We start from the raw sequence: 57,671 nt of genomic DNA, 5'->3' as shown, positions 1-57,671 counted from the left end.
CTGCCGATGGCGACACGCTGACGCTGCCCACCGGACAGGGCGCTGGGCTTTCTGTCCAGGTAGTCTTCCATGCCCAGCAAGGTGGCCACTTCCATGATCCGCTCGGCTTTCTCCGATTTGGACAGCTTCGCCGTGCGCAGACCGAAACCGATGTTCTTGCGCACGCTCATGTGCGGATAGATGGCGTAGTTCTGGAAGACCATGGCGATGTTGCGCTGTTTGGGTTCCAGATTGTTGACGACCTGGTCGCCAATGCTGATCTCCCCGGAACTGATATCCTCAAGCCCGGCGATCATGCGCAGCGTGGTGGATTTACCGCACCCGGACGGGCCGACGAACACGACAAACTCACCATCCTTCACGTCCAGATCGATACCGTGAAGAACTTCGGTCTTGCCATAACGCTTGACCAGATTCTTCAGTGTCAGGCTTGCCATGTTTTCTGGTTCTCCAGCAAGGCGTTGAACGACTTGAGTCGCTGTTCATCGGCAGTCTGCAAGCGATTTCGGCAGGCAGTGACTATCTCCAGCAGCTCGTCGAGCTCACGGGTATAAGCGGCCAGCGCCTCATCCATGGCAGCCGTGGCAGGTCCGCCGAATCGATCACGCAGTTCGACGAAGTTGCGCATCGACACCGCCTGCCGGAAACTGGACTCACTCAGTTTGCCGGGCCGTCCGGTTTCATCCTGGAATGCCTGCGAGAATGCCGGGTAAGCGGCCTGCAGCGCCATGCCTTCGGCAATGACTGCATTGGCCGTGGAGGCAGCGATTTCATGCGCCTGCCTGAAGGAGAGGCCTTCCTCGCGCACCAGGGTATCAGCCAGCTCCGTGATCGTGATACAGGCAGCATCGGCGTTCTGTGCCACACGCTCCTCATTGATCGAGACCGACGCCATGAAGGCGCTGAGCAACTCCAGCACACGCCCGCCACTGTCGAAGGCGGCATAGCCGGCTGCCTGGACTTCGCCTTCGCTGTCGTTCATGTCGGTGAACGGCGTGTTGTGCATGGTGTTGACGATCGTGTCGCAGCGACCGGCCGTGACACTGGCGAGGTGCCGCATGTGCTCAATGGGGACAGGATTGCGCTTCTGCGGCATGATGGAGGAGATCTGTACCAGAGAGTTCGGTACATACAGCTGCCCTACCTCGAAAGCCGACCAGAACGCCATGTCCTGTATCACGCGTCCCAGATGCACGAACAGTAGCCGGATGGCCGAATACAGACCGGTAACGTAATCGACAGAGGCGATGCAACCGTAACTGTTGCGTTTCGGTGCAGCAAAGCCCAGCAGCTCCGCCATCTGCCTGCGATCGATGGGAAAACCGGATGTGGTGATGGCAGCCGCCCCCATCGGACACAGATCCAGCGCCTTGCGGGCATCCAGTATGCGTCGCATGTCTGCGAGGAGCACTTCCAGTACCGCGCCCAGGTAATGAGCGAAGGTAGACGGTTGCGCGGGTTGCCCATGTGTGTAGGCCACGATCAATGTATCGCGCTCGACCTGCGCCTTCTGCAGCAGCACATTGGCCAGTTGCAATGCCTGAGCCAGCAGACGATCGCAGTATTCACGCAGAGCCATCTTGAACACCGTGTGGTCCATGTCGTTGCGTGAGCGGGCCGTGTGCAACATGCCGCCGACATCGGCCCCCAGGCGAGCCTTCAGCTCGGACTCCACCAGAAAGAAGTAGTCCTCGTGCTCTCCGGTGTAGCGAAGTGCTTCGACATCCACCTCCTCCTGTATGGCCTGCAATGCACCGGCAATCGCGCCGACGGCATCGTCATCGAGGATGCGGGCATCGGACAGCATGACCAGATGCGCCTGATTGATCGCCGCCATGAATCCCGAATAATGCTGCCGGACACCATCGAACAAAGGGGCCAGTACCGTATCCCGGTAAACGGGATCGGGAAATACAGAACCATCCAGCATCATCCCTTCAACCCCGCCATGACTACACCTCGAATGATGAATCGTTGAAAGACCAGAAACACGATCAGTGTAGGCAACACCGAAATGGCCGCCCCTGTCATGACCAGTTCCCACTCCACCGCCTGCTCGACACTGAAGGTGGTCAGGCCGACGGGCAGTGTGTACATGTCCTGGCTGGTGGTGACAATCAGTGGCCAGATGAAGGCCGTCCAGTTACCCAGGAAAACGAAGATGGCCAGCGCGGCCAGCGCAGGCTTGACCAGGGGCATGGCGACCGTCCACCAGATCTGCAGTTCATTGAGTCCATCGATGCGGGCCGCTTCGATGAAATCGTCCGGCACCGTCTCGAAGAACTGCTTCATCAGGAACACACCGAATGCGGTCATCAGCCCCGGAAACATGATGCCCCAGGTAGTGTCGAGCCAACCGAACTGCTGTGACATGAGATACCAGGGAATGACCAGCATCTCCGTGGGAATCATGAGCGTGGACAGGATGGCAATGAAGACCACGTAACGACCCGGAAAACGGTATTTGCACAGGGTATAGCCGACCAGTGCATCGAAGAAGACGCTGGAGACGGTGGTCAGGGTTGCGATAATCAGGGAATTGATGAACCACTGCAGGAATCGGCCATCCTCCAGCACATAGGTGTAGTTCTCCAGGGTCGGTTCTTCCGGCACAAGGTTCAGGTTGTAGACTTCGAACGGAAACTTGAACGAGGTCGACATCATGTAGGCCAGTGGCATCACCATCAGTATGCCGCCGGCAAACAACAGCAACCAGCGCAGATACTGTGCCCAGTTTCGCCTGACCGGCGCCGTACTGCCGCGCAGCAGCGCCTCTGAACTGGCCTGCACCTGCAGATCGCTGGTGCTGCCACTATTCGACAGATTTGCTGACATGATCTACCGGTCCCGCAACAGGCGCAGCTGCAACAAGCTGACAATCAGGAGAATGACAAACAGCACCACGGTTTGCGCGGCCGCATAGCCCATGTCAAAGGAGTTGAAGGCCGTGTCGTAGATCATCAGCACCAGTGGTTTGGTCGAGTTCAACGGGCCACCGGGATTGTTGGTGGTCATGTTGAACACATGGTCGAAGATGCGCAGAAAACCGATGGATGAGAACACCACCAGAAAGACGATGGTGGGCTTGAGTAGCGGCAGCGTGATTTCCGACATGATGGTCCAACCCGAGACACCGTCGATATGCGCCGCTTCGTAGTAGGTCTTGGGAATGGCGCGTAAACCGGCCATGAAGATGATGATCTGGAACCCCAGACCAGCCCAGATCGCGGGTGCCAGTACCGACGGCAGCGCGTTGGTGGTGGAATTAAGGAACTCGATCTGCGCAATGCCGAAACTGGCCAGAAAGTTGTTGAACAAGCCGATGGGCACGGGTTGATAGAACCAGCGCCAGACCCAGGCCATTGCCACGGCGCTTGTCATGAAAGGCAGGAAATACAAGGCGCGGATGGTGCCGTGCAGGAAGCGCACCTTGTCGAGATGATAGGCGATGATGAATGCCAGAACCAGACTCACCGGTGTGCCGATGAGCAGATAGACGAAGGTATTGCGAAACACTTTCCAGAAGACCGGATCGTGGAACAGGGTGACATAGTTGTCGATCCCTGCCCACGTCCGGGCTCCCAGCAGATTCCACTCCTGAAACGACAGCACGATGGCATTGGCTGTCGGATAGAAACGCACCACCACATAGAAGACGATCGGCACGGCCAGGAAACCCCAGGCCCACACCGTCTGCTTCTGTCTGACTGACAGTTTGTCGTAGACGCTCATCGAGTGTATCTTCCCGGTCGATTCTGCCGTGGCGGCATCAGTCCCTACTTGTAGAAACCATCCAGAATGGCCTGCTCGGCCTGCGCCGCCTCACTCAGGCTGTCCTCGACCGACTGGCCTTCCAGTTCGATGCGGCTGACCATATCGGTCATGAGCTGGCGCTGGCCGCTTTCATCCACGAAGACCGTGGACTGGGCGTAACCCAGACCTCTGACAAAGGGGCCGTAGACCGGATCGTTCTGGTTCTCGTCGGTCAATGCTGCAGAGGGTTTGGCAGGCAATTCACCCACGGTCTCGAGCCAGATCTGCATGGCTTCATCCGAGGTGATATAGGCCATGAACTTCAGTGCCGCATCATGTTTTTCACCGGTAGCCTTGCTGGTGACTGCATTGACCCAGTAGGACGAATAGTTGGATCGACTTCCGTCCGGTCCGGCGGGCAGTTCGGCCACACCCCACTTCAGACCACGGGTATCATCGAGCGCACCGATCCTGAACGAGCCATCGATATGCATGCCGGCACGTCCGGCCTTGAAGGCAGCCTGGGGTTCGTCCATGAAGGTGCTGTCGGTAACACCGTGTTCCTGATCCAGGGCGACATACCATTCCAGCGCCTTGCGTCCGGCTTCCGAATCGTAGGCAACGGTTGTCAGGTCGTCTGAATAGGGTTGACCACCGAACTGACGTACCAGTACTTCACGCCACCAATGGTGGTCCTGAGCAGTCATTCCCGAGGTCAGCCCCACCTGCGTCAGGTTGCCGGCACCATCGCGCTCGGTCAGTTTTTTCGCCACCTCAACCAGTTCGTCCAGGTTCGCCGGTGGATTCTCGATTCCCGCCTTGTCGAACAGGCGCTCGTTGTAGAACAATGCCAGCGAACGCACCGCTGTCGGCAGCGCCATGTATTGCCCGTCACGCTTCATGGCTTGCACCATCGGGAAGAATTCCTCGTCGATGGTCTCGATCGGAAAGGCATCGGTGGGCAGTGGCTGAATCAGCTCTGCATCGACATAGTCATTCAACCAGCCATAGAACAGCTGCACCACATCGGGACCTTCACCGGCCGGTATGGCCGCTGCAACCTTGGTCCGGTAGTCGGCATAGGGAAACTGATTGGTCTTGACCGTGATGCCGGGGTTGACTGCCTCGAAATTCTCTATCAGGGTATCCATCGCGGTGACACGCGCTTCAAAGAAGTACTGCCAGTACTCGATTTCAACGTCGGCCCGCGCCGCACCCGCCAGCAGTGTGCTTCCCAGAGCCATGACACCGGCCATGGCACTGGCTGAAAACATCCGTCTACGCTTGATCATGCACGCTTCCTCTTGATTTTGGACAGTGGCCTGAGACCGATTATTAACTCAACCAAGTTGAACTTACAAGTGATTTGCGTTTATATCTATACCCTGTAGCGCATCGCAGGCAACGCAAACCCCGACACTTGTCACAAGGATCACCCAAATTCACAGGCTCGAATGCAGAGCAGACTCGCCGGCACAACCGCTGTGTCGTGCTGGGCCAGATTCGTCGCGCCGGTAAGATGGGCCGCGCCGAGATGGCGCGTGCCAGCGGCTTGTCAGTACAGGCCGTGAGCAACATCATCGCTTCACTGGAGGACGAAGGCATGCTGATCGAAGCCGGACAACGCAGCCGAGGACGTGGCCTGCCAGCACCACAATACGCGCTCAATCCTGACGGTGGCTATGCCCTGGGATTCGAGGTTCGTCTTCATTCGACCAGCATCACCCTGCTCAACCTGATGGGAGAGCTGCGTTGCAGTGAACGACAGCCCTTGCTGGATACCGACCCGGAAACCGTCAGTCGGCAGCTCCGGCATCAGATGAGCAGGATGCTGGAGGATACCGGCGTCGATGCACGTCTGTTGCTCGGTGCCGGTGTTGTCATGCCGGGTCCGTTCACGCCAACAGGACTTGCCAACACGGCTTCGGTATTGCCCCACTGGCAGGATATCGATGCCGAAAATCTGTTTGCCAGCGCGTTGTCGATGCCGGTACTGGTGGAGAACGATGCCAACGCAGCCGCCGTCGGGGAGCACATCTCCGGTTGCACGAACATGCTCAGCAACTACGCCTTCATCTACTTCGGCACGGGTGTCGGACTGGGAATCGTGCATCAGGGACGCCTGTTTCGGGGAGGTAGCGGCAACGCCGGAGAACTGGGGCATATTCTGGTACCGGTGCCCGACGCCGGCGATACCTCGCTGGCCGGCCTGAGCAGCCGCATGACGCCACTGGAGAACATCGCCAGTCGCGATACATTGCAACAACGTCTCGCCAGGGCCGGCCTGGACGGCCATACGGATGACGAACTCGAAGCACTGGCGGCCGCGGACAATCCTGTACTGCAACAATGGTTGCACGATGCCTCGATCTCGTTATCGCACGCCGTTCATGTGGTCGAGAACCTGTTCGACCCGGATACCGTCGTGCTGGGCGGTGCCCTGCCCGACTCCCTGCTGGAAAGGCTGGTGCAGAGCATCTCATTGGCGGAACACTCCACCGCTCAACGCAAGAACAGACCGGTACCACGGGTCATGCAGGGGCACTCCGGCGAGCTGTCCGCTGCTCGCGGAGGTGCGGCGCTGGTCATCAACAGTCTGTTCACCCCTCAAACGCTTTCCTGAAGCCGGAATCATCTGCATGACTCTCAGCGACGTCGATAGACTGGATGCCGAACACGCTCGACCCAGAGCACTCGAGTTGCATCAGGCACTGGCAAAACTGCCATCCTGTGTCTCCTTCATGAACACCGGCGCTCATCCGGACGATGAGACTTCCGCCATGCTGGCGGCCCTCGGGTTTCGCGATGGTCTGGATATTTCCTACGCCTGTGCCAATCGTGGCGAAGGCGGGCAGAACGATATCGGGACCGAAGCACAGGCTGCGCTGGGTACCCTGCGCACTGCCGAGATGGAAAAGGCGGCGGCGGTACTCGATCTGCGTCTGTACTGGCTGTCGGAGTCCCCCGAAGATTCGGTGTTCGATTTCGGCTTCTCCAAGAACGGCGAGGAAACACTGGTGCGCTGGCAGCATGAACGTACACTGCAGCGCTTCGTCAGCATAGTCAGACGGGAACGTCCGGACATCCTGTGTCCCACCTTTCTGGACATTCCGGGACAGCATGGACATCATCGAGCCATGACCGCGATGGCGCACCTCGTGATGGATCGAGCCGCGGATCCCGCCTACGAATGTGATTCACTGCCCCCTTGGACGATCAGCAAGCTCTATCTGCCCGCCTGGGGTGGAGGCGGTACGGCCTACGACGATGAACTTCCCCCGCCGCCGACAACATTGACCATCAGCGCAGATGGTCACGATGACTGGACGGGCTGGACCTGGGAGAACATCGGCCAGCAATCCCGTCGCTACCATCGAACTCAGGGCATGGGACGCTGGGTCCACACCGGTAACGAGCGTAACTGGCCACTGCACCTGGCTCGCAGCCGGGTCGACGGACCGGATGACACGCTGGTCAGCGGCCTTCCTCGCAACCTGGCCGAACTGGCAGAGTGGGTTTCCGGCTCATCTACCGTACGCGGCTCACTGCTGGCCGCTCACGAGGCCATCGACCGAACCCTTGAAGCCTTTCCCGATTTCCCGGCCGTCGCACGTCATGCCTCCAAGGCTCTGGTCCTTGTGCAATCCGCCATGCAGCAATGCCCGGACGATGCACGCGACCAGATGCTGCACAGGCTGCAACGCAAGAAGACTCAATTATCGCGTGTGATACGGCTGGCTCTGGGAATTCGGGTGCATGCCCATTTTCCCGGCCAGAACAATGCCCGCTCAGGCGCCTTCTGGCAACCCGGGGAACAGCGGACTTGCGAACTGGAGCTTGACACCCGCCTGGCACAGACCATGGGGAGCTGCAAGGTCAAGGCAAGCATCCGAACCGATGGCCCCTGGACACTGAACAATGGCGCGCTGGCACTCGACGGAAGTGCCCCACCTTCCAACCCCTACCCCGATACCTGGCTACCGGATCGAGCGGCAACCCCCTGCATCGAAGTTCGCATCGCGTTCAACAAGGTGGTCAGCACCTGTTTTCTGCCGCTCGACGAACCTCCCGTGATATTGCCAGCTACCCGCGCCGTGATGTCGCCCGAACAGGTGCTGATCAACACCAGACTGCCGCAGAGCCCGATAGATGTCACGGTCAGAAGGCCCGAACCGGCAACGGCAGAAGCGCAGCTTCAGCTACCGGACGGTTGGCAGCTGGAGCGCACAGCGGACGTCTGGCGTGTGACACCGGCAGCTGCACTGGACGACGGCCTGTACGAACTGCCGTTGCTGCTGGACGCGAAGCAGGCCATGCAGGTAGATACCATCCATTATCCGCACACCCAAGCGCGCGCCATCAGTACAGCTGCCCGGGTTTCGATCAGAGCCATGAGTATCGAGCTCCCTGATGTTCGTGTCGGCTATGCCGGTGGCGGCAATGATGATGTCGAACACTGGCTCGTGACCATGGGCTTGCCGGTCACCTCGCTTACGGATCAAGACCTTGAAAGCGCTGCCAGCCTGACACAGTGGCTGAAAGGCATTGATACGCTGGTCATAGGCCTGTTTGCCTATCGCAGTCGGACGCAACTGAGCACCCTGAGCCAGACCATCAACGACTGGGTCGAGTCTGGCGGTCACTTGCTCACGCTCTACCATCGCCCCTGGGACAACTGGGATCCGCGGCGCATTCCGCCCCGCATGCTCGAGATCGGGCAACCCTCCCTGCGCTACCGCGTGACCGACGAGAATGCCGACGTCCAGCACCTGCTGCCCGAGCACCCCTTGCTCAACGCGCCGAATCGCATCACGCCTGCCGATTGGCAAGGCTGGCACAAGGAGCGCGGCCTCTACTTTGCAAAGGCCTGGGATGAGGCCTATGCCCCCTTGCTGTCCATGGCAGATCCGGGTGAGTCACCCCATACCGGGGCCTTGCTATGTGCAGAACACGGGCGCGGGCGTCATATCCATACGTCACTGATACTGCATCATCAGATGAATCAGCTGGTACCCGGAGCCTTCCGACTGATGGCCAATCTGGTCAGTTGAGAGCAGGAATCCCTGTCTCATGAGTCAGTCCGATGCGGCCGTGAGCGACAGCATGAACAATTGGCAGGCCAGTCTCTGGCTGTTGAGCGACATGTGCCTGAACCTGACCGCACTCGGCATCATCAAGCTGATCGGCACGGATGTCCCCGCTGCGCAGCTGGTGTTCATCCGCGCCCTGACCGGCTTGGTGCTGATGCTGCCCTGGGTGTGGCGAGAGAGAAGTCGATTCATCCGCATCGAGCACAAGGGACTGCAACTGACTCGCGTACTGCTGGCGATGACCGCCTTGACCGCCAGCTATTTCGCGGTCGCACGCCTGCCGCTGGCACTGTTCACGGCCATCAACTTCACTCGGCCCCTGCTGCTGATGGTCATGGCAGCCTGGCTGCTGCGCGAGTCCATTCCGGCGTCGCGCTGGGTGTTTGCCCTGATCGGATTGGTCGGCGTCCTGATCGCCGTGAATCCGGGTACCGTGCAATGGTCCTGGGGGATCCCTGCGCTGTTTCTGACGGTACTCAGCAGCACGCTGTCAACCATCGCCACACGCAGACTCCGCGGCACTCCGGCGGTGGTCACGATGCTTCTCTATACTGCAGGACTGTCCCTTCTTTCCCTGCCCCTGGTCGTCGGTAACTGGCAGGTCATTCCCGGCGAACAGCTGATACCGATCCTGTGTATCGGCGTCCTGGCCCAGTGTGGACAGTTCTGCTTTCTCAAGGCGCATTGGCTGGGTGAAGCCAGCGTGCTGGGACCTCTGGGTTATGCCAATCTGCTACTGGCAGGGCTGGTGGGCTTTGTCGTGTTCAATGAAATACCGACCATCGAGATGATACTGGGCTCACTCATCATCATCCTGGCCACCGCCGCGCTGTCACTGACAGGCCGGCGCTGAGTGGCTGGAGTGGCTGGAGTGGCTGGAATCTCAGGAATCTCAGGAATCTCAGGAATCTCAGGAATCGCTGGAATCGCTGGATTCGCTGGATTCGCTGGATTCGTTCAAGTGGCTCAAGCGGTTCGAGCCGTTTCATCGCCACAACGCCTCAACATTCGAACTCTGTGGGCCTGAACACCTGAACAACCAAACAACCAAACAACCAAACACCCGAACACCCGAACACCCGAACACCCGAACACCCGAACACCCGAACACCCGAACACCCGAACACCCGAACACCTGTGCACCCAAACACCTGTGCACGTAAACAAACCTCGAAAACCGGCAATAGCCGTCAGGCAGCAGCGCTGGTATCGCAGCCGAAGCGTTCCTGCCACCAGCTGTTGAAGTCTGCCACTGGCAAAGGACGTGACACCAGATAACCCTGCACCACATCGTTGCCCAACTCCGCCAGCAGATCCCATTCAGCCTGGGTTTCCACACCTTCGCTGACCACCTTGAGCCCCATACCGTGGCCCAGATCGATGATGGCTTTCATGATCATGGCCTTGGTGCTGCCGGCTTCGATATCCGTGACAAATGCGCGGTCGATCTTCAGTTCATTGATCGGCAGGTCCTTGAGCTTGGACAGAGATGAATAGCCCGTCCCGAAATCATCGATGGAAATGGTCAGGCCAAAGTCTCTCATGGTGGCAAGCGTCTGCAAGGCACGTTCGGTGTCTTTCATCATGGCGCTTTCCGTCACCTCCAGAATCAATCGGGCAGGTGCTACCTGATGACGGGCCAACAGCTTCTTGATTCTGTCAAGCAGTTGTTCGTCCTGCAGATCGAGTGCCGACAGATTCACCGCCGCCTTCAGTTCAATGCCTGCACCTTGCCAGCTACCCAGCTGGCCAACGACCGTATCGAGTACCCAGCCGGTCAGCAGCCCGATATTGCCCGAGCTCTCTGCCAGTCCGATGAATTCGTCAGGCGCCATGAACCCGTGCTCCGGATGAATCCAGCGAACCAGTGCTTCGACGCTTTCCACCTGTCCCGTCTGCATGGTGATCTTCGGCTGGAAATGGATGGTCAGCTCGTCCTGATCAACGGCCCGCTTCAAGTCGGCGATGATGGACAGCTTCCGGATATAGGATTCGTCCCGCCCCTTCTCGTAGTGACTGACCGGAATCTGCAATTCCCGGGAATCTGACAACGCAATGCTGGCCCTTCTCATTGCGGCATCGACCGTGCTGGCGTGCTTTGGCAGAAGAATCACACCGGCGGACAGCTCTGGTACCAGTTCAGCTGTTGACAATATGACGGGTTGTTCCAGGGCTTCCATCCATTCCAGCACCAGAGACTCGGCCCTGTCCGCGTTGCAGCGCGGGACCAGTACCAGAAATTCATCCTGCGATACTCTGGCAACCAGATCGGCGTCGGTACACAACTCGGGCAGACGCTGTGCCACACCCTTTACAATGGCCTCACCGGCCTTGTGTCCCAGCGTATCCACTATCTGCTTGTAGCGCTTCATGCCGAGCAGAATCACGGCATTGTCGCGCTTCTTGATGCGTGCTATCTCCATCACCCCCAACAGCTGGTCCTGCGCACGCCGTCGGTTGGGCAAGCCTGTCAGCTCATCATGATAGGCATGAAAGGTGATTGTCGCTTCGCGTTTGGCGATACCGGCCTGCATTTCACCGAAGGTCTGGATCAGTTCACCGATTTCATCGCTACGCTGAACGTCCTTCTGCGCGTCGATACTGTGCTCGTAGTCACCCTCACGAATGCGCAGGGCCGCTGTCGACAGTTGCTTGATCGGTCGCGTCACACCGCCGGCAAACCAGAATGCCAGCGCCAGAGCGATGATCAGGCTCAGCCCCATGTAGATCAGCAGTCGATTGCGTACATCCCTGTAGCTGGCCAGAGCGGCATGCAGTGAGGTATTCAGAACCACTGACACCGGCTGCTCTCCACTGCTGATGGGGACCAGTTTGCTCAGATACTCCTCGCCATCAAGCCACATGACGGGCGGTACTTCCTGCAGGCTCAGATCTCGCATGGCTGCAGGCAGATCGGCTCGACGAAGCTGATCGAGACTGGAACCGAAGAGACTGTCATTGCTTCCCTTGGCGGAGAAGCTGACTTCCATCCCGACCTGCTCCGAGAAAGCCCTGGCCATGGCATCATCCAGCGAAAAACCCACAACCAGCCAACCAATGGTCAATGGCGCCTTGACCGGCACGCTGACCAGTTCCCGTGCATAGCCATCGACCACATAGGTATGAGCGCCCACGCCTTCATGTTCCGCGGCTTCGGCGAGCTTGAGATAGATTCGCCTGTCGGCCGCCAGGCTGCCCGACTCCCCCACCAGTTCGCCATCAACGGTAACCAGCACGGCCAGGTCCGCGTCTATGCGTGAGATGTTGTTGCGCAGAGCCGAGAGAATCGTGGTCTTGTCCTGACTGGCGATGGCCGCCCGAAACCCGAAATCAGCCGCCAGCACTTCGGCACTGGTCAGTAGCAGGTCCGAGCGCTTGTCGACAAGCTGTACGACAAGGGAAGAACCCGTTTCCAGATCTCCGTTCATCTGATCGCGGACATCCGATGACAGAGTGCTCAGTACCACCGAGAGATTGGCCAGCTGAACCAGTAGCACCAGACCTGCCAGCAGCAGCAGTACCCTGGCATTGAATGTCAACTTCACGGCCGTGTCAGTCCCTGAACAGAGACTGCAGACTGTGAACCGGTTTTCTGTCAGGCATGGGGGCAGCCGTTTCATTCACCCTGACTGTCACCGTGTTCATCCCACTGACAAGTGTCACGTCCTGCCGCATGATCTTCATCCCCATGTCCGGGTGCCATACCTGCATTTGATGAACGCCACGGACAGCGCTGCCGATCGTCAGACGACCAGCCTCATCGCTGGTGGCAAACAGGGGGGTATCCACCACTCGCAGATATCCCAGCATGCCATCGTGAATGTTGCACCCGAGAACGACCACCCCGGGGTGATCAAACCGATTGTAATTGCCCGTCTGCCCATGGTAGAGCTTCAGCTCGAAGGCATTGGGGTGCGAGAACGAATAGACATGGTGCCGGACGTCATCCTGATTGGGAAACTCCACCAGGGTACCGGCCTGTACCGCGACCACACTCGGGGCGAACTGCAGATTCTGCTGGTCCATGACGGCAATCGCCTGCGTAGCCGCCTTCGACAGTTCGGCCGAATGCAGTGATACCACCGCATGTTCCATCGCATGGCCCCGCGCGTCGACGACGGAGACGCTCAACACGGCATCCGATGGTGCCGCCAGAGCAGGCGGATTCCAGACAAGACAGGCCAGCAGACCGGCCTTGATCACCTGCGCCAGCCGGCCTGGCAAGCTCTGCGAACCGCCCGCCGGAAAACTCATGACATTGCTTGCATTCATGAGCTTGGTAGCGGCATGACCGGGAGATTACTTAACGCTTGTCTACCTGACGAAATTCGTGATCTGGCTCGATTTTCGCGATGTTGTCGGCAGTGAGCCGCGATCAGCGCGTGAAATCGGGTTTCCGCTTTTCCTGAAACGCCTGCATGCCCTCTTTCTGGTCGTCTGTGCCGAACAGCGACAGAAACGCCTGACGCTCGATGGCTACTCCCTGCTCCAGGGTCGTATTCAAGGCCGCATTGATACACATGCGGTTGAGCTGTACGGCAGGCGCCGAGTAGGATGCGATCTCCCTGGCCACTCTGAATGCCTCTTCCTGCAGTTCGCCTGCCGGGACCACTCTCGATACAAGCCCGGCACGTTCGGCCTCTTCTGCGTCCATCATTCGTCCGGTCAGGCACATTTCCATGGCCTTGGACTTGCCGATCAGCCGGGTCAGACGCTGCGTTCCTCCCATGCCCGGCAACGTACCGATCTTTATCTCCGGCTGACCGAAGCGGGCATTGTCTGCTGCCAGGATGAAATCGCACATCATCGCCAGCTCGCAACCACCACCGAGCGCATATCCGGCCACAGCGGCAATCGTCGGTTTGCTGCAATTGGCAACACTCTCCCATTCCTTCAGAAACTGCGTATGCAGGGCATCCAGATAGTGCACGCTCTGCATCTCCTTGATGTCGGCACCTGCCGCAAAGGCCTTCTGCGAGCCGGTAATGATGATCGCCCTGACCTCATCATCCTGCTCCCAGCTACGCAGCGTCTGCGTCAACTCGAGCATGACCTGCCGGTTCAGGGCATTCAGTGCTTCCGGTCGGTCGATTGTCAGCGTGGCAACATTCGCCTCCACTGCTGTCTTGATGGTATTCAGGCTCATCGTCGCATCCTCTGTCTCAGCTTGCTCGTGTAGATCGAATGCAGAATCCTTGCAGGCTGCAATGGTCGGGTCAAGCACTGAAAGCGTATTGGATGTTGTACAGTTACGCCATGTCAGAACAAGCTCTCATCTACCACATCGCCCTTGATGCCGACATCGCCCCACTGGCCGCTGGCGGGGATTATCGTTGCGCATCTCTCGACTCCGAAGGATTCATTCACTGCTGCAGTCAGCAGCAACTGCATGGGGTCACAGCTCGCTACTATGCCGACATCGACGATGTTCACCTGCTGATCATTGCCGTTGACCGACTGACGCCGGCACTCATTCTGGAAAACACGGTCGGTGGCGACGAACTCTTCCCCCATGTCTATGGCCCCCTGGCAGCCGACTGCATTGTCGATTGTATCCCTTACGGATTGCAATCCGGCGAACGCCTGGGCGTGCTTGAATGACAGTTCCAGTGATCAGCAACAGGGAGAGCACTTGATGAACACAGTCACCGAACCCCGGAACGGTATTCGTCTGGAAGCCCGAGGGCCCGTGGGCATGCTGGTTCTGTCGCGACCGGAAACACTCAATGCCCTGACCATCGACATGGTCCTGGCGCTGAGTGAAGGTCTGCGCAAGCTGGAATCGGATAATGCCATCAAGATGATCATCATCAGCTCCGATAGCGAACGAGCCTTTTGTGCCGGTGGTGACATGAAACAGATTCGGCAGCACGCCCTGAATGGTGATCACGAGGCCATCAGGCATTACTTCACCAATGAGTACGCCCTGAACCTGTCCATCGCCAAGTGCCGCAAACCCTATCTGGCCCTGATCGACGGAATTGCCATGGGTGGCGGCCTCGGTGTATCCGTGCACGGTCAGTATCGCGTCGTCACGGAGAAGGCCGTGATGGCCATGCCGGAGAGTCGAATCGGCTTTTTCCCGGATGTCGGCGCATCATGGTTCCTGCCGCGTCTGCCTCTGCGTTGTGGTTACTGGCTGGGTCTGACGTCTGCCTCGGTGAAAGGTATCGAAGCCGTCGAGACGGGGCTGGCAACACACCATGTGGCCAGTGACGCTCTCGATTCCCTGCTGGATGCCCTGCAGGCGGCATTGCAGGACGACGATTGCAGTTCCTGTGACGAAGCCTGTCGCGTTGTCGAACAGGTGCTGGCCAGTGAAACCAGTGAGTCGGAAAGTTCGGGAGACTCGGGCAGTTCGATTCACGAAGAGAGCAATCGGGAGGCTCAACGCCAGTCCTTCCAGCAGATTCTCACGCAACGGGCACACTGGTTTGCCGACGACGATCTGACAGCGATTCGCGCAAGATTGCAACAGGACACCGAGCACTCCACGGATGCCAAACTCATACTGTCGCTGCTGGACAGTGCTTCTCCGCATTCTCTGGACATGACCCTGTCCCTGTTCAGGCAGACCCATGGGCTTGAATTGGAAGACTGCCTGCAACTGGAGCTGCAGTTGGCGCAGGAGGCCTGCCGACACCCCGATCTGGTGGAGGGCGTGCGTGCCGTACTGGTGGACAAGGACAGGACACCCCACTGGTCGCAATGAAGGCCAGCGGTGTCAGTCAATGCGGACAGGCTTGGTTCTGCCTGGTCCAGATCGCTATCCGGACACAGCAAGGTGTCCGGATACAACTTGGCCGGAACCTACAGCTGATCAGGGTTCAGTGCCACCGTGGATGCCGCACTGTTCGTGATGATGGTGCTGCCTGACTCGACCAGAGGCAACATGCGCTCCGCATAGTAGCGCGCCAGAGTGATCTGTGACGCCAACCAGTCTTTGTCCGCCTCTGGCGTCTGACTCTGCTCGAGCGCTGCCGAGGCGGTCCTGGCCATCATCCAGCCGCCAGCCAGATACCCGTGCATCATCAGAAATTCCACCGAGGTCGCCGCTGCCTGACTGGCATCGTTCTGTGCCAGCAACCACTCGTTGGCTGTTTCTGCCGCCCCGATGGCCGCATCGAACCGCTTGACGATGGCCTGTATATCCGCGTGATCCAGACTGGACAGCTCATCCTGCGTGGCACGCATGTCGCTGATCAACTCACTCATGCCCTGCCCGCCATCACGGGCAGTCTTGCGACCGATCAGGTCATTGGCCTGAATAGCGGTTGTGCCTTCATAGATCGGAGCGATACGGGCATCGCGAAGATACTGCGCCGCTCCGGTCTCTTCGATGTAACCCATGCCACCGTGCACCTGCATGCCGAGTGAGCAGAGATCGACTCCCATCTCGGTTGACCAGCCCTTTACCAGTGGGGTCAGCAATTCACCACGGCGCTGCATGCGCTCGCTCACAGCCTTGTCCTGGTGCCGTCGTGCTCGATCGAAGGCCGACGCACATTCCAGGCCGAGACCACGCATGGCCACGATGGTGGACTTCATCGTCATCAGAATGCGACGCACATCCGGATGATTGATGATGCCCTGATCCTCTTCGCTCTGGCCAAGCAAGGTCTTGCCCTGCTTGCGGTCCCGCGCGTAGGAGAGCGCCTGCTGATAGGCACGCTCTGCAATGCCATAACCTTCCACTCCGACTGCGTGTCGAGCCTGATTCATCATCGTGAACATGTAGACCAGACCGTGATGTTCCTTTCCCACCAGATATCCCGTGGCACCGCCATTGTCGCCATAGGACATGACGCAGGTCGGGCTGGCATGAATGCCCAGCTTGTGCTCCAGAGACACACATTTCACGTCATTGCGTTCGCCGATCGAGCCATCATCGTTGACCAGAAACTTGGGCACGATGAACAGGGAGATTCCCTTGACCCCGGGCGGCGCGTCAGGCAGACGCGCCAGTACCAGATGAATGATGTTTTCCGTCAGATCATGCTCACCGTAGGTGATGAAGATCTTCTGACCACTGATCAGGTAATGATCGCCTTGTGGGACAGCCGTGCTGCGAACCGATGCCAGATCGGAGCCGGCCTGCGGTTCGGTCAGGTTCATGGTGCCGGACCAGACACCTTCCACCATTTTGGGCAGAAACTGCTGCTGCAACTCTTCCGATGCGTGGTGTTCAATGGCATCGACCGCCCCCTGGGTCAGCAGCGGGCAGAGTCCGAACGACATGTTGGCGCTGTGCCACATTTCCTGTACGGCTGCGGCGACGGTCATCGGCAAGCCCTGACCACCGAACTCGGGAGGAAAGGCCAGACTGCCCCAACCGTTCTCGACAAACTGATTGTAGGCGTCCTTCCACCCATCGGGCGTGGACACCTCACCCTCGTTCCATTGACTTCCCTGCAGGTCACCCGTGCGATTCAGTGGCGCCAGTACATCGCCGGTAAAGCGGGCTGATTCTTCCAGCACAGCTTCCACAAGATCCGGGGTTGCATCTTCAAAACCTTCCAGTTCGGCAATGTCGGATAAACCGATAACATGCCGGAGTGCAAAGGCGATGTCCTTGACGGGTGCGGTATAAGTCATCTTCGGGATCCTTCTGCAGAATCAAGTGGAACCACCCGCCTTGTCGCCGGTGGTGTGACAGGCGACAGCTGGCTGTCGCCTGATGACACTTAGCGGTCTTCTACTTGCCGCTCTTGAACTGATCGTTCCAGCGCTCGAACGCTGACTGCATGTCCTGCATGGCTCTTTCGGCCAGACTCTGCATGGTCGCCGCAGACGTCTTGAACTCTTCAGCCAGATGCGTGCCGCGCTTTTCCCAGAAATCCTGCGCTTCCATGACGGCCAGATGGCGCTTCAACTCGGCTTCATCCAGGAATTTCTTCGATTCGTCCGTGGCCCTGGCCACGTAGTCATCCACGACCGCTCTGGAGGCTTCCAGCTTCTCCTGGGCTTCCATCAAGCCCAGATGAGCCTGCAACTGCGCCTCGTCTGCCTGATCAGCCGCCTTGCGCATGGAGTTACTCAACAGCTCGTTGATCTGACCGAGAGCCTTTCTGGCAGAATCCCTGATTTCCTTGCCTTCCTCGGGCAGGTCATCGATGAACTCATCCACCTTGTCCTGAATGCTCTTCAGCTCATCCAGTGAACGGTCAACAGCATCGCGAATCTTCTTTTCCATCATCAGCTCCAACGGTGTCGGGGCCAACAGTATAAACCGATAAGAAGAGAGACCCTATGGCTGGTAAATCGGATACCGGCGGACGCGTTTCGGTCCGCCGGTTCACGCTAGATCGACTAGCTGTCGAGTGCTGCGGACAATTCCGGCAGGGCCTCGAACAGATCGGCGACCAGGCCATAATCGGCCACCTGGAAGATCGGAGCTTCCTCATCCTTGTTGATGGCGACGATGACCTTGCTGTCCTTCATGCCGGCCAGATGCTGAATGGCACCGGAGATGCCGACAGCCAGATACAGATCAGGGGCAACCACCTTGCCGGTCTGCCCTACCTGGTACTCATTGGGTACGAAACCGGCATCAACCGCGGCCCGGGAGGCGCCAACGGCCGCATTGAGCTTGCCGGCGATATCATCGAGCATGGCGAAATTCTCGCCACTTTGCATGCCTCGACCACCCGACACCACGGTGGCGGCACTGGTGAGTTCCGGCCGGTCCGACTGTGACAGTTCCTGCCCGATGAACGAGACCTTGTCGTTGGCCTCGGAGGCTTCGACAGTTTCCACGCTGGCCGAACCGCCTTCTGCCGCAGCGGCATCGAAAGCGGTGGTGCGCACACCGATGACCTTGACCGGGTCGCTGCTCTTGACGGTGGCCAGCGCATTGCCCGCGTAGATGGGGCGGACGAAGGTGTCTTCACTCTTGACTTCGATGATGTCCGAGATTCCGGAAACATCCAGCAAAGCCGCCACACGAGGCATGACGTTCTTGCCGGCAGCGGTGGCTGCGAACAGGATATGGCTGTAGCCTTCGGCGTGCTTGATGACCAGCGCCGACAGATTCTCGGCCAGCTCATTGGCATAGGCCGGGGAATCGGCCAGCAGGACCTTGCTGACACCGGCAATCGTGGCAGCCTTGTCGGCTACAGCCGTTGCCTCACTGCCGGCAACCAGCAGATGCACATCACCTCCGATGGCGGCGGCGGCTGTCACCACGCTGAGTGTCGCCGGACGAATGTCGCCGCCTTCGTGCTCAACCAGAATTAGTGTACTCATGATCGATATCTCCTGTTGACGGCGGGTCAGATGACTTTGGCTTCGTTGCGGAGCTTCTCGACCAGCTCTGCAACACTGTTGACGATAATGCCGGCCTCGCGCTTGGGCGGCTCATTGACTTCAACCACGGACAGGCCGCTGCTGACATCGACGCCCGTATCGGCAACCGGGATCACTTCCAGCGGCTTCTTCTTGGCTTTCATGATGTTCGGCAGCTTGGCATAGCGCGGCTCGTTCAAACGCAGATCGGCGGTGATGATGGACGGCAGGCTGACCTTGATGGACTCCAGGCCGGCATCCACTTCACGAGTGACCTTGAGATGATCCCCGTCGAATTCCACCTTGGACGCAAATGTGGCCTGTGACATGCCAGTCAGCGCAGACAGCATCTGTCCGGTCTGGTTGGAATCGTCGTCGATGGCCTGCTTGCCCAGAACCACCAGGCCCGGCTCTTCCTTCTCAACGAGGTGCTTGAACAGCTTGGCAATGGCCAGCGGTTGCAGTTGCTCGTCGGTCTCGATGAGGATACCGCGGTCCGCCCCCATGGCCAGTGCCGTGCGGATGGTTTCCTGACTCTGCGACGGGCCGACCGACACGGCGATGACCTCGTCGGCGTGACCGGCTTCCTTGATGCGCAAGGCTTCTTCCACGGCGATTTCGTCGAACGGGTTCATCGACATCTTGACGTTGGCCAGCTCGATGCCGGATTTGTCCGCCTTGACGCGAGCCTTCACGTTGTAGTCGAGAACGCGCTTGACGCCTACGATGATTTTCATGGGCAGCTGCCTGTATTACTCGGTTGGAAAATGGAAATGCAGGGAGGCGATATTAACCGTTAAACGGCATTGAGCGCGCTACCCTGCAGCGTGATCTGGCGCATTATCGCCGATTGATGGTCGCCTGAGTACAACCGACCGTTGACAGGACTATCGCCTGCCCGCTGTCAGCCCGCACGGGTTCTGTCCCTGGCTACTCACCGATATCCTCATTCCAGAGTCCGGGCTCGGCTTCGATGAATTCCTCCATCAAGGCGATGCACTCCGGATCATCCAGAACCTCGACCTTCACACCGCGGCTGCGAACGTACTCTTCGGGCCCCTGGAAGGTCTTGTTTTCACCGACAACCACGTGGGGAATCCCGTACAGCAATACCGCACCACTGCACATGTCGCAGGGTGAGAGCGTGGAGTACAGCGTGGCCTTCTGGTATGTGCTGGCCGGCAGTCTGCCAGTCTCCTCCAGACAATCCATCTCGGCATGGCGGATGCTGCTGCCTTGCTGGACGCGCTGGTTGTGGCCTCTGCCGATGATTTCACCGTCAACCACCAGCACGGAGCCAATCGGTATTCCGCCCGCCGCGCGCCCCTTGCGCGCCTCTTCGATGGCAGCCTGCATGAACGGTGCATGATCCATGGGAAATGGTCCTCGAGAATTTGATCTGACAGTGTAACCAGATATCGGGCAGCTTCGCAGCCGCCGCATCAATTCATCAGCGCCAGCCCGCCTGCCTGATTCAATCCAGTTGCACCCTGCCGAACACCTGGACATTGACCCGGCTGGTGCCGGCTTCCAGAGCCGGTTCGGTGGCGACCGAACTGCGCACCATATCGGCCATTTCGGCGCGGGCCGTGAACATCGGCGTATTGCTTTCGCCAGTCTGGATGTTGACATCGAGTACCTGATAGCCGCTGGCTCCCATGTTCTGCTGTACCAGCTCGGCGCGAGCCTTGAAGGCATCCAGAGCCTCGCTGATCAGGGCATCCGAGGCCTGTCGACGAGTCAGCTCCTGTGCCATGTGGCGGATACCTTGCACTTGAAGCCGCTCCTGCAGCGTCTGGATGGCCTGACTGGCGGCACTGAAATCTTCGGTTTCCAGCTGCAGACTCTGCGTTGCCCGCCAGCCGATCAGGCGACGGACCTGACTGGTGTCATAGCGCGGGTAGGTCTGGTAATCGCGAGTGCTGACCTTGAGCGTGTCGAACTCGTCAAGCTGGCTCATGGCCCAACGCATGGTTTCATTGACCTTCTCGGCAAGCTTTGCAGGATCGGCATCTTCCTGCTGCACTACCAGAGTGGCAATCATCAGGTCATTGGCCACTTCGGCCGATGCTTCGCTGCTGAGGCTGTACACATTGTATTGAGGCTCGCTCCCGGACTGCGCATGAGCCACCCCGCTGATCTGCCCGGCACAGCAGATCACCGCCAGCCAAAGACATCGTTCAAACACCCTCATTTTCATGCCCCTTACCTCTCACAGCCATCTAGAATCATCATATCACCCAGCAAAACAAACACTTACCAGGGTCGGACCACAAACGCCACTAATCCTCGCTTTTCCACGGTAAAAAACGAGTTGCAAGAGGAATATTGGCACAGTTTTCAACGGTTAGTTTTTAAATTACAACAACTTATGATGGTCCGACCCGTGGGTTCAACTTATGATGGTCCGACCCGTGGGTTAGTGTTCGAGGATGGCGGTGAGGCCCATGCCGCCGGCGGTGCAGACGGAGATGAGGCCGCGGCCGGAACCACGCTGCTCGAGCTGTCTGGCCAGGGTGCCCAGAATACGGGCGCCGGTGGCAGCGAAGGGGTGACCCACGGCAAGGCTCGAACCAACCACGTTCATGCGGGAGCGATCGATACTGCCCATGGGCGTATCGCGCCCCAGTTCCTCACGACAATAATCGGCATCTTCCCAGGCTTTCAGGGTACACAGCACCTGAGCGGCAAAGGCTTCGTGTATCTCGTACAGATCGAAATCCTGCAGGCTGCGGTCGGCCCGGCGCAGCATGTCACTCATGGCCACCGTCGGCGCCATCAGCAAACCGGCGCCGCCAACGAAATCCACGGCGGCCGTGGCGGAGTGAGTCAGCCAGGCCTGCACCGGCAGACCTCGCTCGCGCGCCCATTCCTCGGAGCACAGCAGCACGCCGGCCGCCCCGTCAGTCAGTGGTGTACTGTTACCCGCTGTCAGCGTGCCAGCCTCCGACTTGTCATAGACGGTTCGCAGCTTGCCCAGCGATTCCATGCTGGAATCCGGCCGCATGTTGTTGTCCCGCAGCACGCCTTCGCAGGGTATCAGCAGATCATCGTAGAACCCGTCATCGTAGGCTCTGGCCGCGTTTTGGTGAGATGCCAGAGCCAGCGCATCCTGCTCTTCACGGGAAATCGACCAGGTCTTGGCCATCAGCTCGCAATGCTGCCCCATGCTCAGCAAGGTGCGTGGTTCATTGACCGACGGTGGCAGCGGTGCCAGCTCTGCGGGCCGCAAACCCTTGAAGACAACCAGCTTCGATTTCAGATCCCGGGCCTTGCCCAGCGATACCAGTCGTCTGGCAAACTTCTGCTTGAACACGATCGGCACATCACTGACCGTGTCAGTGCCGGCGGCAATGGCCGAGTCGATCTGACCGGTGGCGATCTTCGCCGCCGCCGTCATCGCCGCCTGCAGGGAAGTGCCACAGGCCTGCTGCATGGTCAGCCCCGGTGTGCGTGGCGACAGACGCGTACTCAGAACAGCTTCCCGTGCCAGATTCCAGTCGCGAGAATGCGTGATGACAGCACCGGCATTGACCTCTCCCAACTGCTGCCCTTCCAGACCATAGCGCTCCACCATGCCACTGAGCACGGTGCTCAACATCTTCATGTTCGACAGTTCGGCGTAGGCGGTATTGGCGCGGCAGAAGGGAATACGCAGACCGCCGACAATCGCGACGGGTTTCAGTGCTTGAGTCATCGAAAATCGGCCTCTTGTTGTTCGAGATAGTGCATCGGCCCTCCCAGAAAGGGCGCGAAGCCGGTGCCGAAGACAATACCGGCATCCAGCAGATCGTCGTCCGCCACGATGCCATCGGCAGATGCCGATCGGCATTCATCAAGGAAAGGCGTCATCAGACGCGTCGCAATCTGATCCCCGTAGGGGCTGTCGACATCCACGCTCTGACGATTGGATCGCCCCTTGGTCCAGAGGTAGAAGCCCTCGCCGCTTTTCTTTCCCAGATGCCCTGCGTCCAGCTTCTTCTGCAACAGCGCTCGCTGCGCGTCGACATCACCACTGGCCAGCGTTTCCGCCACCTTCATGCAGACATCCAGCCCGACGACATCGGCCAGTTCGATGGGGCCCATCGGCATGCCGAAACGGATGGCAGCCGCATCGATGGTTTCCTTGTCGATACCTTCCAGCATCAGGGTGAAGGCCTCCATCAGATACGGCGCCAGCACTCGATTGACCAGAAAGCCCGGTGCACTTTTCGTCGGCAAGGGGAAGCGGTTGATCTGTGAACAGAAGGCGCAGCCGCGCTTGATCCATGAATCGGCCGTCTGCTCACCATGAACCACTTCCACCAGCGGCATCTTCGCCACCGGATTGAAGAAGTGCAGACCGATCAGACGCTCCGGAGCGGCCAGTTCCCGCGCCAGCTCCTCCAGCGGCAAGGCCGAGGTATTGGTGGCAAGCACCGCATGCTCGGCCATGTGCGGCTCCATCTGCGCATACAGGGCTCGCTTGGCATCGGCATCCTCGTAGATGGCCTCGATGATGACATCGGCACGCGGAACACCGTCACCGGCAACATCCGGCAGCAGTCGAGACACCGCAACTTCCACCGCCGGCCGTTTCTTCAGTCGTCGTTTGAACAAAGACCGTGCCCGCTTGAGTGCAGGTTCGATGAACTTGAGCTCGCGATCCTGCAGCGTCACTTCCATTCCCTGCAAGACACACCAGGCAGCGATATCACCGCCCATGACCCCGGCGCCGACCACATGAACACGCCTCACCTTGAAGTCCTCTCCCTTGCCCAGGCCCTTCATGCGCTCGGTGAGGAAGAACAGGCGACGCAGATTGCGCGCCGTATCACCCACCATCAACTGACCGACTCGTTGCGCCTCCCCGTCGAACATGCGGCGCCGGTTATCGCGGTGTTCCTCCCACAGATCGATCATCTGGAACGGTGCCGGATAATGTGCCGGATTGGCCTTCTCTGCGGTCTTCTTGCGCAGTACCTTTGCCACCAGGGCGCGAACCGGCTGGCGGTTGGTGGCACTGGCGGACAGCGAGGCCTTGCGTTTGCGCCGCTTCTGCATCACCGCACGCCGCGCCGCCCAGTGCAGCGAAGAGAATTCATCGACCAGCTCGTCGATCACTCCCATGCCGCGTGCCGCCGGCGCCCGCAGATTGCGTGTCGTCAGCATCAACTGCATGCCGGCCAGACCGCCGACCCGTTCGGTGATTCGCGTCGTGCCGCCCAAACCGGGAAAGATGCCCAGTTTCACTTCAGGGAATCCCACACGAGTTTCGGGTACGTTCAGCGCCACGATGTAGTCGCAGCACAGAGCCAGCTCCAACCCGCCCCCCAGAGCGAAGCCGTGAATGGCCGCCACCGTGTGACAGGACAGGTTTTCCAGACGAGCAAAGACCTCATGGCCCTGTCGAATCAGATCGCTGACGGCATCTGCATCATCGAACTCGTCGAACTCGCGGATGTCCGCTCCCAGTATGAAACTGCCCGGCTTGGCCGAACCGATGACAAGCCCGGCCGGTTCGATGGTCTCGATGATCGAGAGTATCTCCCCCAGTTCCGTGATCACCTCTCTGGACAGCGAGTTGCTGCTCTCCCCCTTGCGATCGCAATTCAACCAGACGATGTCGTGAACATCGTGTTCAATCTGCCAATGATCATGCGATCCGAAGCGTGTTGTCATGGAATGAGCTCTTGGAAGAATTCGATATCCTGCTGTCAGTGGAGAACGTCTGACGCACAGGACGTCCTGTGCCTTCAGACTATAACGCCGACAGCCTAGCAGACTTGAGTCACTTGCCGATGTTGCCGGTCAGAAGGTAAGACTGGTGGATACGTAAGGCGTTATCTTCTGCCGCTGTGGATCCCAGGCCAGGTCCAGACGCAAATCGGTATTGGTCAGCCTCTCCAGCTTCCAGCGCAGACCGACACCGGCGCGCAGATGCTGGTTCAACAGGTCCACATCGTCGCTGAGGTACACATTACCCACATCCATGAACACCAGCCAGCGCCAGGCCGGATAGGCGAACAGTCCGGACAGGTATTCGACATTGAGCAACGTCAAGATATTGCCGGTGTGAGTTCCCGATTTCATACCGCGCAGCAGCTCTCCTCCACCGATCTCGTAGCTGCGTTCGCCGAACGGTGCCCTGTCACTCAGGCCCAGTCTGGCCTGAATGTTCAGGTTGGTCTGCGGGCCTCGCCAGGGAATGTACCAACGTGCCAGCATGTCCAGTCGCGCATGACTGAAATCGGATCCCAGTGCCTCATCCGCCACATTGACTGATCCACTGTAGTAGTAACCGCGACGGCGATAGGTCTCCTGATGCACCCGCTGAATGGCAAACCCTGCAATGAGCGAAATATCCTGTCCATCGCTGTAGGGCCCCAGACTGCCGGATCGCATGGCGTAGTCGCGTTGCTGCACGCTGGCACCGGCAAAGTAACTCAGACCACTGACTCCCAGGGTGCCACTGGCCCAGCGCGACAGGCGAAACCCGGCACGTCGTGAACGCATCACCGTTTCGCCGAACACCACACCGTCCTGTGCCAGTTGGGCGTTGCGCCGTTCGCTGGTGGCCTGAATGCTCATGCCAAAGGCACTGCCGAAGAAACGAGGAACCACATATTCGACACTGTGAACGAAGCCGGTCCGGCCTCGGCCATCATCCTCCTGCCGCTTTTCACTGGTGATCTTCAGCTGATGCAGGCGCCCGAGGAAATTGTCCCAGCGCAGCTGAGCTCCCAGTCGCAGCTCGCCATCGGAAGTACGGCTGAATCGTGGAATCGGCAGAAAGAAGATCTTTTCACTGACCAGATACCGCAGATGGAGAACGTTTTCCCGCAGGAACAGTTCCGCCCGTACGGACTTGAACAATCCCAGGTCCATGAGATTCTGGATACCGTCGATGATGTCATCCAGTGTGCAAGGCTGGCCTTCCTGTTGAACCAGCTCACGTCGCAACACCTGATCACGGGTAACACGATTGCCGGAAAACTCGATGTGCTCAAGAAACCGATCACACCACTGTTCCCCGGGAATGGCATCTGCTGCCCGCACGACAGGCAGGGTTGCCGACAGCAGGCACAGTACAACCAGAATCAGACAGCCACGGATACGACCTCGGTCGACATTCATTCTGTCAGACCGTCACCCGGCAAGCGTCGAGTCGATGCAAGACCAAGGCTGACCCTGCCCCGGACTCAGGATCTGTCCTTGCGATGAATTCCCTTGAAACCATTGATGCGGCGCTGTTGAATCACGAGCCAGCCAGTGACCCCTTGACCCATTGAGTTATCAAGGATCATGCCTGACCTGAACCCGGGAGCCCTGCCAGAGCCGCAGCATCCTCTGGTCAACGACCACAATGCATCAGGTCCTGCGCCCGCGGAGCGCTCCTGGAGCAAGCTCTACAGAGCCGGCAATCCGTTGCGATGACGAGCACTGACAGCATCCTGGTATGCAGGATCATCGGCAACATCGTCGCGCCCGTCCACCAGCGCCGTGGACAGTTCGGCGGGCAACTGCTGCATGCGCCGCATCAACTGCTCCCGATTCTCTGGCGTTGGTGTTCGGCTGTAGAGGACAGCATCGAGCAAGGCCAGAGACTCCCTTGCCGGTCCATCATTCAACCGCTGGGCCAGATCGGTCAGGGTCAACGGGGGTTGCCGTGGCCACTGACGCGCCGCCCAGGCCATCAGTGCGGTCCTCAGTGCTGCCGGATCATCAGCCTTGCAACACGCTTCGACGTCAGCCAGCGGTGCCAGCTTCTGCCGGGTCTTCCGCACACCCTGACCTATCGCTGACAGCGCTCCCGGTTCTGCATCCCGGCCGCCGACCGGCCCACGCAGCCAGCGCCGTCGCCACCACCAGAAGAGGCCGACACTGAGAACCCACAACCCCAGCAGCAGCAGGGTCGCCAGCCGCCAGGGACGAAGTTCGCCGGCATTGGCCTGCTGTCCCGGTACGGAGGCGCTCCCGGGCATCTGATCGACGGCCATCGTAGCCACAGCGGAATCGCTGCCGGTGACCAGAGCAGCAGCGCCATCAGCTGTGGGGGTCGGACTTGCACCCGGGTTCAATGAGGCTGCGCTCCCCCCGGCAATTGCAACATCAGTGGAAGCCGGCCCGGCAGCGGTATCTGCCACGGCCTCCGGCGCACCGGCAGTATCATTTCGCGCCAGAGTGTCACTGCCGGCCGAATCAGCGCCGACAGCCGCGGTGGCCTGGGCGGTCGTGGCCAGCGAAGGGCCCACCTGAATGCGCTCTTCGGGCAATACAGCTGTCTCGATGGTACCGGTATCGGTGTTGAACCATTCGATACTCAGTTCCGGCAATACCAGCTCACCTTCGCGCTGTGGAATCAGCGCCCACTTGATGGTCTGCTCGGCTACCAGTCCCCTCTCGTTCACACCCATGGCGCGTGTCGGCTCTTCGGCATACAGGCTGACACCCTCAATGGCCGGTATCCGGATATCGGGCAATTGCGCATCCAGTACACCCGCGGCTCGCAGGGTAATGGTTCGGGTCAGTGGCTGATCGACGGCTGCATTGCCGACATCGTCAGACCAGTCATTGTCGATCTGCACGGCGCTGGCCGGTAGCCACCAGGCGGTCCCTGACGAGGGCCGGGCTTGCACGTCAAGCGTGATGGCATCCGATTGCCGCGTCAGCTTTCGGGTCGGTGAGAAAAAGCCCAGGCTCGACTTGTCATCGGAAGGCACCGAGACACTGAGAACCACGGGATCGATGGCAACAGTACCGCTTTTCTGCGGGAACAGCGCAAAGCGGCGTTCGGTAACCCGATACTCGCGACCATCCCGGATCTCCGTCGAATAGCTGTCCTTGCCGATGCGTTGCACCTGGATATCGGCTCCCGCAGGATCGGACAAACCACCCTCGACGATTTCGATGGCCTGGAACACCCGGACGGTCATCAGCACCTGTGACTGGACCCAGGGACTGCGTGAATCCACCGAAGCCTCGACAAAGACGTCACGCCTGCCGCCCGTCGGAATCTCGTTGACCGTCAGACTCAGCAACTGGCTCGAGACACCACCGACCGTCACGGCGGGCACCGTGAACACGCCGACATCCCGAGGCAACAGCTCCAGTGTCCATGTCACCAGGCTGACGGTCACCGGCTGATTGCTGCCGTTGACCACCGTTCTGATCTGTCGCGAACTGGACTGCCCCACCACATCGAAGTCCTTGTCCAGTGCGGAGCTGTCCAGCTCGCCATCAACACCCACGGCGGTGACGGTGAGGGTCACGGACTCATCACGAGTGATGGTCGACGCGCTCAGCTCACCGCGTACCGAGGCCTGCTGTGCCAGCAAGGGTTGTGACAGCCACAGTGCCAGTACCAGGAAGATCAGTTGACCGACAGTCAGTGTCGAATTCGTGTTACCAGGCTTCACGCCCATCTCTTGCCTCCGGGTACTCCAATCGATGACTCTGCTCCAGCCTGCGGCGCAATAATCCTGCCGGATCATCAGGAATGCGACGCAGCAACTGTTCGGCGGCCTGCTCGTTTTCCGACAGCGGTCGATCCCTGTCTTGCCCGGAACCGATGCTGCTCCGCTCGGATTCATCTTCTACCTGTCGGGCTTCTGCCTGTCGGGCCTCGGCGTCCAGGGCGCGTTGCGCCGCCTCGGCCGCCGCCTGTCGCTCAGCTTCGGTCTGGGTATCACCCGGTGTGTTTTCAAGGTTCTGCGCATCTGACGACGACTGATTCTCCTCCGTCGACTGGCCGGACTCACTGCCACTCTGCTCATCCGACGGCGACGTCGCATCCTGCTCTGCTTCCGGCGACTCTTCACCGGCTGACTGAGAACCGGCCGATTGCTGCTGATCACCGGACTGTTCCTCACCGCCCGGCTGGTTCTGGTCTCCCTCGCCCGCCTGCTGATCCTCCCCTGACTCTCCGTCCTCTCCGGACTGCGGTTGCGGTTGCTGTTGCTGCTGCAACGCCTGCAATTGCCGGGCAATCTCCCGGTTATGCGCCGCATCGGCAAACGATGGATCAGACGCCAGCACCGTGTCGAATTGCTCGATGGCCTCCTCGAAGCGACCCGCGCGCACGTCACTGACACCCTGATTGTACAAGGCGCGGTTGGCAGCCTGTAACTCCCCCTGCTGCTGCAGTTGTTCGGCGCGCTCGGCGAAGGCTTGTGCTGCGGCATCGAAATCGCCCGCCTGGTAATGCCCCAACCCGGCCCAACCGGCATCGGGCGCCTGGCGCAGCAGACGCTCATGATCGGCCTGCTCAAAGGCTTCCGCCGCCTGTTGCTCCGGTGTCTGCCACCAATCCTGCCAATCTGCCAGCGCACGCTCACTCGCGCCCAGCCAGCACATGGCGATCAGTGCAATGACCCTGGTGCTGTTCATGCTGCGACCCCACGCCGGAAGGCCAGCAGCAACACAACCAGCAAGGGCCAAAGCAACCAGGGTGAGTACTCCACCCAGTAGATTTTCCTGGCCGCCTGTTCCTCGGCGTCACTGGCCAGGGCGACACCTGTCAGCACCCGATCCAGAGCGTCAAGGTCCTCCGCGCTGGTGCTCAGCGAGACTGCCGAGCCTCCCCCGGCCACTGCCAGTGCCCGCAACGACTCCATGTCCAGTTGCGGCACCACGATCGATCCATTGGCATGCTGCAGGAACTGCCCATCCTCACCGCGCAGCGGTGCACCGGCAGCGGTGCCCACGGCCAGCACCGAGACGCGGTAACCGGCCTGCCGAGCCAGCCGGGCAGCCTCGACATCCCGGCTCGAGGCCGGCGCATCACTGATGAGAAGGATATGGCCAGAGGCCACCGACGCCTGCGCAAACAGCTGCAGGGCCCGTTCGATCGCCAGATCCGGACGACTCCCCTGTACCGGCATGATCTCCGGCGACAGGGAAGGCACGAAAGCCTCGATGGTGGCAGCGTCATCGGTCAACGGACTGATCACATAGGGGCGTTCGGCGAAGGCAATCAGACCCGTCTGCCGACCCTGACTGCGACGCAGCAGATCCGTCAGCTTGAATCTGGCCCGCGTCAGGCGATTCGGTGGCAGATCGTCCGTCAACATCGAACGTGACAGATCGAACAGAACCAGCTGCGCCTGCTCTGCCTCGAAGACCGGAACCTCACGCTGTTGCCAGACTGGCCCTGCCAGCAGCAACAATGCCAGAGCCCAGGCGGCAAACAACAGGAATGTCCCCCCCTGTCTGACCGTCGCCTGTCCTTCGATGACGTAGGGCTGCAGGGCCGGCTCGACAATCGCATCCCAGCCACCACGCACCGAATTCGCCCGCAATCGCAGCAACAGGGCCAGCAACAGTGGCACGAATCCCCACAGCCAGAGTGGACGCATCCAGCTCAGCGCTTCCCAGGCAGCGTTCATCGCTGACGCCCTCCGCTCGGCCAGATGCCTGCCAGCGCCCACAGCACGGAGAACAGCAATGCCGCACTCAATGGCCAGGCAAACAGTTCTCGCAGAGGCCGGAATTCTTCGGCGTCCTGCTCGGTGGGTTCCAGGCGATCGATTTCACGATAGATCGTGGCCAGCTCCCTCTGGTTGCGTGCACGGAAATACTGCCCACCCGTGGATTGACTGATGGCCTTGAGCGTCTCCTCGTCCAGCTCGGTGGTGCGTGCGCCAAACGGTGCGTTGAATCCGGATTGGGCATCCGCGCCGACACCGATCGCATGGATGCGGATATTGTTGTCGGCAGCCAGTCGCGCTGCCGCCAAGGGGTCGACCACGCCAGCCGAATTCTCGCCATCGGTCAGCAGAATGATCACCCGCGATGCTTCAGGGCGTTCCCGCAAACGCTTCACGGCCAGTCCGATGGCGTCACCGATCGCCGTCGACCGCCCGGCAAGCCCCACCGCCGCCTCGGCCAGAAAATGCTGCACGGTGGCATGATCCAGCGTCAGAGGTGTCTGAACATAGGCCTGCGAACCGAACATGACCAGACCGATCCGGTCACCATCACGGCGTGCCACGAAATCGCTGGCCACCTGCTTGACCACGGCCATGCGAGTCGCCCGGTTGTTGCCGGCATACAGATCGGCCTCGCGCATGCTGCCGGAAATATCGATGCACAGCATCAGATCCCGGCCGCTCAACGGCACGCCCACCGGTTCGCCGTAACTCTGCGGACGAGCCACTGCCAGCAGCAAGGCGCACCAGGCAAGCCCCAGCAGCAGCAGGCGCAACCAGTGCCGTCGACTTGCCGGCACCGAGGTCTGTGTCAGGGATTCATACGGGCGACTGTCCGGTACACGCAAGGCCCGACCGGGCGTTTTCTGCCTGGCCGGTAATCCGAAATACACCAGCACAGGCAAGGGCAGCAACCACAGTGCCCACCACTGATGCCAGACGATATCGCTCAGCGGAATCATGCCTTCATCGCCTGCGTGCCAGGTCGACGCCCGGCGGCACGAATCAGTTCTTCAATGGCATCGAACAAAGATTCCAGATCATGCTGTTCGACCTCCGGGGCGCGCTGATAGGGGCCGGCTTCCAGCAACCTGCCGAAGCCCGACCCGAACAGGGCCTGTCCGGTCACATCATCCAGCGCGTTCAGCCACGCTCGTCCCTGCAGACTGGCCACCTGCTCCCGCCCCAGTACCGACAGCAGCACGCGCCGGGTCAGTCGCGAACAGTCCGACAGTGTCCGGTTCACCGGCTGCGCCGGTGAATGACGTCGCAGTCGCTGAAGTTCGGCAAAGGCTTCACGCTGCCAGCGCCGTGCCTGATAGCGGCGATACGCAAATCGTGCGACGAACAGCAACACCAGCAACAAGACCAGCAGCACCCACCAGCCAACGGCCGGCCAGGGGCTGACGTCAGGGATGCGCACATCCTTGAGCTGGTCCAGCAGGGCCTGGCTTTCGGTATCGTTCATGCCAGCGGCGGTATCAGCGAGGTGGACAATGGCTGACGCGACAGGATGGCCGTTGCCGTATCCCGCAAGGAACCATTGGTCATGGCCACCGTGTGGAAATGACCGTGGCGAGCGAACAGCTGCTGCACCGAAGCGGCTCGCTGTTCGAAGGCCTGTCGATACTGCTGGCGCTCGCCGTGGCCGGAGATCGAGAGCAGGAAACGCCTCTGCGATTGTCCCGCCCGGCCGATCATCGGATAACGACCCGCCGGCGGCAGATTCGCATCCAGAGGATCGCAGACATGCACGGCCATCACATCCAGTGACTGCAGGGCACTGCCCAGCGCCAGGCGGGCTGCCTCATCAAAACCCTCGAAATCACTGAGCAACACCACGGTACTACCCGCATGCACGCCATGGCGCAGCCGCTGCAGTGTGCGAGTCAGCTGATCGCCACCCGGATGGGGAATGCGCTGCTGGCCATGGTGAATGGCGCGAAACAGGCTCATGAGCCCGCGTCTGCCATTCTGCGGACGAATCTCATCGTGCCAGTCATCGGTGAACACGAATCCGCCGACACGGTCATGGCTGGCCACTGCGCACCATCCCAGCAAGGCCGCCAGACGCGCCGCCAGCACCGATTTGTACATGCCCTGCGTACCGAAGCGCATACCGGCCCGAAAATCCACGACCAGCAGCACCGGGCGTTCGCGCTCTTCCACGAACAGCTTGGTATGCGCCTTGCCGGAGCGGGCGGTTACCTTCCAGTCGATCATGCGCACATCATCGCCGGGCTGATACTCACGCACTTCGGCAAAATCCAGCCCCCTGCCCAGACGTCGCGACACGGACCCGCCACTCATTGGTGCGGCACTGCGTTTGCGGACCTGTCGCTGCATGGCCTGAGCCGCCGTGCGCAGGCGCACCAGTTCATCCAGCGAGGTACTGGCCGGTGAGGCGAATTCGAGACTGACGCGGCTGCCGGGCCGATGCAGTGTCGAGCCGCTCACGGCACCGCAATCATCTGCAGCAGGCGGTCGATGACCTCGTCGGCGCTCACGCCATCGGCTTCGGCTTCGAACGAGAGCAGCAGCCGGTGACGCAGTACATCATGGATGACGGCCTGTACATCGGCCGGCGAGACATAGTCCCGACCTGCCAGCCAGGCATGGGCCCGGGCGCAGGAATCCATGCACAGGGTGCCACGCGGGCTGGCCCCGTACTGCAGCCAGCGAGCCAGATCCTCGTCATGACGAGCCGGCTGACGACTGGCGACGATCAGTCGCACGATGTAGGCTTCGATATCCTCCGACATGAAGACTTCCAGCACTTCACGACGCGCCGCAAACAGGTCGTTCAGTGTGAAGACCTCTTCCACTGCCGGGACTGCAGGTTCCTGCACGCTATCTCCCGGCTGACTGGCGGCCAGCGCCTCGGCACGCACCAGGCGCAGGATATGCGCTTCGTGACGTGCATCGGGGTAGTCGATGAGTACCTGCATCAGAAACCGGTCCAGCTGTGCTTCAGGCAAGGGGTAAGTGCCTTCCTGTTCGATCGGGTTCTGGGTCGCCATGACCATGAAAGGTGTTGGCAAGGCGTAGGTCTGGTGCCCCACCGAGATCTGCTGTTCGGCCATCGCTTCCAACAGAGCAGACTGCACCTTGGCCGGTGCGCGATTCACCTCATCGGCCAGGATCAGATTGTTGAACAGGGGGCCTTGCTGAAACACGAAGCTGCCATCCGCCGGCCGATACACCTCGGTACCCGTCAGATCCGCCGGTAGCAGATCCGGCGTGAACTGGATGCGTTGAAAGTCCGCCTCGATTCGATCGGCCAGCGCCTTGATGGCGCGCGTCTTGGCAAGACCCGGCGCACCTTCCACCAGCAGATGACCATCGACCAACAGCGCAATCAGCAGGCGGTTGACCAGCACCGGCTGGCCCACCACCGAGGCTTCCAGCTGCTTGCGCAGCCGGTCAACTGTTTCCAGAGTACTCAATTATCAACCACCTCTATATCGATACTTGCCGAATTGCCGCTGGAATCGGTCACCGTGACCGTTGCCTGGCCTGTGCTGAGCAATGGCTCGATGAATCCGGCATCATCACCATCTTCGATCAGGCTGATGGGATCGGAGTCGTCATCGGTCGTGAGCTCCCAATCCAGATCATCATTATCCAGCTGATCGGCGGCGCTGTAGGTCGAGCCCGGCGACACCCGCAGGAAAACTCCTGAACTGTCGGCAGACAGCTGGAACAGGGTGCCCAGATTGAAGGCCAGCTCGGCATCACCTTCTTCCACGGTAATGACTGCGGGAGCGCCGGCTGACAGATCGCCACAGCTGGCCGTCAACGTCACACCGCCCTCGTCCACGCCTGTCAGCTGTCCGCGTGAGCCCTGAGCATTGCTCACGGTAGCCACCGCCGTGTCAGACACCTGCCAGCTCGCCGAATCCGTGATCGCAACGCGGCTGGTGTCGCTATCCGAATCGGTGACGGACTCGGTATACACACCGGTTGCCACGAAGCTCTGCGTATCACCCACCTCCACGATTGCCGTATCCGGCGTGATCTCGATGGAACTCAGGGTATCGGCAATCGCGACATCGAACGGCAAGGAGAAACCCTCGGACGCTGCCGTCAGAGTAACGCCACCGCTGTTCACGCCAGTCAGGGTAACCGTGATATCCGGATTGCTGACGATGCGGGCGAATCCCTCGTCTGCGGCAGCCAGCGTCCAGTTGACGGCCGTCAGGTCACGAATGGTGCCATCGTCGAATTCACCGGTTGCCTGATAGTCGGCAGGTATGCAGCGATCAACCGTCTCCTCGCCCGTGATGCTGCCGATGGCCACCAGATTGGCGTCCGACACGGTCAGCTGGTAAACATCGGAATCCAGCCCGCCAATGGTGACGTACACGCCAACCTGACCATTGGCCCGCGCCACCAGTCGACCATCGTCACTGATGCCGGCCACGGACGAATCGGTCACCTGCCACAGGCGATTGACCGCACTCAGTTCTACCGGCTGGGCAGCCGAGTTGGTGCCCTGCACCCCGAAATCGACGGATTCGCCGATGTTCAGGATCAGCTCATCGACCGTGATTGTGGGGCCGATGACCGACAGGGATGTCACGTTCAGCTCACGAATCTCGACCGCCTCTTCGAACGGGTTCGAATCACCCTCGCAGGCGGACAACGACAAGGTGGCCAGTACGGCACTGGCAAGCGCTAGCATTTTCATGGAGTATTGAATCTCAGCCCCAGAACCAGGGCATCAAGACGCAGTGGCTCGCCTGCGTTGTAGTGACGATATTCGAAACTGACCAGCATGTTGCGTGCACGTTGCAGGCGCTGCATGATGCCGATGCTGACGCGTGCACCGGTGAAGTCCTCGTTGATCGACGATGCCGGCAATGCGCCTGCAGCCGCGGCCGTCTGCTCCAGCGTGTAGTTGACAGCACCGAGCACGATATAGCCCTGAGTACCTCGTACCGGCGGAGACTGGAACCGTGCCGCTATTCCATAGGCCTGTTCCACTTCCAGCTCGAAGTCTCCGGAGCGATCGGTGGACAGACCCGTGTCGGCAAACAGCTCGATGCCGATATTGGGCAGCACGAACAGACCGACATTCACGCTACCGAAGGTCGGATAGAAGCTCAGGTCGGAATTGTCCAATCCGCCGGCCCCGAGCTGAAGCTCGGCATAGACAGGCCCGCTCGCATTGGCGAACGAGGAGGAAACTGCCAGTACACATGCAATCAGCCAGCGCACATAATGCTCCTACAGACAAGATTCAGGGACCGAGAAGATAGCACTCACAAGCCACACGCGTCATGTCAAGCAGGTCACCTGTGCCATCCCCTGGCGTCATGGCTGTGCTGCAAGCGCTTGCCACGCCGTGTTTCAGGGGCATTGTGCCGCTGCCAGCAGCGGGTTCAGCGTGACATCCTGCACCATCACGACGCAGCCCTCCCCCGCCGCCGGAGCCGCCACACGGTAATGCAGCGGGGTTTGACCGGCAGCAGAGCCCAGAGAGGTAACATCGAACACGATATGGTGATTGACCAGCTGCTTGCGATTGTTCTCTCCACCGGTGATGCTCGTACTCGCACTGTCGATGTAACGCACCAGTGACACCGTGGCCCCCTGCAAGGCCGCCTGCGGTGCATCGTCCGCGTCGATGGTGATGGAGAGTTCCTCCGGCCCGTTACCGGCCGACGGCAGCGTCTCCATGTCTATTCGCAGCTGCGCGGGCACCGTCTGCTGCAAGGCCTGCCGCACCCGACGCGTATCCGACCCCACGGCGGCAAACCGGCCATTGACGATCATCTGCGGGGTATACACGCCGTTTCTGCCGGCAAGACCCGCTGCCTGATAGGCCTGCTGGCGCTCGGTGTACTCCGGATTCGAAAAGGGATCCTTCCAGCTGCCATCACTGCCGTGTACCAGGGAATCCCAGTAGTCCACATGATACTCCAGTGCCATCAGGGCAGGGTCTTCCTCCAGCATCCTGCCCAGCAGACGATCCGCCGGCGGACAGGAGGAGCAGCCGTGCGAGGTAAAGAGTTCGACCAGTCGCAAGGCAGGTCGGGGCTGCGTCGAGTCTGACACTTCCGACAGAGCGGGAGCACTCGTCAGGAGCAGGCTGGCCGCAAGCAGCAAGGGGTGCATCGCCAGTTTCTTCATGGTCACGGTCCGGGCTGAAGTCGATGCCTGCTTTGGGCGTAGCAGTGACTAATTGGTTCCCTTGATCTGCGCGAAGGCGTCGAGAGCCTCCTGTCGTGTCTGCTTCAGATCCACCAGTGGTTCGGGATAATCGAGTGTTTTCCTGGTGGCCTCATCCAGTTCCCAGGGCTTGTGCAGATAGCGCGTCTCGACCTCGGCAAGCTCCGGCACCCAGTGGCGCACATAGTCGCCCTGCTTGTCGAACTTCTCACCTTGCAGCACCGGATTGAAGACGCGAAAGAAGGGCGAGGCATCCACCCCGGAACCTGCCGTCCACTGCCAGCCCATGCTGTTGCTGGCCAGGTCCGCATCCACCAGCGTATCGCGAAACCAGCGCTCACCCGCCTGCCAGGGGATCAGCAGGTTCTTGATGAGAAAGGACGCCACGATCATGCGCACCCGGTTGTGCATCCAGCCCGTGGCATACAGCTCCCGCATGCCGGCATCGACAATCGGCACACCGGTCATGCCGCGCTGCCAGCGTTCCAGCTCGCGGTCGATATCCTGGCGCCAGGCAAAGCGGCTGAACCGCTCATCCAGGGGTTCATCGATGGTCTGAGGGAAATGAAACAGGATGGCATAGGCGAACTCACGCCAGACAATCTCTCTGGCAAAGGTGTTCTCGTCATCGGACAAAGCGCCGGTCTTGCGTCCTGCCAGCAGGCGATTCATCACGTGGCGCGGGCTGATCTCGCCAAAATGCAAGTGCGGAGACAGACGTGACGTACCGGCCACACCCGGCCTGTCACGATTCACACCGTAATCGTTCACCGGCCCTTTCAGAAATCGCTCCAGCTGCGCACGCGCAGCGTCTTCACCCGCAGTCCAGTGCGACATCATGGATTCATGCCAATCAAGGGAGGGCAGCAGTTGCAATTCATCCAGTCGCAGCTTCTGCGACAGGGCATTGGCCACGTCCGGGCTCAGGCCGGGGATGACTCGCGGCTTCTGCAGGGTGTCAACACAGGTTTCATCCTCATCGACAAGACGCGCAGCCGCTCGCCAGTAGGGCGTGTAGACACGATAGGGACTGCCATCGGACTTCAGGTTCTGCCAGGGTTCGTGAATGAGCAAGCCATTGAAGGTGCGTGGCTCGCAGTCACTCAATGCCGACTTGATGTGCTTGTCACGGGCGATGGTGGCAGGATCGTAGCAGCGGTTCCAGAATACACGATCGATCCCTCCCTTCTCGATGTAATCACGCAGTATTCGCGACGCATCGCCTCGGGCCAGAAACAACTCGCTGCCCTCGTCACGCAGACTTCGGTCCAGAGCCGCCAGGCTGTGATGCAGCCAGACCCGGCTGGCCGCCCCCAGACGACTGATACCCTGCTCCATCGGATCATCGATGAAGACACACAACAGCTCGTCGCAACTTCTGCAGGCTTCGCTCAACGCCGGGTTGTCGCTCAGGCGCAAGTCCTGGCGAAACCACATCAGGCCCCGGCTCATGCAGGCTTGCCGAGCAGTGATCCGCTGACATCCGACACTGGCTGGTAATGCTGGTCATCGACGTCCACCACCGACAGTGAACCGCGGGTCGGATGGTTCAACAAGGCTGCATTGGCTTCATCGGTATCGATGTGCATCTCCAGCACGAAGTTCTCATCGACCCGCACCAGCACATCGCCGAACACCAGGTCGCGATCGCCGCCGACGATGGACACCGATACCTCATCCTTGTTCTGTACTGCAAATCGGGCCGCATCATCAGGGTGCATGTGAATATGCCGGCGTGCGCAGATCAGCCCTTCGGGCAAGGTAACCGTACCTGCCGGGCCTTGCAGCGTGATCGGTGCAGACCCCTTGACGTTGCCGGAGTTGCGGACCGGCGCATCGACACCGAGCCTGAATTCATCCGTACGAGATATTTCCACTTGATCGATGCTGCGTAGCGGGCCCAATACCCTGACACCATCGATACGGTCACGTGGGCCGATCAGATCGACTCTTTCCTTGCAGGCGAACTGACCGGGTTGTGACAGCGGCTTGTCCAGCGTGGGGGTCGCACCCTTGCCGAACAGCGCTTCGAAGGTTGCAGCCGTCAGGTGACAGTGCCTGCCGCTGACCGCAATCGGAATGCTCTTCGCCGGGTTCGGCTGCGCGCCGTGGATGATTCGCCTGGCCTGCTGCGCGATCATCAGTTCTTCATTGGTCTTGACCACAATCGCTTCAACGCGCGAACGAGGCGTGGTGATGAGCGCATGTTCACTGTCATCACGAACGCTGGCATCACGGTTGCGGTCCTCATCCAGCACGACACCCAGAAACTCCAGCCGCTGCAGAATACGGCCACGCATGCTGGCACTGTTTTCCCCGATGCCACCGGTGAAGACGATAGCATCCACCCCACCCATGGCCGCTGCATAGGCCCCGATGTACTTGCGTGCCCGATGAGCGAACACATTGATGGCCAGACGAGCGCGATCGTTACCCTCGGCGGCGGCACGCTCGATCTCCCGAAGGTCATTGCCCAGGCCAGACAGACCGGCCAGGCCACTGCGCCGGTTCAGCAGTTCGTCCAGCGCCGCCACATCGTAACCCTGACGCAGCAGCGACAGCAGCACCCCCGCATCCACATCACCGGAGCGCGTTCCCATCACCAGCCCTTCCAGCGGTGTGTTGCCCATGCTGGTCTCTGCCGAGCGGCCGAACTCCACGGCGCAGGCGCTGGCCCCGTTGCCCAGGTGCAGAGTGATCAGGCGCAGCTCGTTCAGTGGTCGTTGCAGAAATCCTGCAGCAATGCCGGCGGCATACTCATGCGAGATGCCATGAAAACCATAGCGCCGGATACCGTGCCTTTGAGCCACTTCATGATCAATGGCATAGGTGGTTGAGCGGCGTGGCATGCGGGCATGAAAGGCTGTATCGAACATGGCCACCTGCGGCACCTCCGGCAAGGCCGTTCGCGCGGCGTGAATGGCGGCCAGGCTGTAGGGGTTGTGCATGGGGGCGTCGGGTACATGCCGTTCAATATCCGCCAGCACCGACTCATCGATCAGACAGGGCTCGGCATGGCGCCCACCGCCGTGCACGATACGATGCCCGACGATGTCGATGCGGTACGCCTGTAGCTGATTCAGGATATCGGCAATGGCGGATTCGTGTGTACGGCCTTCTCTGGCCATTCTCGCCGTATCCGCATCCAGCAGGCGTTCGTGCTTGCCGGCAACCAGGACCTCATCCTGTTCGTCGATCAACGCAAACTTGATGCTGGATGACCCGCAGTTGATTACCAGTGTGTTCATCGGCTGCCTTGTCTCATGGATTGTCGCGACGAGGAAGCAGTTTACGCGTTTGTTCACGTTGCGAAGAAAGGATACTGATCCCCGGGTGTCACAAGTAACAGGAATGTGCCGGCGCCCTAAATTCACGAGCCGGGGGTGTCGATAGACAGCGTGTCGAGTCACTTGTCAGGCATCTGATGAATCTGGAACTTCCCACTGTCTCTGCCACTGGATGGCGACGCCGGTGAGCATTGTCATACTCGTTGGTGGTCAAACGCCCGAGGCCAATGCGGAACATCGTTATCTGGTCAAGGCCTTTCTGGAGCGTTTTGATGAACGTATCACACGCATCATCACGGCCGAGCCGGTCAGACGCTCGTTCGGCACGCGTGTCAAACGCATGCTCAAGCGCGGCAACTATGTGGAGCGTCTTGCACGTGCACGCTATCCCGGTGGGTATGGCCCCGCCCCCGAGGCGCTGCAACATTTGCTGGAGCCCGGCTCGGACAGTCCGCTGATGCCCGGTGGCTCACGACGAGTCCACCTGCCTTCGCACAACGGCCCGGAATGCGAAGCCATTCTCGACGCAGACAGACCGGATGTCATCGTGGTGTACGGCACCGCGATCATCCGTGAAAACATCTTCGGCAAGGCCGGCATCATCACCCTGAACATGCATACCGGGCTTTCTCCCTGGTATCGCGGCGACAGCACCCTGTTCTGGCCGGTCTACTTCAACGAACCCGAGAAACTCGGCGTCACGGTCCATCAGCTGGTGGAATCCGTGGATGGCGGGGCCATTGCGGCAACCGCTGCGGTCGACTACGCCCGCGGCGACCGTGAAGCCGAGCTGTTTGCCAAGGGTGTCAGGGCCGGAACCGCGCTGTATCTGGACTGTGTGGCTGCGGCCCTGGACGGCTCGCTCGAGTGCCAGCCACAGGACCTCTCGATCGGTCGCGAGTTTCGCTGGAAGGATCGTACGGTCGCTGCAGAACGGCAGGTCATCGCACGCTTCGAACAGTGGGAGACAGCATCGTCATGAACACGCGGCTGCTGCAGGCGACACCCGACGCGCTTGCCCCACGTTCAGGCTTTTCACGCAAGGCCGCTGCCACGCTGCGCAGCCTGCTGCGAGCCACCGGTGTCTGCCTCTATCATCTGGGTCTGGCAAGAGCCATCATCAATCTGTCACCCGAGCGCATCCGCACTCTGCTCTACCACGCCGTTGAAGAGCAGCCCGGCAGCCATACCGCCGGCCTTGGCATGAGCATCAGTCCGGGTACCTTCAGTCGGCATCTGGACTACTACCGGCGGCATTACAACGTCGTGTCGATGCAGGAGCTGGTACGCGGCAGGCTTGCCCCACGTACCGCGGTCCTGACCTTCGATGACGGCTATGCCAGCGTTGGGGAGAACGCCGTACCTGCGCTGGAAAAGCGTGGCATGCCTGCCACGATCTATCTCATCGGCAAGGCGGTGGACGGTGGCATGGTCTGGGTGAATCAGCTCAACCATGCACTGAATCGTCACCCGAAGGCGACAATGACACTCATTCACAGCATGCCCGGATTGGCCAATATCGCTCGTGAGGATGTCCTGCAGCATGTGCAGACCACCTTCCCACCGCAGATGATCGAACAGCTGATGGCTCGCCTGGAGAAGGTCGCGCCACCCGCGGCCAACGCGGCTCAGCTGTTCCTGAATCGAGAGCAGATCAGCGAGCTGAAAACGCATGGCATGTCGTTCGGCTTTCATTCGAACGATCACTACAATCTGCGGCTATGCAGTGAACAGACCCTGCGGCAGCAGCTCGACAGCTCGGCGCTGGATGATCTGCTCGATTCCAGAACCTTTGCCTACCCCTTCGGCTACTGCGGTGACCGGGAAGCTGACAGGCTGGAAGCCCGAGGCTTCCAGCGCACCATGCTGGTACAGGAACAGACGCCGCATCCGCGCAAGTCCAATCTCATGCGTTCCGAACCGACCGGCAGCTCGGCGGCCAGGGTGTTTGCTCAGCTGGAAGTGGAAGAGCCCTTGATGCGCTGGCTACGCTCGGCTCTGGCCTGATGCACGGCATCGAGGCGCTGACAGTGGGCTCCGGCTGAAGAAATATCGGAGCCCTGAAACAAGAAAGCCCCGCACAAGGCGGGGCTTTCTCGTGGAAACCTAGTCGGGTGACAGGTTTACATGGCAGATACGTTGACTGCCGCTGGACCTTTTTGACCCTGCTCGATGTCGAAGCTCACTTTCTGACCTTCGTCGAGTGTTTTGTAACCCTCGCCAGTGATTGCGGTGTGGTGAACGAAAACGTCCTTGCCGCCATCTTCAGGAGCGATGAAGCCGAAACCTTTCGCCGCGTCGAACCACTTAACTGTACCAGTACTCAAGATAATACCCTGTATCAAAAAAACAACAATTTGGACGAACCCTCAGAGAGTGGGTAGCTCTTTTGCTTCCCTGCCCCCTCTGACCGGGCGAGTCTCTTACAATGACCATTCACGAACAGAGTCGCTGCAAGTCGCTAACGTAGACAACTCTCGGATCACCTCCGAGTTCCGCCAACAATTGCAATATAGGTAGTTTGCTCGACGAATACAAGCGTCGGGACACCTTCTGAGGCTTTGTTGCATGACATTCACGCTACAATTGCGCGTCAATTCTCCCGAAACCCCGCCACAACGCCATTTGCGAGCCTTTTCACGGAAAAAGCCGATGTGCGCCACTGGTCAATAAATATCAATAATGAGCATCGATTTTTCCGCAGGTCAACGCTGGATCAGTGATACCGAGTCCGATCTGGGCCTTGGCACCATTCTGGAAGTTGAGCACAGACAGATTACCGTCGTCTTTCTGGCTACCGGCGAAACGCGCATCTATGCCAAGGAGACGGCACCATTGACGCGCGTGGCCTTTCTGCCCGGGGACATCATCAGCAGTCATGAAGGCTGGCAATTGCGTGTGCAGAGCATCGAGGATGTCGACGGGCTGCGAATCTACAGCGGTACGCGTGAGGATACCGGTGAGGTGGCCGTTCTCAATGAAGCCTCGCTGGACAATTTCCTGCAATTCCGCTCACCACGGGATCGCCTGTTCGCCGGCCTGATCGACGGGCAGCGCTGGTTTGCCCTGCGCCGCAGCGTGTTCGAAAGCCGCCATCAACTGGCGCAGTCACCGGTACGCGGACTCATGGGGGCCCGCGTGAGCGTACTGCCTCACCAGATCTACATTGCCGTCGAGGCGCTCAAGCGCCATCACCCTCGATTGCTGCTGGCCGATGAGGTGGGTCTGGGAAAGACCATCGAGGCCGGCATGATCGTGCACGGCTCGCTGGTCAACAACCAGGTCAGCCGCGTGCTGATCACCGTGCCCTCGGCCTTGCTGCATCAGTGGCTGGTGGAAATGTTGCGCAAGTTCAACCTCAACTTCCGCATCATGGATGCCGAACGTTTCGAGGAATTGCGTGACTCGGCCCCGGACAACAATCCGTTTCTGGCGGAGCAGCTGGTCCTGTGCTCGCTGGACACCCTGCTGGAGGATGAAGAGATCGGTGACGCCGCCACCGGCGCAGGCTGGGACATGCTGGTCGTCGATGAAGCCCACCATCTGAGCTGGGAACCGGAGGAAGCCTCCGAGGCCTACACACTGGTCGAGGAGCTGGCCATGGAAACCCCGGCCGTGCTGCTGCTGACTGCCACGCCCGAGCAACTGGGTCAGTCGGGGCACTTCGCCCGCCTGCGCCTGCTGGACCCGGAACGCTTCGGCTCACTGGAACAGTACATCGAAGAGGAGGCCTCGTTCGGCTGGGTGGCGTCGGTGGCCGACAAGCTCGCCAGCGACCAGGCTCTGGCAAGTGAGGAAATCACGCGTCTGCAGAGCCTGCTGGGAGAGAACTTCAGCGACAGCGAACAGAAGACGCTGAGCTCGTCCACCGCCATGGCTGTCAGCGAACTGCCGCCACGCCTGATCAACAAGCTGGTGGATCGACATGGCACCGGCCGCCTGATGTTTCGCAACACGCGGCGCGCCATCACCGGCTTTCCCGAACGGCAGTTGCACACCTATCAGCTGGAGGAAGACACGCTCGAATGCAAGGCGGTCTGGTTGCTCGAATTCCTGCTGGAACAATATCCGCAGAAGATCCTGACCATCTGCTCTCGCCGGGAAACCGTGCAGGCCCTGGCCGAACACCTGCGTATCGCAGGGGTACAGAGCGCCCAGTTCCACGAAGGCATGTCGATCGTGGAGCGCGATCGGGCCGCGGCCTGGTTTGCCGACCCGGAGGAAGACTGCCGCCTGCTGCTGTGTTCCGAGATAGGCAGTGAAGGTCGTAACTTCCAGTTCCTGCACAATGTGGTCATGCTCGAGCTGCCGGATGCGCCCGACCTGCTGGAACAGCGCATCGGCAGGCTGGATCGTATCGGTCAGACCGAGACCATCCAGATCCATGTGCCTGCCGCGCCGGGCACACGCGACTCTCTGTTGCTGAACTGGTATCACGAAGGGCTCGATGCCTTCGAACGTATCTGCAAGTCCGGCACCGCCGTGCGAGAGCGCCTGGCCGATCGGCTGGACCCCTTGCTGGCCAGGATGAACGAGGGAGAGGATATCGCCGACAAGGAACTCGGCGTGCTGATACGCGACACGAAGGCGCTCTCGCAGCAGCTCGATGCCGAACTGGAATCCGGCAGGGATCGTCTGCTGGAACTGAACTCCAACCGTCCGGAGCTGGTGCAGGAGCATCTGGATGAGCTGGCACGGGTCGACCGCAATTACAGTCTGCAGGATTTCATGGAAGCGGTGTTCGACCGCTTCGGTGTGGATGTGGCCGAGCAACGTGATCACTGGATCATCCACCCCAGCGATCACATGCAGGTTGCCCATTTCCCGCACTTGCCGGCGGGCGGCATGACACTGACCTTCGACCGGGCCACCGCCCTGACGCGTGAGGACTTCACCTATCTGACCTGGGATCACCCCATGGTGACAGCCTCGCTGGATCTGATTCTGGACGAAGGCTTCGGGCAGGCAGATTGCCAGGTTATCAAGACCGATGAGCTTCCGAAGAACCTGACCTTCGTGGAAGCGAGCTACATCCTGCAATGCACGGCCGATGCCCGCCTGAATATCGATCGATACCTGCCGGCGCAAGTGCAGACCTGGAGCGTGGGCATCGACGGCAAGGACTACAGCGAGCAGGTAGCCCAGCTCGAACTGGACAGCCTCAAGCAGCGCTACGATCGCAATGCCCTGCGCAAGGTCGTGCTGAAGAATCGCGAGGTTCTGGAAAAACTGATCGACCGCTCGGCGCAGCTGGCAGAACAGGCATTGCCGGAGCTGGTGGAAGGAGCCAGAACCCGGATCGATACGGAATATCAGGAAGCCCGGGAACGCCTGCAATCCCTGGCGCGAGTCAACCCGTCAGTGAAGCAGGAGGAGATCGACGCCCTGGACGAACATCATCAGGCCCTGCTCGCCGCCCTCGAAGCAACCCATGCACGACCTGTGTCCGTGCGTGTCATGTTCAACGGCTGATCCAGCCAGGCCACCCGGGATACCCATCCGATGATAGTCGTCTCATTCAATGTCAACAGTATCCGCCTGCGTCTGCACCAGCTGCAGGCGCTGATCGACACCTACTCGCCTGACGTCATCGGCTTGCAGGAAACCAAGGTTGTCGATGCCGACTTCCCGATCGATGCACTGCGCGACATGGGCTATCACACAGCCTTCGCCGGGCAGAAAACCCATTACGGGGTGGCCCTGTTGTCCAAGTCGGCCATGAGCGATGTCAGCATCGGCTTCAGCACGGACAATGAGGATGCCCAGAAGCGCCTCATCACCGCCACGGTGCAAAGCCCCGGAGGCAAGCCTGTCACCATCATCAATGGCTATTTTCCCCAGGGGGAAAAGCGTGACCACCCGGTCAAGTTCCCGGCCAAGGAAGCGTTCTACCGGGACCTGCAGCACAAGCTCGTCAGTGAACATTCCCCCGAACAGAACCTGCTGGTCATCGGCGACTTCAATGTCGCTCCGGTGGATCAGGATCTGGGTATCGGCGCGGACAATGTCAAACGCTGGCTGCGCTCGGGTGCCACCAGCTTCCTGCCCGAGGAGCGCGAGTGGATGCAGCGTCTGCAGGAATGGGGGCTGGATGACAGTTATCGCATCAAGTACCCGGAGCGCGATGATCGTTTCAGCTGGTTCGATTACCGCAGCCGTGGCTTCGATCGCGATCCGAAGCGTGGCCTGCGCATCGACCACCTGCTGTGCACGCGCTCAATGACGGCAACGCTGATCGACAGTGGTATCGACTACGATATTCGTGCCATGGAGAAGCCATCGGATCATTGTCCGGTCTGGTCAGAGTTCGACCTGTAATTACGGCATTGCCTGGCTGCCCCGCTGCAGCGGCATCGGAAACAGGGCATCAGTCACAAACTGTCCAGGCACGCTCTAGTAGTATCTCGACGAGGGAAGTTAGTCTCATAGAGGTTAGCCCTATCACCATTTGCGCAAACCTGTGTCGACCGTATTCAGCGACACACTGCTGCGACAGGGACGAATCGAGTTGAATACTGCCTATTTCGCCATTTGTACCTCAGTACTGACGTCCTGTCTGTGGTCTCCATCGGCAAGAGCTGCCGACACCGTACGCCAGTCCTTGTCCGGCCTGCCAGTGGACCGCTTCTCGCCCATACTGGTCACGGTACTGGCCATCACGCTGCTGCTGATCGTGGTCGTCCATCACCGGCGTACCCGCAAGCCCTCCTCACCTCCAGCCAGGGTGTTCAGATTCGCCGAAAAGATGGCAGACATCGCCTATGCGCCACAACTCAGGCTGGTAGGACCCGCACGACCGGAAGATACTCCCAATGCCTTCACGGACAGTATCCAGCCGCTGAGCCAGCTCTGCGAGCAGACATTGACGGCCAGTCACGGCAGATCCGTGGCGCTGGTCGGCACACGGCCGGGCAGTGGCACCACGACCATCGCCATCGCGCTTGCCCGCCGCCTCGCTCACAGCGGCAAGCGCACCCTGTTGCTTGACCTGAACTTCGAACGGCCCATGGTTCAATTGAGCACCGGAGCCACCAGTGCCGCCGGTATCAGCAACTACCTTCTGTCCGGACTCATCGACGGCATCGTGGCTCAGGATGCCGCATCACCTCTGGACATCATCGGCACTGGCAATCTGCCGCTGCCTGCGGTGAAGGCCTATCTGGACGACGCCCAGTACAAGGACAGCATGAGTACGCTGATGTCCATGTACGAACGTGTGATCATCGACTGCGCACCAGCCAGCGTCGATCAGCCTGACGTCTCGCGCATCGTCGCAGGCTGCGACCTGCGCCTGCTGGTCATCGATTCACAGCATGACACCGTCCAGTCGCCGAATGTACAGGGCCTGCTGCGCATCCACCGACGCTGGCATCATGGCAACACGCTCCTGCTCCGCAACAAGGTCAAGACCGACCCCGAGGCAACGGAAAGCGCTGGCGCTGACCTCTCGCCACAATCCAGCCTGCGCCCCGTACACTCGGAGAAATGGATTCTGCAACAGCCCGATGAGCTGTATACGCTCAAGCTGACCGAGCTACGCTATCGACCGGTACTGACGCGGCGCCAGATTTCCAATTATGCCGGTCATCAGGTGGCCTGTTTTCGACTGACGGTTCTCGACGAAGTGAACTACCTGCTGATTCTCGGTCAGTTCCAGGACCGGGATGCTGCCATGCAGGCCGCCAGAACATTGGGACTGACGCAACCATCGGTGCTGCCCATTACCTTTGCAGACGTCAAGAAGGGCATCAGGCTCGAATTGCAGCGCAAGCTCAAGGCGGTAGACAGTACCCCCGCCTGACTGCTGTTCGATCCGGCTGAGCGAACCGACTGGACGAAATCATGAACAGCGTCTCATCGGCGAATGAGCGGTCCTGTACGGAAGTATGAATACCTTTCGACCGGCCGGGTAGCCGGCCTGTACGTAAGTATGAACACCGTTCAATTTACCCATTTGGGTGTAGCGAAACATCCTGCCACTCCCTAGCATTTCCTCCGACATACACGGAGGCGTACAGATGCAGGCAGTGTCGATTATCGGATTGAGTATTCTGTTCGTACTCATGTGGAGTTCCGGCTGGGTTGCAGCACGACTCGCCGTGACCGATATGGATGTTGTCACACTGCTGGTCGCTCGCTACCTGATCGTCGTGCTGGTGCTGTTTCTTCTGGTCAGTCTGCTGCGGCAATGGCGACGTGTCTCCCTCAGCGAACTGTTGCAACAGATGCTGGTCGGCAGCCTGGTTCACGGCATCTATCTGATGGCGGCATTGAGCGCCTTCGAGGAAGGCGTCTCCGCGGGCCTGGTGGCCTTCATCATGACCCTGCACCCGATGCTGACGGCGACCCTGTCATCGCGTGTCAATGGCGAGGAAGTCTCTGCCAGACAGTGGCAGGGCTTGCTGATCGGCACACTGGCCATCGTCCTGTCGGTGTCGGACAGTTACCGGCACGGGGCATCGGGCGCGGCGCTGGCACTGCCGTTCCTGGCGGTGCTGGCTCTGACCGTCGGCTCATTGCTGAACAGGCATCTGGAACTGAACCACAAGGCTCGGGCCGAGCCTCCCCTGCCCGTCATGCTGGTGCTGCTGATGCAGGGCATCGGTGCCTTGCTGGTGTTGCTGCCACTGCGTGGTTCGAGCACACCCTTGCAGTTCGCATCCTTCGATGCCGACGAATGGGTCCTGCTGCTGTGGCTGGCGCTCATCGCCTCGCTGGGTGCCTATGCTCTGCTGCAGATACTGCTCAGGCACTTGTCCACCACGCGTGTTGCCAGTCTGGGTTATCTGGTACCGCCGGCCACCATGTTGCAGTCTTACCTGATCTTCGGAGAAAGCCTGTCCCTTGCCGATGCCGGTGGACTGGCACTGGCGGCCATCGGCGTGCATTGCGTCATGAGCCCGGGTCGTGCCAGACCGTCAGTTGCCTCCGAGCGGACCGTCAGCATGCGGCAATCCGACCTGCCAGTGCCGGCAGCGCTGCCACTGACATTGCGCACTCGGCGCGTTGGCGCCTCTACCGCGCCGCTGGACATCGAGCTCTGAACAGCCCGTCTTGCTCGGCGACAGGGCTCTGGCCTTGGCAACCAGAGCTGCACTGTCGCCGCACATCATGAACTACTGCGGCAAATCGCCCTGCACGCCCTGCACATAGAAGTTCATGCCCAGCAAGGTCTTGTCATCATAGACTTCCCCTTCAGGCAGGACTTCCTTGCCGGACTGATCCATGATCGGTCCCTGGAAAGGGTGAAAACTGCCATCGATGATACCTTCGCGCACCACCTCGGCGGCCGCCTTGACATCATCAGGAACATCGGCACTGTATTCGGGAAACGCCACCATGCCTGATGCAATGCCTCCCCAGGTATCCGAGGATTCCCAGCTTCCTTCCATGGCGGCGCGCGTGCGATCCACGTAGTAGCTGTCCCAGTTATCGATGATGGACGTCAGCTGCGACTTCGGTGCGAAGGCAGACATGTCGGATGCCTGACCAAAACCCAGCACACCTCTTTCCTCGGCCACCTGCAATGGCGCTGGAGAATCGGTGTGCTGCGTGATGATGTCCGCTCCCTGATCGATCAGCGCCTTCGCTGCATCCGCTTCCTTGCCCGGGTCGTACCAGCTGTTGACCCAGACGACCTTCACTTCGGCATCGGGGTTGACCTTGCGCATGGCGATGGTGAAGGCATTGATGCCACGGACGACCTCTGGAATGGGAAAGGATCCGATATAGCCGACAGTATTGGTCTTGGTCATCATGCCCGCAATGGTGCCGATGACCGCCCGCCCCTCGTAGAAGCGTGCGCCATAGGTGGATACATTGTCGGCTCGCTTGTAGCCGGTGGCATGTTCGAATTTGACGCCGGGAAAATCACGGGCCACTTTCACGGTCGGGTTCATGAAGCCGAATGAGGTGGTGAAGATCAGGTCGTGACCACTGCTGGCCAGCTTGCGAATGACTCGCTCCGCGTCGGCACCTTCCGGAACGCTCTCGACAAAGGTGGTTTCCACATCATTGCCGAATTCGTCCTGAATCGCCTGACGACCGACGTCGTGTCGGTAGGTCCAGCCATGATCTCCTACCGGTCCGACATAGACAAACCCGACCTTGAAAGGATCCGCAGCCTGTGCAGACAATGCTGCAGCAGACAGTACTGCAGCGCCGAACACCAGCCCGGCTCGTTTCAGATACGCACTTATTGACATGAACATCTCCGCTTTGTGAATTCGCCCTGAATGAACGTCACCATCAGGTTGTCGGGTGGAAGGACTGACCGATACTGGCCGGAGCGTTGCGCCGGATACGGCCACGGTCGCGAGAAATCAGCACCAGAACCAGTATTGTTGTCAGGTAGGGTAGCATCGACATCAGCTGCGATGGCACATTAATTCCGAGCGCCTGACCGTGCAATTGCAGGATGCTGATGCCACCGAAGAGATAGGCGCCGAGCAGCAATCGACCCGGCTGCCAGACGGCGAAGACCACCAGCGCCAGAGCAATCCAGCCTCGCCCCGCACTCATGTTCTCTACCCACATCGGGGTGTATACCAGCGACAGATAGGCGCCCCCCAGGCCCGCACAGGCTCCGCCGAACAGAGTGGCCAGGTAACGTACCCGAATGACCTTGATGCCCAGTGCATGAGCCGCGTCATGCGAATCACCCACGGCGCGCAGGACCAGACCGGCCCGAGTCCGATTGAGAAACCAGGACACCAGCAGCACGATGGCGAAGGAACCATAGACCATTGCATCGTGGCTGAACAGCAATCGCCCGAGCACCGGCAGTTCGCTGAGCCAGGGAACCTGCAGACTGGGAAGTCCGGCGAAGGCGATGCCGACCAGTGATTGACCCAGCAGCGCGCTGAGCCCGATACCGAAGATGGTCAAGGCCAGCCCCGTCGCCACTTGCGAGGATTGCAGGCTCAATGTCAGAAAGGCGAAGATCAGCGCCAGCAGCATGCCTGCGAGCAGACCCGCCAGAATGGCCAATGTGGCGCTGCCACTGTGATGGGCCACCGCAAAGCTGCAGACAGCGCCACCGAGCATCATGCCCTCGACCCCCAGGTTGAGCACACCCGAACGTTCAACCACCAGTTCACCGATCGCGGCATACACCAAGGGCGTGGCAGCGGTGATGATGGTCAGAATCGTGAGTATCAGAGTCTCGTTCATGATTCGTTCCTCACTTGAACACCACGCGGTAGTTGATGAGCACATCGGTGGCCAGCAGGAAGAACAGCAGCATGCCCTGAAAGACACCGGTCACGGCCAACGGCAGGCTCAGGGTTATCTGCGCAGTCTCTCCGCCCAGATAGGAGAGCGCCATGACCAGTCCGGCAAACAGCACACCAACCGGATGCAGGCGTCCCAGAAAGGCCACGATGATGGCCGTGAATCCGTAGCCCGGTGAAATGCTCGGCAGCAGCTGACCGATGGGACCCGCCACCTCGAACAGCCCGGCCAGACCCGCACATCCACCACCGATCATCAGTGCCGTCCAGATCAGTTTCCGCTGGCTGAAGCCGGCATGCGCACCGGCGCGCGGAGCCGCACCATTGACGCGCAACGCAAATCCCAACAGTGTACGGCTCAGCAGAACCCAGCCGGCCAGCACCACAGCCACCGCAACCATGGCACCGGCATGCAAACGCGTTCCTTCCAGAATGCGTGGCAACAGAGCGGCATCATGAAACATGCGCGACTCCGGGAAATTGAAACCATCCGGATCACGCATGGGCCCGGAGACCAGCCAGGACAGCAGCAGTGCCGCCACATAGGTCAGCATGAGACTGGTCAGGATCTCGTTGACATTGAAGCGTGTCTTCAACAGCGCGGGGATGGCGGCCCAGGCCATGCCACCGATCATGCCTGCCAGCATCATCAACGGCAGCACATACCAGGCATCGTTTTCATGAAACAGCAGCGCCACGGCAGCGCCTGCGATGCCACCGAGTATCAACTGCCCCTCCGCCCCGATATTCCATACCTGCGCACGAAAACCGATCGACAGGGCGACGCCGATGATGATCAACGGTGCGGCCTTCACACCCAGCTCCGCCCAACCGTACAGACTGCTGACAGGTTCGATGAAGAAGGCGTAGAAGGCTGCACCGATCGGCACCCCGAGAACAGCGAACAACAGCAAACCCGCCAGCAGCGTGATCCCCAGCGCCAGCAGTGGTGCCAGATACCCCATCAGGCGCGACGGATCAGCCCTTCTCTGCAAGGTGATCATGCATTGGCTCCGCTCAATTCTTCTCCACCCATCAGGAGTCCGACCTGTTGCACGGTCACGTCCTGCACGCGATGGAAGGCCGAGAGCCGTCCTGCACACAGCGCCCCGATACGTTCGCAGTTCTGCATCAATTCATCCAGATCCTGAGAGACCATCAGAACGGCAGCGCCCTGATCAGCCAGCTCACGAATGGCCTCGTGTATGGCCAGGGCGGCACCGGCATCCACGCCCCAGGTGGGTTGCGAAACCACCAGTACCCGTGGTGCCTGAAGTATTTCCCGCCCCACGATGAATTTCTGCAGATTGCCGCCCGACAGGCTACTGGCAAGCGCCTGGGGCCCGTGACACTGAACGTTGAATCGCTGGATGATGTCACTGGCAAAACGTCGACTGCGCGACGCCGACGTGAGCCAGGAAAACCCCAGAGGCTTGCGATGGTGAGCGGTCAGAAAGGCATTCTCGGCCAGGGACAGCGAGGGAACCGCGGCATGGCCCAGTCGCTCTTCCGGCACACAGCACAACCCCTGACGACGACGTTCGGCGGCACCCTGCCGACCGATGGCCTTGCCGCAGAGCGACAATGAATCTGCCTGCTGCAGACGGCGCTCTCCGGAAATCGCCAGCATCAGTTCGTCCTGACCATTGCCCGCCACGCCGGCAATACCGACGATCTCGCCGGCGCGCAGCTGCAAGCGCAGATGGTGCAGAGCAATGTCATGACTGTCCACCGCCGGCAGCGACAGATCGTGCAGATCCAGCAACAGATCCCCAGCGGTCCCCTGTCGACTGTCCCCGGCGTCCGGCACCTCACTGCCCATCATCAGAGTGGCCAGCCCCCTGGCGGATTCTGCCCGAGGATCGGCCTCCGCCACTTTCCGGCCGGAACGAAGAATGGTGGCCTCATCACACAGCTGACGTATTTCCTCCAGCTTGTGACTGATGTAGAGAATGGCCATGCCTTCCTCGGCCAGACGCTTCAGCGTGACGAACAACTCACTGACCTCCGCCGGTGTCAACACCGAGGTGGGTTCGTCCATGATCAGCAGGCGGGGATCCTGCAGCAGGCAGCGCACGATCTCGATGCGCTGCCGCTCGCCGACTGACAGGCTGTATACCGAGCGAGCAGGATCCAGTGGCAGACCGTAACGCGTCGACACCTCGATGATGCGCTGCCGGAGCGCATCATCGGCATCCACATCCATCCCCAGAGCAATGTTCTCCAGCACGTTCAGGGAGTCGAACAGCGAGAAATGCTGAAACACCATGGCGATACCCAGCTCTCGGGCCACCGCCGGGGAGGCGATGTGGACCGGCTTGCCCTGCCAGAGGATGTCACCCGAATCACTGGCGAGCAGGCCGTAGAGAATCTTCACCAGCGTGCTCTTGCCTGCGCCGTTCTCGCCCAGCAACGCATGAATGCCACCACTGCGCAGCTGCAGGTCTATGCTGTCATTGGCCAGACAACCCGGGTAGGCCTTGGAAATATTCCTCATTTCCACCAGCGGTGAGCCCTTGTCGGGTTCCGCCATCGGCGATCTTGATTCTGGCATGGGCGAACAGGATGGTTGCAGTGCGGGCAGTGTACCCCGAGCCAAACCGCAATGGGATACGCTGGTGGTGCCCATCATCCGGACTGAGAAACAGACAGCGCCTTGCCCCATGCAGACCGGTAGCGCCCCCTGCTTGTGCACCGGGACTTGTCTCAGCGTCGATAAGCCCCAGACTCACTACCTACCCCCTGAACGGCTCCGAGTGTCGTGCAACGACGTGATTCCCGTTGCAACGATGCTGCGGCAGCTGACAACCGATCCAGAATGATCGAACCGGACCTGCCCGCATGAAAATAGATATTGTTTCAGACGTTGTCTGCCCCTGGTGTATCGTCGGCTATCGGCAATTGCAACAAGCCCTCGAACAGACCGGCATCGAAGCCGACATCCACTGGCACCCCTTCGAACTGAACCCCGACATGCCGCCCGAAGGCGAACAGCTGCGGGATCATGTCATGCGAAAGTATGGCTCCAGCGCCGAGGACAGCGACAGGAACCGTCAGCAGCTGGTAGCCATCGGCGCCGAACTCGGTATCGAATTCAACTTCAGTGAAGAGTCGCATATCCGCAACACCCATGACGCTCACCAGCTGATGCACTGGGCAGAAACCAAGGGACTGAAGAACGAACTGAAGCAATCCCTGTTTCTCGCCTACTTCACCGAAGAGCTCGATGTCAGCAACCATCAGGTGCTGATCGATCGCGCGGAAAGCGTCGGGCTTGACAGGGAGGAAGCCGCAGCCGTGCTGGAGGATCAGCGCTATGCCGAGACGGTTCGTGAGAATGAAAGACTGTGGGTGTCACGCGGCATTCAGGGAGTTCCAGCCGTGATACTCGAGGAAAAGTACCTGCTCAGTGGAGCACAGGGAGTGGAGAATTTCAGTGCTGCACTGAAACAGGTCGAAGCCGAATCAGCCTGAGCCCTGAGCCCTGAGCCCTGAGCCCTGAGCCCTGAGCCCTGAGCCCTGAGCCCATGATGCCAGTGTTACCCCGTGGTCCGATACCACGGGGTAACGACCTCCTTCCATGACCGACTCCTGCGAGGATCCGGTCGACGCTTCAGCTTCGTCTAGACTACCGGCGGCACTGCGTCGATCTCACCATGGAATGTCAGTTCCGGGAATGCCTGCTGCAATCTGGCACGAAGTTCCGAGCTGCGTTGCCCCTCTTCCAGCTCCACCACCATCAGCACTTCGCCGCGCGCAATGGCCTCTTCGTACTCACGCAGTTGACTGTTGGGCACCGATGAGCCGATCAGCGATGACGCCAGCACGCCAAAGGTGGCACCGCCGGCCGTTGCCAATGCAAGTGCTGCTCCTCCCAGTGCCAGCCCCGGCGCAATCACGATGGCACCCAGCCCGGCCAGCAGACCTGTCGCACCACCTACCAGTGCCCCTCGCTTGCTGCCCGGTACCACATCGTTCTCGAATTCACCAGGATCCGGCATGTCTTCGATTGGCTGTGCATCCTTGCCGATGACGCTGATGCGCGACTCATCCACTCCCTCGGCTTTCAGCATGTCCACTACTTTTCTGCCCGACTCGGCATTGCCCGCCGAGAACACGAGTTTGTCGACCATGATTGCTACTCCGCTGTGATTGATTTCAGACTAAGGCAAAGTCCTGCGCATCCTTTCGTCCTGTAAGTTCTACAAGACCGGGCCGGATCGGGCTGCCGTCAGCGCCCCCTGTGTTGAAATCCGGGCGTGCAACAATCGAAATCGGAAGTCATGACGGACGAGAACACCCGAGGCCGCCAGGCGCGCGTCCCGTACCGGATTACCTTGCTGGGGTGGTGGGATATCGCAAGGCGACTCTTCAATCGCATCGGCGAGCAGAACATCTCCATTCTGGCCGCCGGGGTCGCCTTCTATTCCCTGCTGGCAATCTTCCCTGCGCTGGCCGCCATCGTGACTACCTACGCACTGATGGCTGACCCGCAGACCGTGGCGGAACACCTGGCAAAGGCTCAGGCCTTCCTGCCCGGCGATGTCATGAGCATTTTCGACGAGCAGTTGAGTGCATTGAGTTCGCGACCCAGCGAAGGTTTGAGCATCAAGTTGATCGGCGGCATCCTGCTGGCCATCTGGAGTGCACACAAGGGTGTGGACGCTCTGACACGCGCTATCGGGGTGGCCTATCGGGAACCGGAAACGCGCGGCTTCTTCACCCTCAACCTTGTCACTTACCTGATGACGGCAGCCGCGGTCCTGTTCATGGTTGTCATCCTGGTTCTGCTGGTTGTGCTGCCATCCATTACAGCCCTGTTTCATCTGCCCGACTGGTGGAACCTGTTCGTACCGATAGTCAGATGGCTGGTCTTCGTGGCCGTGGTGTCTCTGGCCATCGCCACGCTGTACCGATTCGCCCCCGCACGTCGTCCGGCCAAGTGGCGCTGGCTGTCGACCGGCGCCATAGTGGCCACCCTCATGTGGTTGTCAGGCTCCGCCCTGTTTTCCCTGTATGCCAGTCAGTTCGGCAGCTACAACGAAACCTATGGCGCTCTGAGCGCCATCGTCGTGATGCTGTTGTGGCTGTTCATCAGCAGCTACGCCATCATTCTGGGCGCCTCGCTCAACGCCGAGATGGAACATCAGACACGCCGCGACACGACACTTGGCCCGGATCGCCCCATGGGAGAGCGCGGAGCCACTGTCGCAGATACGGTCGCCCCGATTCCCTCCGGGGATTGATCGGCAAGTCTCGAGCGCGGGTGACCTTCACCACGACGCCGCTGGGATTCTTGCAATTTTTACACAGACCATTCGACGGGCTCGCGGCAGGGCAAGGTTGAGCGCCACCGGATGATGACGAAGAGACAGGCAGCACATGGAAAACACCGAAGGCAGTACGCTGGACTCGATCGACTCCCTCGAGGAAGTGCAATCCACGGCACTGAATACCCTGGGAGAGATGCTGCTCAGCTTCATCGAGCATCTGCCGTTTCTGGCCGGAGCCATGCTGACTCTTCTGCTGACCTGGGGTCTGGCCCGACTGGTAACGGCCTTCGGTACACGCCTGTTGCAGAGCTGGAGCAAGCGCGATTCCGTCAAGGAGCTTATCGTGCGGCTGCTGAGCATCATCGTCTGGGTGATGGGCCTGCTGTTGACGGCCATTGTGCTGTTTCCCGGCCTCACCCCCAGCAAGGCTCTGGGCGGACTGGGCCTGGTGTCGATTGCCGTGGGCCTGGCATTCAAGGACATCTTCGAGAATTTCTTCGCCGGCATTCTCATCCTCTGGCGCTTCCCTTTCGAACGAGGAGACTACATCGAGTGTGAGGGTCTGGTCGGCAAGGTGGAGCGCATTCTGGTTCGCATGAGCTACATCCGGGAGACCAATGGCGAACTGACCGTGGTCCCCAATTCCTTCCTCTTCAAGAATCCGGTGACCATTCTGACCAGCGAACCCAGTCGGCGCGTCATGCTGACCACTGGCGTGGCCTACGATGTGGACGTCGGTGAGGCAGTCGAGGTCATCACCCAGGCTGTGAATGCCTGCGAGACTCTGACCAGGGACAAGCCGGTGCAGGTATTTCCCAAGGCATTCGGCAGCAGCAGTATCGATATAGAGATCGCCTGGTGGACCGAATCGACACCGCTGGGAGTACGCCGTTCCACCGGCGAGGTGGTCACCGCCGTCAAGTCTGCGCTGGACAAGGCAGGTATCGAAATACCGTTCCCTTATCGCACACTGACCTTCAAGGAAAGTCTGCCCATAAGGCAGGAGGCCTCGGCTGGCAACGAATAAGGAAACCCTGCCACTTCGGTTCCGGAGCCCCGGCGAATAACGCGGGGGCTACTTGCCTCAGGTACTGCCTCAGGTACTGCCTCAGGTACTGCCTCAGGTACTGCCTCAGGTACTGCCTCAGGTACTGCCTCAGGTACTGCCTCA

49 protein-coding genes (1 of these 49 only partly in view) are annotated in these 57,671 nt (G+C 60.0%); 14 read left to right on the top strand and 35 right to left on the bottom strand.

The window, feature by feature from the left end; genetic code table 11:
* The 5 genes in view from ACUNV4_RS02745 to ACUNV4_RS02725 are tightly spaced (at most 44 nt apart) and all read right to left on the bottom strand, a layout consistent with a single transcriptional unit that may run on beyond the window.
* Nucleotides 1–437: the 5' end (the start) of an ABC transporter ATP-binding protein gene (locus ACUNV4_RS02745; protein ID WP_430876957.1), read on the bottom strand. The gene continues 625 nt to the left of window position 1, outside the view; the window shows 437 of its 1,062 coding nt (coding positions 1–437); the start codon lies at nucleotides 435–437; the stop codon falls past the left edge of the window.
* Nucleotides 425–1,930 carry an argininosuccinate lyase gene (argH, locus tag ACUNV4_RS02740; RefSeq protein ID WP_430876956.1) on the bottom strand — a complete coding sequence of 502 codons (1,506 nt, stop codon included), beginning with the start codon at nucleotides 1,928–1,930 and terminating at the stop codon, nucleotides 425–427. The genes ACUNV4_RS02745 and argH overlap by 13 nt, the downstream gene beginning before the upstream one ends.
* On the bottom strand, nucleotides 1,930–2,835 hold the full coding sequence (locus tag ACUNV4_RS02735) for a carbohydrate ABC transporter permease (RefSeq protein WP_430876955.1): 906 nt from the start codon (nucleotides 2,833–2,835) through the stop codon (nucleotides 1,930–1,932). Before ACUNV4_RS02735 ends, argH begins: the two co-directional genes overlap by 1 nt.
* A gap of 3 nt (nucleotides 2,836–2,838) precedes the next feature.
* Nucleotides 2,839–3,732 (bottom strand): carbohydrate ABC transporter permease, encoded by an 894-nt coding sequence (locus ACUNV4_RS02730; protein ID WP_430876954.1) that lies wholly within the window; start codon nucleotides 3,730–3,732, stop codon nucleotides 2,839–2,841.
* 44 nt (nucleotides 3,733–3,776) lie between these two features.
* Nucleotides 3,777–5,045, bottom strand: coding sequence for an extracellular solute-binding protein (locus ACUNV4_RS02725; RefSeq protein WP_430876953.1), 1,269 nt, complete (start codon nucleotides 5,043–5,045; stop codon nucleotides 3,777–3,779).
* A 128-nt stretch (nucleotides 5,046–5,173) separates the two neighbouring features.
* Between ACUNV4_RS02725 and ACUNV4_RS02720 the strand changes: the two genes are divergently transcribed.
* From ACUNV4_RS02720 to ACUNV4_RS02710, 3 genes are read left to right on the top strand one after another with little or no spacing between them, the layout of a single operon-like run.
* Nucleotides 5,174–6,376, top strand: coding sequence for an ROK family transcriptional regulator (locus ACUNV4_RS02720; RefSeq protein ID WP_430876952.1), 1,203 nt, complete (start codon nucleotides 5,174–5,176; stop codon nucleotides 6,374–6,376).
* Between the two features lie 16 nt (nucleotides 6,377–6,392).
* A complete protein-coding gene (locus ACUNV4_RS02715) occupies nucleotides 6,393–8,804 on the top strand; it encodes a PIG-L family deacetylase (protein WP_430876951.1) in 2,412 nt (803 codons plus the stop codon).
* Between the two features lie 19 nt (nucleotides 8,805–8,823).
* Nucleotides 8,824–9,696 carry a DMT family transporter gene (locus ACUNV4_RS02710; RefSeq protein ID WP_430876950.1) on the top strand — a complete coding sequence of 291 codons (873 nt, stop codon included), beginning with the start codon at nucleotides 8,824–8,826 and terminating at the stop codon, nucleotides 9,694–9,696.
* A 337-nt stretch (nucleotides 9,697–10,033) separates the two neighbouring features.
* Here ACUNV4_RS02710 and ACUNV4_RS02705 read toward each other — a convergent pair whose 3' ends face one another.
* The 3 genes from ACUNV4_RS02705 to ACUNV4_RS02695 form a co-directional block, all read right to left on the bottom strand.
* Nucleotides 10,034–12,388: a putative bifunctional diguanylate cyclase/phosphodiesterase gene (locus ACUNV4_RS02705; protein WP_430876949.1), complete on the bottom strand. Its 2,355-nt coding sequence runs from the start codon at nucleotides 12,386–12,388 to the stop codon at nucleotides 10,034–10,036.
* Between the two features lie 7 nt (nucleotides 12,389–12,395).
* The gene (locus ACUNV4_RS02700; RefSeq protein WP_430876948.1) at nucleotides 12,396–13,115 is read right to left on the bottom strand and encodes a methylamine utilization protein; all 720 of its coding nucleotides are present in this window, start codon (nucleotides 13,113–13,115) and stop codon (nucleotides 12,396–12,398) included.
* A 103-nt stretch (nucleotides 13,116–13,218) separates the two neighbouring features.
* Nucleotides 13,219–13,989, bottom strand: coding sequence for an enoyl-CoA hydratase-related protein (locus tag ACUNV4_RS02695; protein WP_430876947.1), 771 nt, complete (start codon nucleotides 13,987–13,989; stop codon nucleotides 13,219–13,221).
* A 110-nt stretch (nucleotides 13,990–14,099) separates the two neighbouring features.
* Here ACUNV4_RS02695 and ACUNV4_RS02690 point away from each other — a divergent pair, with 110 nt between their 5' ends.
* Nucleotides 14,100–14,444: a DUF952 domain-containing protein gene (locus ACUNV4_RS02690; protein ID WP_430876946.1), complete on the top strand. Its 345-nt coding sequence runs from the start codon at nucleotides 14,100–14,102 to the stop codon at nucleotides 14,442–14,444.
* A 34-nt stretch (nucleotides 14,445–14,478) separates the two neighbouring features.
* The gene (locus tag ACUNV4_RS02685) at nucleotides 14,479–15,555 is read left to right on the top strand and encodes an enoyl-CoA hydratase/isomerase family protein (protein WP_430876945.1); all 1,077 of its coding nucleotides are present in this window, start codon (nucleotides 14,479–14,481) and stop codon (nucleotides 15,553–15,555) included.
* A 98-nt stretch (nucleotides 15,556–15,653) separates the two neighbouring features.
* Here ACUNV4_RS02685 and ACUNV4_RS02680 read toward each other — a convergent pair whose 3' ends face one another.
* The 21 genes from ACUNV4_RS02680 to ACUNV4_RS02580 form a co-directional block, all read right to left on the bottom strand.
* Nucleotides 15,654–17,438 (bottom strand): acyl-CoA dehydrogenase, encoded by a 1,785-nt coding sequence (locus tag ACUNV4_RS02680; protein ID WP_430876944.1) that lies wholly within the window; start codon nucleotides 17,436–17,438, stop codon nucleotides 15,654–15,656.
* 100 nt (nucleotides 17,439–17,538) lie between these two features.
* Nucleotides 17,539–18,036, bottom strand: a complete 498-nt coding sequence (locus ACUNV4_RS02675) for a hypothetical protein (protein WP_430876943.1) — start codon at nucleotides 18,034–18,036, stop codon at nucleotides 17,539–17,541.
* Nucleotides 18,037–18,152: 116 nt separating this feature from the next.
* Nucleotides 18,153–19,088, bottom strand: a complete 936-nt coding sequence (locus ACUNV4_RS02670) for an electron transfer flavoprotein subunit alpha/FixB family protein (protein ID WP_430876942.1) — start codon at nucleotides 19,086–19,088, stop codon at nucleotides 18,153–18,155.
* A gap of 26 nt (nucleotides 19,089–19,114) precedes the next feature.
* Nucleotides 19,115–19,864, bottom strand: a complete 750-nt coding sequence (locus tag ACUNV4_RS02665; RefSeq protein WP_430876941.1) for an electron transfer flavoprotein subunit beta/FixA family protein — start codon at nucleotides 19,862–19,864, stop codon at nucleotides 19,115–19,117.
* A 193-nt stretch (nucleotides 19,865–20,057) separates the two neighbouring features.
* Nucleotides 20,058–20,501 (bottom strand): nucleoside deaminase, encoded by a 444-nt coding sequence (locus ACUNV4_RS02660; RefSeq protein ID WP_430876940.1) that lies wholly within the window; start codon nucleotides 20,499–20,501, stop codon nucleotides 20,058–20,060.
* Between the two features lie 100 nt (nucleotides 20,502–20,601).
* Nucleotides 20,602–21,327, bottom strand: coding sequence for an SIMPL domain-containing protein (locus ACUNV4_RS02655; RefSeq protein ID WP_430876939.1), 726 nt, complete (start codon nucleotides 21,325–21,327; stop codon nucleotides 20,602–20,604).
* 219 nt (nucleotides 21,328–21,546) lie between these two features.
* The gene (locus ACUNV4_RS02650; RefSeq protein WP_430876938.1) at nucleotides 21,547–22,824 is read right to left on the bottom strand and encodes an acetyl-CoA C-acetyltransferase; all 1,278 of its coding nucleotides are present in this window, start codon (nucleotides 22,822–22,824) and stop codon (nucleotides 21,547–21,549) included.
* Nucleotides 22,821–24,788: a 3-hydroxyacyl-CoA dehydrogenase NAD-binding domain-containing protein gene (locus tag ACUNV4_RS02645; RefSeq protein ID WP_430876937.1), complete on the bottom strand. Its 1,968-nt coding sequence runs from the start codon at nucleotides 24,786–24,788 to the stop codon at nucleotides 22,821–22,823. The genes ACUNV4_RS02650 and ACUNV4_RS02645 overlap by 4 nt, the downstream gene beginning before the upstream one ends.
* A gap of 129 nt (nucleotides 24,789–24,917) precedes the next feature.
* A complete protein-coding gene (locus tag ACUNV4_RS02640) occupies nucleotides 24,918–26,243 on the bottom strand; it encodes a BamA/TamA family outer membrane protein (RefSeq protein WP_430876936.1) in 1,326 nt (441 codons plus the stop codon).
* Between the two features lie 272 nt (nucleotides 26,244–26,515).
* Nucleotides 26,516–28,525, bottom strand: a complete 2,010-nt coding sequence (locus ACUNV4_RS02635) for a BatD family protein (protein ID WP_430876935.1) — start codon at nucleotides 28,523–28,525, stop codon at nucleotides 26,516–26,518.
* On the bottom strand, nucleotides 28,512–29,495 hold the full coding sequence (locus ACUNV4_RS02630; RefSeq protein ID WP_430876934.1) for a tetratricopeptide repeat protein: 984 nt from the start codon (nucleotides 29,493–29,495) through the stop codon (nucleotides 28,512–28,514). Before ACUNV4_RS02630 ends, ACUNV4_RS02635 begins: the two co-directional genes overlap by 14 nt.
* Nucleotides 29,492–30,493: a vWA domain-containing protein gene (locus tag ACUNV4_RS02625; RefSeq protein WP_430876933.1), complete on the bottom strand. Its 1,002-nt coding sequence runs from the start codon at nucleotides 30,491–30,493 to the stop codon at nucleotides 29,492–29,494. The genes ACUNV4_RS02630 and ACUNV4_RS02625 overlap by 4 nt, the downstream gene beginning before the upstream one ends.
* Nucleotides 30,490–31,497 carry a vWA domain-containing protein gene (locus ACUNV4_RS02620; protein ID WP_430876932.1) on the bottom strand — a complete coding sequence of 336 codons (1,008 nt, stop codon included), beginning with the start codon at nucleotides 31,495–31,497 and terminating at the stop codon, nucleotides 30,490–30,492. Before ACUNV4_RS02620 ends, ACUNV4_RS02625 begins: the two co-directional genes overlap by 4 nt.
* On the bottom strand, nucleotides 31,494–32,003 hold the full coding sequence (locus ACUNV4_RS02615) for a DUF4381 domain-containing protein (RefSeq protein WP_430876931.1): 510 nt from the start codon (nucleotides 32,001–32,003) through the stop codon (nucleotides 31,494–31,496). Before ACUNV4_RS02615 ends, ACUNV4_RS02620 begins: the two co-directional genes overlap by 4 nt.
* Nucleotides 32,000–32,992 (bottom strand): DUF58 domain-containing protein, encoded by a 993-nt coding sequence (locus tag ACUNV4_RS02610; RefSeq protein ID WP_430876930.1) that lies wholly within the window; start codon nucleotides 32,990–32,992, stop codon nucleotides 32,000–32,002. The genes ACUNV4_RS02615 and ACUNV4_RS02610 overlap by 4 nt, the downstream gene beginning before the upstream one ends.
* Entirely contained in the window at nucleotides 32,989–33,981 is a 993-nt protein-coding gene (locus ACUNV4_RS02605) for an AAA family ATPase (protein ID WP_430876929.1), read from the bottom strand. The genes ACUNV4_RS02610 and ACUNV4_RS02605 overlap by 4 nt, the downstream gene beginning before the upstream one ends.
* Nucleotides 33,978–35,225, bottom strand: coding sequence for an Ig-like domain-containing protein (locus tag ACUNV4_RS02600; protein ID WP_430876928.1), 1,248 nt, complete (start codon nucleotides 35,223–35,225; stop codon nucleotides 33,978–33,980). Before ACUNV4_RS02600 ends, ACUNV4_RS02605 begins: the two co-directional genes overlap by 4 nt.
* The gene (locus ACUNV4_RS02595; RefSeq protein ID WP_430876927.1) at nucleotides 35,222–35,755 is read right to left on the bottom strand and encodes a hypothetical protein; all 534 of its coding nucleotides are present in this window, start codon (nucleotides 35,753–35,755) and stop codon (nucleotides 35,222–35,224) included. Before ACUNV4_RS02595 ends, ACUNV4_RS02600 begins: the two co-directional genes overlap by 4 nt.
* A 132-nt stretch (nucleotides 35,756–35,887) precedes the next feature.
* Nucleotides 35,888–36,670 carry a DUF1223 domain-containing protein gene (locus ACUNV4_RS02590; protein ID WP_430876926.1) on the bottom strand — a complete coding sequence of 261 codons (783 nt, stop codon included), beginning with the start codon at nucleotides 36,668–36,670 and terminating at the stop codon, nucleotides 35,888–35,890.
* 48 nt (nucleotides 36,671–36,718) lie between these two features.
* Nucleotides 36,719–38,161 carry a cryptochrome/photolyase family protein gene (locus ACUNV4_RS02585; protein ID WP_430876925.1) on the bottom strand — a complete coding sequence of 481 codons (1,443 nt, stop codon included), beginning with the start codon at nucleotides 38,159–38,161 and terminating at the stop codon, nucleotides 36,719–36,721.
* Nucleotides 38,158–39,957, bottom strand: coding sequence for an acetate/propionate family kinase (locus ACUNV4_RS02580; RefSeq protein ID WP_430876924.1), 1,800 nt, complete (start codon nucleotides 39,955–39,957; stop codon nucleotides 38,158–38,160). The genes ACUNV4_RS02585 and ACUNV4_RS02580 overlap by 4 nt, the downstream gene beginning before the upstream one ends.
* A 223-nt stretch (nucleotides 39,958–40,180) precedes the next feature.
* Between ACUNV4_RS02580 and ACUNV4_RS02575 the strand changes: the two genes are divergently transcribed.
* Nucleotides 40,181–40,978 carry a formyl transferase gene (locus ACUNV4_RS02575; protein ID WP_430876923.1) on the top strand — a complete coding sequence of 266 codons (798 nt, stop codon included), beginning with the start codon at nucleotides 40,181–40,183 and terminating at the stop codon, nucleotides 40,976–40,978.
* The gene (locus tag ACUNV4_RS02570) at nucleotides 40,975–42,003 is read left to right on the top strand and encodes a polysaccharide deacetylase family protein (RefSeq protein WP_430876922.1); all 1,029 of its coding nucleotides are present in this window, start codon (nucleotides 40,975–40,977) and stop codon (nucleotides 42,001–42,003) included. The genes ACUNV4_RS02575 and ACUNV4_RS02570 overlap by 4 nt, the downstream gene beginning before the upstream one ends.
* Nucleotides 42,004–42,119: 116 nt before the next feature.
* On the opposite strand, the gene ACUNV4_RS02565 is transcribed toward ACUNV4_RS02570, so the two are convergent.
* Nucleotides 42,120–42,323 carry a cold-shock protein gene (locus tag ACUNV4_RS02565; RefSeq protein ID WP_430876921.1) on the bottom strand — a complete coding sequence of 68 codons (204 nt, stop codon included), beginning with the start codon at nucleotides 42,321–42,323 and terminating at the stop codon, nucleotides 42,120–42,122.
* A gap of 355 nt (nucleotides 42,324–42,678) precedes the next feature.
* Between ACUNV4_RS02565 and rapA the strand changes: the two genes are divergently transcribed.
* The 4 genes from rapA (at nucleotide 42,679) to ACUNV4_RS02545 (ending at nucleotide 49,040) form a co-directional block, all read left to right on the top strand.
* Nucleotides 42,679–45,468, top strand: coding sequence for an RNA polymerase-associated protein RapA (rapA, locus tag ACUNV4_RS02560; RefSeq protein WP_430876920.1), 2,790 nt, complete (start codon nucleotides 42,679–42,681; stop codon nucleotides 45,466–45,468).
* A 30-nt stretch (nucleotides 45,469–45,498) separates the two neighbouring features.
* Nucleotides 45,499–46,314, top strand: coding sequence for an exodeoxyribonuclease III (gene xthA / locus ACUNV4_RS02555; protein ID WP_430876919.1), 816 nt, complete (start codon nucleotides 45,499–45,501; stop codon nucleotides 46,312–46,314).
* A gap of 142 nt (nucleotides 46,315–46,456) precedes the next feature.
* Nucleotides 46,457–47,797 (top strand): AAA family ATPase, encoded by a 1,341-nt coding sequence (locus tag ACUNV4_RS02550; protein ID WP_430876918.1) that lies wholly within the window; start codon nucleotides 46,457–46,459, stop codon nucleotides 47,795–47,797.
* 217 nt (nucleotides 47,798–48,014) lie between these two features.
* Complete coding sequence (locus ACUNV4_RS02545) at nucleotides 48,015–49,040, top strand: DMT family transporter (RefSeq protein WP_430876917.1); 1,026 nt, start codon at nucleotides 48,015–48,017, stop codon at nucleotides 49,038–49,040.
* 72 nt (nucleotides 49,041–49,112) lie between these two features.
* Here the strand turns inward: ACUNV4_RS02545 and ACUNV4_RS02540 are convergent, their stop codons facing one another.
* Genes ACUNV4_RS02540 through ACUNV4_RS02525 form a run of 4 tightly spaced genes read right to left on the bottom strand, consistent with a single transcriptional unit; the run spans nucleotide 49,113 to nucleotide 53,781 of the window.
* Nucleotides 49,113–50,201: a BMP family ABC transporter substrate-binding protein gene (locus ACUNV4_RS02540; RefSeq protein ID WP_430876916.1), complete on the bottom strand. Its 1,089-nt coding sequence runs from the start codon at nucleotides 50,199–50,201 to the stop codon at nucleotides 49,113–49,115.
* Nucleotides 50,202–50,244: 43 nt separating this feature from the next.
* The gene (locus ACUNV4_RS02535) at nucleotides 50,245–51,168 is read right to left on the bottom strand and encodes an ABC transporter permease (protein WP_430876915.1); all 924 of its coding nucleotides are present in this window, start codon (nucleotides 51,166–51,168) and stop codon (nucleotides 50,245–50,247) included.
* A gap of 10 nt (nucleotides 51,169–51,178) precedes the next feature.
* Nucleotides 51,179–52,231: an ABC transporter permease gene (locus ACUNV4_RS02530; protein WP_430876914.1), complete on the bottom strand. Its 1,053-nt coding sequence runs from the start codon at nucleotides 52,229–52,231 to the stop codon at nucleotides 51,179–51,181.
* Entirely contained in the window at nucleotides 52,228–53,781 is a 1,554-nt protein-coding gene (locus tag ACUNV4_RS02525) for an ABC transporter ATP-binding protein (protein ID WP_430876913.1), read from the bottom strand. The genes ACUNV4_RS02530 and ACUNV4_RS02525 overlap by 4 nt, the downstream gene beginning before the upstream one ends.
* Before the next feature lie 287 nt (nucleotides 53,782–54,068).
* Here ACUNV4_RS02525 and ACUNV4_RS02520 point away from each other — a divergent pair, with 287 nt between their 5' ends.
* Nucleotides 54,069–54,701, top strand: a complete 633-nt coding sequence (locus ACUNV4_RS02520; RefSeq protein ID WP_430876912.1) for a DsbA family oxidoreductase — start codon at nucleotides 54,069–54,071, stop codon at nucleotides 54,699–54,701.
* Between the two features lie 149 nt (nucleotides 54,702–54,850).
* On the opposite strand, the gene ACUNV4_RS02515 is transcribed toward ACUNV4_RS02520, so the two are convergent.
* Nucleotides 54,851–55,360: a hypothetical protein gene (locus tag ACUNV4_RS02515; RefSeq protein ID WP_430876911.1), complete on the bottom strand. Its 510-nt coding sequence runs from the start codon at nucleotides 55,358–55,360 to the stop codon at nucleotides 54,851–54,853.
* A gap of 126 nt (nucleotides 55,361–55,486) precedes the next feature.
* Between ACUNV4_RS02515 and ACUNV4_RS02510 the strand changes: the two genes are divergently transcribed.
* Both ACUNV4_RS02510 and ACUNV4_RS02505 read left to right on the top strand, forming a co-directional pair.
* Nucleotides 55,487–56,473, top strand: a complete 987-nt coding sequence (locus ACUNV4_RS02510; RefSeq protein WP_430876910.1) for a YihY/virulence factor BrkB family protein — start codon at nucleotides 55,487–55,489, stop codon at nucleotides 56,471–56,473.
* Nucleotides 56,474–56,609: 136 nt separating this feature from the next.
* A complete protein-coding gene (locus ACUNV4_RS02505) occupies nucleotides 56,610–57,527 on the top strand; it encodes a mechanosensitive ion channel family protein (RefSeq protein WP_430876909.1) in 918 nt (305 codons plus the stop codon).
* Nucleotides 57,528–57,671: the final 144 nt, after the last annotated feature.

It is taken from the genome of Granulosicoccus sp. 3-233, from assembly GCF_052681095.1.
Note: the sequence above shows the minus strand (reverse complement) of the source record. Positions and strands in the feature narration are given on the sequence as shown.

Coding starts and splice junctions, on each gene's coding strand:
- argH (WP_430876956.1), bottom strand. CDS start 1,930: ATGCTGGATGGTTCTGTATTTCCCGATCCCGTTTACCGGGATACGGTA.
- ACUNV4_RS02735 (WP_430876955.1), bottom strand. CDS start 2,835: ATGTCAGCAAATCTGTCGAATAGTGGCAGCACCAGCGATCTGCAGGTG.
- ACUNV4_RS02730 (WP_430876954.1), bottom strand. CDS start 3,732: ATGAGCGTCTACGACAAACTGTCAGTCAGACAGAAGCAGACGGTGTGG.
- ACUNV4_RS02725 (WP_430876953.1), bottom strand. CDS start 5,045: ATGATCAAGCGTAGACGGATGTTTTCAGCCAGTGCCATGGCCGGTGTC.
- ACUNV4_RS02715 (WP_430876951.1), top strand. CDS start 6,393: ATGACTCTCAGCGACGTCGATAGACTGGATGCCGAACACGCTCGACCC.
- ACUNV4_RS02710 (WP_430876950.1), top strand. CDS start 8,824: ATGAGTCAGTCCGATGCGGCCGTGAGCGACAGCATGAACAATTGGCAG.
- ACUNV4_RS02700 (WP_430876948.1), bottom strand. CDS start 13,115: ATGAATGCAAGCAATGTCATGAGTTTTCCGGCGGGCGGTTCGCAGAGC.
- ACUNV4_RS02695 (WP_430876947.1), bottom strand. CDS start 13,989: ATGAGCCTGAATACCATCAAGACAGCAGTGGAGGCGAATGTTGCCACG.
- ACUNV4_RS02690 (WP_430876946.1), top strand. CDS start 14,100: ATGTCAGAACAAGCTCTCATCTACCACATCGCCCTTGATGCCGACATC.
- ACUNV4_RS02685 (WP_430876945.1), top strand. CDS start 14,479: ATGAACACAGTCACCGAACCCCGGAACGGTATTCGTCTGGAAGCCCGA.
- ACUNV4_RS02680 (WP_430876944.1), bottom strand. CDS start 17,438: ATGACTTATACCGCACCCGTCAAGGACATCGCCTTTGCACTCCGGCAT.
- ACUNV4_RS02675 (WP_430876943.1), bottom strand. CDS start 18,036: ATGGAAAAGAAGATTCGCGATGCTGTTGACCGTTCACTGGATGAGCTG.
- ACUNV4_RS02670 (WP_430876942.1), bottom strand. CDS start 19,088: ATGAGTACACTAATTCTGGTTGAGCACGAAGGCGGCGACATTCGTCCG.
- ACUNV4_RS02665 (WP_430876941.1), bottom strand. CDS start 19,864: ATGAAAATCATCGTAGGCGTCAAGCGCGTTCTCGACTACAACGTGAAG.
- ACUNV4_RS02660 (WP_430876940.1), bottom strand. CDS start 20,501: ATGGATCATGCACCGTTCATGCAGGCTGCCATCGAAGAGGCGCGCAAG.
- ACUNV4_RS02655 (WP_430876939.1), bottom strand. CDS start 21,327: ATGAAAATGAGGGTGTTTGAACGATGTCTTTGGCTGGCGGTGATCTGC.
- ACUNV4_RS02650 (WP_430876938.1), bottom strand. CDS start 22,824: ATGACTCAAGCACTGAAACCCGTCGCGATTGTCGGCGGTCTGCGTATT.
- ACUNV4_RS02645 (WP_430876937.1), bottom strand. CDS start 24,788: ATGACAACACGCTTCGGATCGCATGATCATTGGCAGATTGAACACGAT.
- ACUNV4_RS02640 (WP_430876936.1), bottom strand. CDS start 26,243: ATGAATGTCGACCGAGGTCGTATCCGTGGCTGTCTGATTCTGGTTGTA.
- ACUNV4_RS02630 (WP_430876934.1), bottom strand. CDS start 29,495: ATGAACAGCACCAGGGTCATTGCACTGATCGCCATGTGCTGGCTGGGC.
- ACUNV4_RS02625 (WP_430876933.1), bottom strand. CDS start 30,493: ATGAACGCTGCCTGGGAAGCGCTGAGCTGGATGCGTCCACTCTGGCTG.
- ACUNV4_RS02620 (WP_430876932.1), bottom strand. CDS start 31,497: ATGATTCCGCTGAGCGATATCGTCTGGCATCAGTGGTGGGCACTGTGG.
- ACUNV4_RS02615 (WP_430876931.1), bottom strand. CDS start 32,003: ATGAACGATACCGAAAGCCAGGCCCTGCTGGACCAGCTCAAGGATGTG.
- ACUNV4_RS02600 (WP_430876928.1), bottom strand. CDS start 35,225: ATGAAAATGCTAGCGCTTGCCAGTGCCGTACTGGCCACCTTGTCGTTG.
- ACUNV4_RS02590 (WP_430876926.1), bottom strand. CDS start 36,670: ATGAAGAAACTGGCGATGCACCCCTTGCTGCTTGCGGCCAGCCTGCTC.
- ACUNV4_RS02585 (WP_430876925.1), bottom strand. CDS start 38,161: ATGAGCCGGGGCCTGATGTGGTTTCGCCAGGACTTGCGCCTGAGCGAC.
- ACUNV4_RS02580 (WP_430876924.1), bottom strand. CDS start 39,957: ATGAACACACTGGTAATCAACTGCGGGTCATCCAGCATCAAGTTTGCG.
- ACUNV4_RS02570 (WP_430876922.1), top strand. CDS start 40,975: ATGAACACGCGGCTGCTGCAGGCGACACCCGACGCGCTTGCCCCACGT.
- rapA (WP_430876920.1), top strand. CDS start 42,679: ATGAGCATCGATTTTTCCGCAGGTCAACGCTGGATCAGTGATACCGAG.
- xthA (WP_430876919.1), top strand. CDS start 45,499: ATGATAGTCGTCTCATTCAATGTCAACAGTATCCGCCTGCGTCTGCAC.
- ACUNV4_RS02545 (WP_430876917.1), top strand. CDS start 48,015: ATGCAGGCAGTGTCGATTATCGGATTGAGTATTCTGTTCGTACTCATG.
- ACUNV4_RS02540 (WP_430876916.1), bottom strand. CDS start 50,201: ATGTCAATAAGTGCGTATCTGAAACGAGCCGGGCTGGTGTTCGGCGCT.
- ACUNV4_RS02535 (WP_430876915.1), bottom strand. CDS start 51,168: ATGAACGAGACTCTGATACTCACGATTCTGACCATCATCACCGCTGCC.
- ACUNV4_RS02530 (WP_430876914.1), bottom strand. CDS start 52,231: ATGATCACCTTGCAGAGAAGGGCTGATCCGTCGCGCCTGATGGGGTAT.
- ACUNV4_RS02525 (WP_430876913.1), bottom strand. CDS start 53,781: ATGCCAGAATCAAGATCGCCGATGGCGGAACCCGACAAGGGCTCACCG.
- ACUNV4_RS02520 (WP_430876912.1), top strand. CDS start 54,069: ATGAAAATAGATATTGTTTCAGACGTTGTCTGCCCCTGGTGTATCGTC.
- ACUNV4_RS02515 (WP_430876911.1), bottom strand. CDS start 55,360: ATGGTCGACAAACTCGTGTTCTCGGCGGGCAATGCCGAGTCGGGCAGA.
- ACUNV4_RS02505 (WP_430876909.1), top strand. CDS start 56,610: ATGGAAAACACCGAAGGCAGTACGCTGGACTCGATCGACTCCCTCGAG.